Source organism: Mongoliimonas terrestris, assembly GCF_001927285.1.
Classification (GTDB): domain Bacteria; phylum Pseudomonadota; class Alphaproteobacteria; order Rhizobiales; family Pleomorphomonadaceae; genus Chthonobacter; species Chthonobacter terrestris.
Window position 1 is genome coordinate 228,892 of record NZ_MSIG01000002.1, and the last position, 56,744, is coordinate 285,635.

General features: G+C 67.9%; 45 protein-coding genes, 3 tRNA genes and 1 pseudogene (2 of these 49 only partly in view). 21 read left to right on the forward strand and 28 right to left on the reverse strand.

All coding sequences use genetic code 11. The features are described 5' to 3' along the window. On the forward strand, positions 1 to 641 hold the 3' portion of the coding sequence (locus BUQ68_RS03480; RefSeq protein WP_083656281.1) for an alpha/beta hydrolase. The gene continues 409 nt to the left of window position 1, outside the view; 641 of the gene's 1,050 nt are visible here — the last part of the coding sequence; the start codon falls outside the window, past its left edge; it ends in the stop codon at positions 639 to 641. Between the two features lie 61 nt (positions 642 to 702). Here the strand turns inward: BUQ68_RS03480 and BUQ68_RS03485 are convergent, their stop codons facing one another. From BUQ68_RS03485 to glf, 3 genes are all read right to left on the reverse strand, one after another. Next, the gene (locus BUQ68_RS03485) at positions 703 to 2,919 is read right to left on the reverse strand and encodes a GumC family protein (protein WP_075214546.1); all 2,217 of its coding nucleotides are present in this window, start codon (positions 2,917 to 2,919) and stop codon (positions 703 to 705) included. Between the two features lie 32 nt (positions 2,920 to 2,951). Then, complete coding sequence (locus BUQ68_RS03490; protein ID WP_075214547.1) at positions 2,952 to 3,773, reverse strand: metallophosphoesterase; 822 nt, start codon at positions 3,771 to 3,773, stop codon at positions 2,952 to 2,954. Positions 3,774 to 3,926: 153 nt separating this feature from the next. Next, a complete protein-coding gene (glf, locus tag BUQ68_RS03495; RefSeq protein WP_075214548.1) occupies positions 3,927 to 5,087 on the reverse strand; it encodes a UDP-galactopyranose mutase in 1,161 nt (386 codons plus the stop codon). Between the two features lie 471 nt (positions 5,088 to 5,558). Here glf and BUQ68_RS03500 point away from each other — a divergent pair, with 471 nt between their 5' ends. Further along, complete coding sequence (locus BUQ68_RS03500) at positions 5,559 to 5,780, forward strand: hypothetical protein (RefSeq protein ID WP_075214549.1); 222 nt, start codon at positions 5,559 to 5,561, stop codon at positions 5,778 to 5,780. A 36-nt stretch (positions 5,781 to 5,816) separates the two neighbouring features. On the opposite strand, the gene BUQ68_RS03505 is transcribed toward BUQ68_RS03500, so the two are convergent. Continuing rightward, on the reverse strand, positions 5,817 to 7,904 hold the full coding sequence (locus BUQ68_RS03505; protein ID WP_075214550.1) for a molybdopterin oxidoreductase family protein: 2,088 nt from the start codon (positions 7,902 to 7,904) through the stop codon (positions 5,817 to 5,819). 157 nt (positions 7,905 to 8,061) lie between these two features. Next, positions 8,062 to 9,738, reverse strand: a complete 1,677-nt coding sequence (locus BUQ68_RS03510) for a methyl-accepting chemotaxis protein (RefSeq protein ID WP_075214551.1) — start codon at positions 9,736 to 9,738, stop codon at positions 8,062 to 8,064. Between the two features lie 247 nt (positions 9,739 to 9,985). Between BUQ68_RS03510 and BUQ68_RS23195 the strand changes: the two are divergent. Next, a pseudogene (locus BUQ68_RS23195) lies at positions 9,986 to 10,132 on the forward strand (DUF2243 domain-containing protein); the annotation flags it as partial. A 69-nt stretch (positions 10,133 to 10,201) separates the two neighbouring features. On the opposite strand, the gene ndk reads toward BUQ68_RS23195, so the two are convergent. Then, positions 10,202 to 10,624 (reverse strand): nucleoside-diphosphate kinase, encoded by a 423-nt coding sequence (ndk, locus tag BUQ68_RS03520; RefSeq protein WP_075214552.1) that lies wholly within the window; start codon positions 10,622 to 10,624, stop codon positions 10,202 to 10,204. Between the two features lie 288 nt (positions 10,625 to 10,912). Beyond that, complete coding sequence (locus BUQ68_RS03525; RefSeq protein WP_075214553.1) at positions 10,913 to 11,821, reverse strand: hydrogen peroxide-inducible genes activator; 909 nt, start codon at positions 11,819 to 11,821, stop codon at positions 10,913 to 10,915. Positions 11,822 to 11,963: 142 nt separating this feature from the next. Here BUQ68_RS03525 and BUQ68_RS03530 point away from each other — a divergent pair, with 142 nt between their 5' ends. Further along, positions 11,964 to 13,433, forward strand: a complete 1,470-nt coding sequence (locus BUQ68_RS03530) for a catalase (RefSeq protein ID WP_075214554.1) — start codon at positions 11,964 to 11,966, stop codon at positions 13,431 to 13,433. Between the two features lie 167 nt (positions 13,434 to 13,600). Here BUQ68_RS03530 and BUQ68_RS03535 read toward each other — a convergent pair whose 3' ends face one another. Beyond that, positions 13,601 to 14,269, reverse strand: coding sequence for a glutathione S-transferase N-terminal domain-containing protein (locus tag BUQ68_RS03535; RefSeq protein WP_075214555.1), 669 nt, complete (start codon positions 14,267 to 14,269; stop codon positions 13,601 to 13,603). A gap of 75 nt (positions 14,270 to 14,344) precedes the next feature. Then, positions 14,345 to 16,426: a penicillin-binding protein 1C gene (gene pbpC / locus BUQ68_RS03540; protein ID WP_075214556.1), complete on the reverse strand. Its 2,082-nt coding sequence runs from the start codon at positions 16,424 to 16,426 to the stop codon at positions 14,345 to 14,347. Positions 16,427 to 16,627: 201 nt separating this feature from the next. Between pbpC and BUQ68_RS03545 the strand changes: the two genes are divergently transcribed. Continuing rightward, positions 16,628 to 17,380, forward strand: coding sequence for an alpha/beta fold hydrolase (locus BUQ68_RS03545; protein ID WP_075214557.1), 753 nt, complete (start codon positions 16,628 to 16,630; stop codon positions 17,378 to 17,380). 111 nt (positions 17,381 to 17,491) lie between these two features. On the opposite strand, the gene BUQ68_RS03550 is transcribed toward BUQ68_RS03545, so the two are convergent. From BUQ68_RS03550 to BUQ68_RS03565, 4 genes are all read right to left on the reverse strand, one after another. Beyond that, positions 17,492 to 18,250, reverse strand: coding sequence for a metallophosphoesterase family protein (locus BUQ68_RS03550; RefSeq protein WP_075214771.1), 759 nt, complete (start codon positions 18,248 to 18,250; stop codon positions 17,492 to 17,494). A gap of 220 nt (positions 18,251 to 18,470) precedes the next feature. Next, positions 18,471 to 19,778 (reverse strand): serine hydroxymethyltransferase, encoded by a 1,308-nt coding sequence (glyA, locus tag BUQ68_RS03555; protein ID WP_075214558.1) that lies wholly within the window; start codon positions 19,776 to 19,778, stop codon positions 18,471 to 18,473. Positions 19,779 to 19,925: 147 nt separating this feature from the next. Next, on the reverse strand, positions 19,926 to 20,183 hold the full coding sequence (locus tag BUQ68_RS24515; protein ID WP_075214559.1) for a DUF6898 family protein: 258 nt from the start codon (positions 20,181 to 20,183) through the stop codon (positions 19,926 to 19,928). Positions 20,184 to 20,339: 156 nt separating this feature from the next. Continuing rightward, entirely contained in the window at positions 20,340 to 21,569 is a 1,230-nt protein-coding gene (locus BUQ68_RS03565) for a L,D-transpeptidase family protein (RefSeq protein WP_075214560.1), read from the reverse strand. Between the two features lie 257 nt (positions 21,570 to 21,826). Here BUQ68_RS03565 and BUQ68_RS03570 point away from each other — a divergent pair, with 257 nt between their 5' ends. After that, positions 21,827 to 22,672, forward strand: coding sequence for a DUF1295 domain-containing protein (locus BUQ68_RS03570; protein ID WP_210215580.1), 846 nt, complete (start codon positions 21,827 to 21,829; stop codon positions 22,670 to 22,672). Between the two features lie 145 nt (positions 22,673 to 22,817). Here BUQ68_RS03570 and ldtR read toward each other — a convergent pair whose 3' ends face one another. Both ldtR and BUQ68_RS03580 read right to left on the reverse strand, forming a co-directional pair. After that, a complete protein-coding gene (ldtR, locus tag BUQ68_RS03575) occupies positions 22,818 to 23,330 on the reverse strand; it encodes a transcriptional regulator LdtR (RefSeq protein WP_075214562.1) in 513 nt (170 codons plus the stop codon). A gap of 239 nt (positions 23,331 to 23,569) precedes the next feature. After that, positions 23,570 to 23,986, reverse strand: a complete 417-nt coding sequence (locus BUQ68_RS03580) for a DUF6163 family protein (RefSeq protein WP_075214563.1) — start codon at positions 23,984 to 23,986, stop codon at positions 23,570 to 23,572. A gap of 215 nt (positions 23,987 to 24,201) precedes the next feature. On the opposite strand from BUQ68_RS03580, the gene hemB reads away from it, so the two are divergent. Further along, positions 24,202 to 25,242 carry a porphobilinogen synthase gene (hemB, locus tag BUQ68_RS03585; protein ID WP_075214564.1) on the forward strand — a complete coding sequence of 347 codons (1,041 nt, stop codon included), beginning with the start codon at positions 24,202 to 24,204 and terminating at the stop codon, positions 25,240 to 25,242. Between the two features lie 2 nt (positions 25,243 to 25,244). Further along, positions 25,245 to 26,660, forward strand: coding sequence for a branched-chain amino acid ABC transporter permease (locus tag BUQ68_RS03590; protein ID WP_075214565.1), 1,416 nt, complete (start codon positions 25,245 to 25,247; stop codon positions 26,658 to 26,660). An 18-nt stretch (positions 26,661 to 26,678) separates the two neighbouring features. On the opposite strand, the gene BUQ68_RS03595 is transcribed toward BUQ68_RS03590, so the two are convergent. Further along, complete coding sequence (locus BUQ68_RS03595; protein ID WP_075214566.1) at positions 26,679 to 27,737, reverse strand: glycosyltransferase family protein; 1,059 nt, start codon at positions 27,735 to 27,737, stop codon at positions 26,679 to 26,681. Between the two features lie 699 nt (positions 27,738 to 28,436). Between BUQ68_RS03595 and BUQ68_RS03600 the strand changes: the two genes are divergently transcribed. From BUQ68_RS03600 to BUQ68_RS03635, 8 genes are all read left to right on the forward strand, one after another. Then, the gene (locus tag BUQ68_RS03600) at positions 28,437 to 29,381 is read left to right on the forward strand and encodes a glycosyltransferase family 2 protein (RefSeq protein ID WP_083656241.1); all 945 of its coding nucleotides are present in this window, start codon (positions 28,437 to 28,439) and stop codon (positions 29,379 to 29,381) included. Positions 29,382 to 29,668: 287 nt separating this feature from the next. Continuing rightward, positions 29,669 to 30,487 (forward strand): hypothetical protein, encoded by an 819-nt coding sequence (locus BUQ68_RS03605; RefSeq protein WP_139315142.1) that lies wholly within the window; start codon positions 29,669 to 29,671, stop codon positions 30,485 to 30,487. Positions 30,488 to 31,186: 699 nt separating this feature from the next. Then, on the forward strand, positions 31,187 to 32,200 hold the full coding sequence (locus tag BUQ68_RS03610) for an acyltransferase family protein (protein WP_075214569.1): 1,014 nt from the start codon (positions 31,187 to 31,189) through the stop codon (positions 32,198 to 32,200). Between the two features lie 223 nt (positions 32,201 to 32,423). Next, positions 32,424 to 33,560 carry a DUF5131 family protein gene (locus BUQ68_RS03615; RefSeq protein WP_175577725.1) on the forward strand — a complete coding sequence of 379 codons (1,137 nt, stop codon included), beginning with the start codon at positions 32,424 to 32,426 and terminating at the stop codon, positions 33,558 to 33,560. Beyond that, positions 33,560 to 33,991 (forward strand): DUF4326 domain-containing protein, encoded by a 432-nt coding sequence (locus tag BUQ68_RS03620; RefSeq protein ID WP_075214571.1) that lies wholly within the window; start codon positions 33,560 to 33,562, stop codon positions 33,989 to 33,991. The genes BUQ68_RS03615 and BUQ68_RS03620 overlap by 1 nt, the downstream gene beginning before the upstream one ends. Beyond that, the gene (locus BUQ68_RS03625) at positions 33,988 to 34,623 is read left to right on the forward strand and encodes a hypothetical protein (protein ID WP_075214572.1); all 636 of its coding nucleotides are present in this window, start codon (positions 33,988 to 33,990) and stop codon (positions 34,621 to 34,623) included. The genes BUQ68_RS03620 and BUQ68_RS03625 overlap by 4 nt, the downstream gene beginning before the upstream one ends. Continuing rightward, positions 34,616 to 34,909 carry a hypothetical protein gene (locus tag BUQ68_RS03630; protein WP_075214573.1) on the forward strand — a complete coding sequence of 98 codons (294 nt, stop codon included), beginning with the start codon at positions 34,616 to 34,618 and terminating at the stop codon, positions 34,907 to 34,909. The genes BUQ68_RS03625 and BUQ68_RS03630 overlap by 8 nt, the downstream gene beginning before the upstream one ends. Beyond that, the gene (locus BUQ68_RS03635) at positions 34,902 to 36,089 is read left to right on the forward strand and encodes a hypothetical protein (protein ID WP_139315144.1); all 1,188 of its coding nucleotides are present in this window, start codon (positions 34,902 to 34,904) and stop codon (positions 36,087 to 36,089) included. Before BUQ68_RS03630 ends, BUQ68_RS03635 begins: the two co-directional genes overlap by 8 nt. A 73-nt stretch (positions 36,090 to 36,162) precedes the next feature. Here the strand turns inward: BUQ68_RS03635 and BUQ68_RS03640 are convergent. The 9 genes from BUQ68_RS03640 to BUQ68_RS03680 all read right to left on the reverse strand — a co-directional run bounded on the left by BUQ68_RS03640 (position 36,163) and on the right by BUQ68_RS03680 (position 46,648). Continuing rightward, positions 36,163 to 36,239, reverse strand: a tRNA-Asp gene (locus tag BUQ68_RS03640). Between the two features lie 537 nt (positions 36,240 to 36,776). Next, positions 36,777 to 36,852, reverse strand: a tRNA-Val gene (locus BUQ68_RS03645). A 362-nt stretch (positions 36,853 to 37,214) separates the two neighbouring features. Beyond that, positions 37,215 to 37,490 carry an HU family DNA-binding protein gene (locus BUQ68_RS03650; RefSeq protein ID WP_075214575.1) on the reverse strand — a complete coding sequence of 92 codons (276 nt, stop codon included), beginning with the start codon at positions 37,488 to 37,490 and terminating at the stop codon, positions 37,215 to 37,217. 304 nt (positions 37,491 to 37,794) lie between these two features. Then, the gene (gene lon, locus BUQ68_RS03655) at positions 37,795 to 40,218 is read right to left on the reverse strand and encodes an endopeptidase La (RefSeq protein ID WP_075214576.1); all 2,424 of its coding nucleotides are present in this window, start codon (positions 40,216 to 40,218) and stop codon (positions 37,795 to 37,797) included. 444 nt (positions 40,219 to 40,662) lie between these two features. Then, positions 40,663 to 41,928 carry an ATP-dependent Clp protease ATP-binding subunit ClpX gene (gene clpX / locus BUQ68_RS03660; RefSeq protein ID WP_075214577.1) on the reverse strand — a complete coding sequence of 422 codons (1,266 nt, stop codon included), beginning with the start codon at positions 41,926 to 41,928 and terminating at the stop codon, positions 40,663 to 40,665. A gap of 360 nt (positions 41,929 to 42,288) precedes the next feature. After that, positions 42,289 to 42,924 (reverse strand): ATP-dependent Clp protease proteolytic subunit, encoded by a 636-nt coding sequence (locus BUQ68_RS03665; RefSeq protein WP_075214578.1) that lies wholly within the window; start codon positions 42,922 to 42,924, stop codon positions 42,289 to 42,291. Positions 42,925 to 43,261: 337 nt separating this feature from the next. After that, positions 43,262 to 44,617 carry a trigger factor gene (gene tig / locus BUQ68_RS03670; RefSeq protein WP_075214579.1) on the reverse strand — a complete coding sequence of 452 codons (1,356 nt, stop codon included), beginning with the start codon at positions 44,615 to 44,617 and terminating at the stop codon, positions 43,262 to 43,264. Positions 44,618 to 44,874: 257 nt separating this feature from the next. Continuing rightward, positions 44,875 to 44,959, reverse strand: a tRNA-Leu gene (locus BUQ68_RS03675). Positions 44,960 to 45,085: 126 nt separating this feature from the next. Continuing rightward, a complete protein-coding gene (locus tag BUQ68_RS03680) occupies positions 45,086 to 46,648 on the reverse strand; it encodes a bifunctional ADP-dependent NAD(P)H-hydrate dehydratase/NAD(P)H-hydrate epimerase (RefSeq protein ID WP_075214580.1) in 1,563 nt (520 codons plus the stop codon). A 324-nt stretch (positions 46,649 to 46,972) separates the two neighbouring features. Here BUQ68_RS03680 and BUQ68_RS03685 point away from each other — a divergent pair, with 324 nt between their 5' ends. The 4 genes from BUQ68_RS03685 to BUQ68_RS03700 all read left to right on the forward strand — a co-directional run bounded on the left by BUQ68_RS03685 (position 46,973) and on the right by BUQ68_RS03700 (position 52,084). Then, positions 46,973 to 47,311, forward strand: coding sequence for a P-II family nitrogen regulator (locus BUQ68_RS03685; protein ID WP_075214581.1), 339 nt, complete (start codon positions 46,973 to 46,975; stop codon positions 47,309 to 47,311). Positions 47,312 to 47,400: 89 nt separating this feature from the next. Further along, the gene (glnA, locus tag BUQ68_RS03690; RefSeq protein ID WP_075214582.1) at positions 47,401 to 48,810 is read left to right on the forward strand and encodes a type I glutamate--ammonia ligase; all 1,410 of its coding nucleotides are present in this window, start codon (positions 47,401 to 47,403) and stop codon (positions 48,808 to 48,810) included. Between the two features lie 320 nt (positions 48,811 to 49,130). Beyond that, positions 49,131 to 49,967, forward strand: a complete 837-nt coding sequence (locus tag BUQ68_RS03695; protein ID WP_075214583.1) for a universal stress protein — start codon at positions 49,131 to 49,133, stop codon at positions 49,965 to 49,967. A 215-nt stretch (positions 49,968 to 50,182) separates the two neighbouring features. Next, on the forward strand, positions 50,183 to 52,084 hold the full coding sequence (locus tag BUQ68_RS03700; protein WP_075214584.1) for a PhoX family protein: 1,902 nt from the start codon (positions 50,183 to 50,185) through the stop codon (positions 52,082 to 52,084). Between the two features lie 300 nt (positions 52,085 to 52,384). On the opposite strand, the gene BUQ68_RS03705 is transcribed toward BUQ68_RS03700, so the two are convergent. Continuing rightward, entirely contained in the window at positions 52,385 to 53,650 is a 1,266-nt protein-coding gene (locus BUQ68_RS03705; protein WP_075214585.1) for an Hsp70 family protein, read from the reverse strand. A 124-nt stretch (positions 53,651 to 53,774) separates the two neighbouring features. Further along, entirely contained in the window at positions 53,775 to 53,993 is a 219-nt protein-coding gene (locus BUQ68_RS03710; protein ID WP_075214586.1) for a hypothetical protein, read from the reverse strand. Between the two features lie 418 nt (positions 53,994 to 54,411). Here BUQ68_RS03710 and parE point away from each other — a divergent pair, with 418 nt between their 5' ends. Next, entirely contained in the window at positions 54,412 to 56,490 is a 2,079-nt protein-coding gene (gene parE / locus BUQ68_RS03715) for a DNA topoisomerase IV subunit B (RefSeq protein ID WP_075214587.1), read from the forward strand. A 112-nt stretch (positions 56,491 to 56,602) separates the two neighbouring features. On the opposite strand, the gene BUQ68_RS03720 is transcribed toward parE, so the two are convergent. Further along, on the reverse strand, positions 56,603 to 56,744 hold the 3' end of the coding sequence (locus tag BUQ68_RS03720) for a DUF2076 domain-containing protein (RefSeq protein ID WP_075214588.1). Its footprint extends 452 nt past the window's final position; 142 of the gene's 594 nt are visible here — the last part of the coding sequence; its start codon lies beyond the right edge, outside the window; the stop codon is at positions 56,603 to 56,605.

Sequence of the window (56,744 nt, forward strand, 5' to 3'; positions counted from 1 at the left end):
CCGACCGGGCCGGCCGGTCGATCGCAGGCCTATCCATGGGCGGGTTCGGCTCCCTGCGGCTCGGCCTCTCCTACCCGGAGCTCTACACGGTGGCGGCGAGCCTTTCCGGCGCCATCTGGCAGAACGTTCCGGCGGACGCCATCGCCAGCACGCCGGACGACCTGAAGGCCATGCAGAACGAGGTGTATCTGCGCCGCACCGACGCCGCGACCCTGACCGCCGGCGTCATCCTTCCGTCGGTCGGCGATCACTATGACGGCGCCTTCGGGACGCCGTTCGATGCCCGCCTCTTCAACCGCCAGAACGTGTTCACGCTGCTCGCCGCGCGAATCGGCGAGCGCGCGGCTCTGCCGGCCTTCTACATCGCGTGCGGCGACGACGACGGCTTCGGGCTCTGGCGCGGCGCGGTGGCGCTCTACACGCAGTTGAAGGCCGAAGGCCACGTGGCCCAGCTTCGGATCACCGACGGGGACCATCGTTGGAGCGTCTGGGCCGATCAGGTGGTCGACGCTCTCGCCTACATCGACGCGGAGCGGAAATCGGCCGAGGCGAAGGTGGCCGATGTGCCGACCGCGCCGAAGGCGACCATCGTGCCGGCGGCCGTGACGGTTGAGGATGCCGCCGTCCAGATCCGTCAGTAGACGGCACCCGACATTGCCTCGGCCGCGCCACAAGCGCGGCCGGGTTCCGCCCGGCTACCCCTCAGGTCGGCGCGGTGTAGTAGTAGCCCTGGTACTTGCCCCGGTAGCCGGCGGCCGAGCCTTCGGTGCGGTTCAGGATGGCGCCGATCACCAGCTTCTCGCCGACCGCGTTACGCAGATCCGAGATGGCGGAGCGCACCTCCCGCTGGGACGTGCTGGCGTAGCGGACGACGAGCACCACGAAGTCCGCATAGTTGGCCAGATACTGGCTGTCCACCACCGGCAGGACGGGCGGCGTGTCCAGGACGACCACGTCGAAGCGCTCGCGCACGAGGCCGATCAGGCGCTTGAAGCGGCCGGACTCGATCAGGCTGTCGGTCGGCACCCGGTTCGGCCGGGACCCCAGGATCATCTCCACGCCGGTGGTCTCGTCGATGGTCACGAAGTCCCGGAGCGCCGGAGCGTCCACCCCCTGATAGAGATAGTCGATCAGGCTGATGTTCGGCTCCACGCCGACGGCATTGGCCACCGAGGGCCGACGGAGATCGCAGTCGATCAGGGCCGTCCGGCGGCCAGTGATCGCGAAGGCGCGGGCGAGCGCCACCGCGGTGGTGGTCTTGCCCTCCTCCGGCAGGGCGGACGCCACCATCACGATGATGCCCTTCGGAGGGCCGGCTTCGGGCCGTGAGACGCGGGTCGCCATCTCGACGGCCAGACGGGCGCGCCGGATCGATTCGCTGTAGGCGGACAACGGCCGCCTGAGGAGTTCGCCGGCAATCTCCGGGCGGGATTCCTCTCCCTTGGCGTTGGACGCCAGGAGGGGAACCGCGCTAATGGAGGTGATGCCCGCGACCGCCTCCAGCTGATCGACCGTGGTGAAGCCGCCGACGAAGTTCTCGTAGACGAACGCGAGGGCGAAGCCCAGGCAGAGCGCGGCCGCGAATGCTGCCCCGAGGATCAACCGGACCTTCGGCGAGCTCGGCGTCGTCGGCACGCTGGCTTCGGAGACGACACGGCTGTCCGGCAGTTGCAGATCCGCTTCGGCCTCCGTGTCGCGGACGCGCTGCAGGAGGTCCTGGTAGAGGCTGCGGGTCACGTCCGCCTCCTTCTGCAGGCGGTAGAGGTCGGAGACCACCTCCTTGGGCAGGTCGTTGGCCAGTACCGTGTCGCGCAGCTGGTCGCGCAGCTTGCCTTCCTGCTCCTGCACCAGCTGGGTCTGCGCCCGCAGCTTGTCGATCTCGACGGCCACCTGCATCGAGAGATCCTGATCGACGCTCGCCAGTTGGGTTTGCAGGTCGAAAGCCGCGTTGGAGTTGACGGGCGTGTTGCGCAGGCTGGCCTCCAGCGCGGCGCGCTGTTCGGCCAGCGAGCGAACGGCGTCGGAACTCAACTCCTCGGCGACCGCCGCCCAGTTTCTCTGCTCGGCATAGCGACCGAGGGCCAGACTGAGATTGGCCGAGCGGATGGACTCTGTCTTCGCCATCTCCAGTTGGGTTCGGAGCGCGACAAGGTCGGAGCGATTGCTGTCGTTCGCCACCGCTTCCAGATTGGTGGTCACGAACCGGTCGATCTTCTCCTCGACATCGTCGATCTCCTTGGACGCGCGCGCCAGACGCCGGCTCAGGGCGTCTCGGGCTCCAAGGGCATTGGCGATCTTGGCGTCGATCTGCTGCTGGATGTAGATCCGCGACACCGTGTTGGCGATCTCCGCGGCCCGGGCCGGGTTGACGGAACTCGCCTCCACGTTGATCAGGTAAGTGCGGCCGATCCGGCTGACCGCGATCGTGTTCCGCAACTGGTCGAGCACGCTCTGGACCGCCCGGTTGCCGTCCGTGGTGGCCCCGGCGCGCGGCGCGATGCCGAACAGGATGCGGGCCTGCTCGCGCAGGCCCAGCTTCGGCTTGAATTCCGGATCGTCGAGCAGCTTGGCCTCGGCCATCAAGGTGATGAGCGTGCTGTCCGACTTCAGGATTTCCACCTCGCTCTCAATGCGGCCCGTGTCCGCCGGCAAGGTGGCCATCTGCGCTTCCGGATCGAGGATGTTCTTCACCCGCGGATCCACGAAGATGAGCGTGGAGGCGCTGTAGAGCGGCACCTGCGTGAAGACGTAGAGGGACGCCAGGGCCATCACCAGAGCCATGGTCGCCAGGATTAGGCGGGCCTGCCGGATGACCGTGCCGAGCAGGAAACGGATGTCGAAATCGGAGCCGTCGGTCGGCGCCGGATCACCGCCGTAGCGATGTGCGACCTGGGAGGGCGGGATCAGAAAGGGTTGCATGTAAAGGCGGATCCTTGGCGCGTCGGCAATGATCAGGTGGTTTCAAAAAAGAGCGGCTGGGCGGTCCGCCCCCCGGAAATCAGAAAGGCGGGCGGCGCGTCGGCGGCGATCCGCACGGCACAGAGGCGGCCTGTCGCGTAGGCGCCGATGTCGATGCCGATCCGGTGGTCGAGCACGACCGGTTCGTCCGCCGGCGTATGACCGTGCACCACGCGAAGCGGCAGGCGGTGCGGCCGCGACAGGAAAGGCTCCCGGATCCAGAGGAAGTCGTCTTCCCTCTGCCCGGCGAAATCCCGGTCGGGGTTGACGCCCGCATGGACGAAAAGGTGGCCGGCCGCCTCGATCGTCAGCGGCAGGGAGCGCAGGAAGGCGAGATGCCCGGCCGGGATGTGGCTCGCCACAAGGGTCGCCCGCGCCTTCCCCTTGGCTTTTGCAAGGGCGGCCGGGCCGATGCCGTAGGAGACGAGCGTCTCGGTCCCGCCGTGGTCGAGCCAGGCGTCGTCCGCCGGATCGTCCAGCCACTGCAGCAACATGGCTTCGTGGTTGCCGATGAGGCAGTAGCGGTGTCCCGCGCGAAAATCGCGGCCGGTGAGATGGTCCAGAACGGCGGCCCCGTCCGGACCGCGATCGATGACGTCGCCGAGGTAGATCAGGGCTGTCGGGCGGCCGTGGGCGGCGGCGTCGGCGGCGATGCGGCGCTCCAGATCGAGCATCGGGTCGAGACAGCCATGGACGTCGCCGACGGCATAGACGACCAGATCGTCGCCGAGCCGGAGATGGCGGTCGTCGGGTTCCTCGGCGGCAGCTTTCGTCGCCGCGCCAGAACGTCCGAACAGACGGTCCAAGAGCCCCATCAAAGCGCGCACCCCGGCAGTCGCGGAAAGGTTTCGGCTGGCCGGACAGCGGAACCGTCGCGGCATGCCCTGATCGCAGGCACCTTACCGGCCAAGGTTTAACATTGCAATAAATTGCAGTTTTATGCAATTTTTGACATATTTTTCAGCGCGTCAGAGGTCAAACCCCCCGTCAGCGCGGCTATGTCGCTCGAAGGCGATCCGGGCGGAGCCGATCACCTGGTGCATGTCGTAGTAGCGGTATTCGGCCAGCCGACCGCCGAAGATGACACCCTCCGTCGCCCGCCCTTGCGCCTCGTAGAGCCGGAAGCGGCGGGTATTCTCCGGGTCGTTGATCGGATAGTAGGGCGTTGCATCGCGGGTCCACGTCTCCGGAAACTCGTCCGTCACCACCGTCACCGGCTGCTGGCCGAAGGCGAAATGCTTGTGTTCGATCGTGCGGGTGCTCGGGACGGCCGCGTCGCAATGGTTCACCACGGCATTGCCCTGAAAGTTCGCCGTGTCCAGGACGCGGGTGTCGAACCGCAGCGTGCGATACTCCAGTTCGCCGTGCCGGTAGCCGAAGTACTCGTCGATCCGCCCGGTGAACACCAGCGTACGGCCGAGCGCGGCAAAGCCGTCCCGGTCGCCGAAGAAGTCGGTGCCGAGCCGCACCTCAACGCCGTCGAGCAGCCGTTCGAAAAGCGCCGTGTAGCCGCCATCCGGTATGCCTTGGTAGCGATCGGCGAAATAGTTGTTGTTGAAGGTGAAGCGCAGCGGCAGGCGCTTGATGATCCAGGCCGGCAGGTCGCGCGGATCGCGCATCCACTGCTTGCGGGTGTAGCCCTCGATCAGGAGGCGGTAAATGTCCGTGCCGACGAGGCTGAGCGCCTGCTCCTCCAGGTTGGCGGGCTCGCGGTCGAGCTTCAGCCGCTGGCGTTCGATGATCGCCATGGCCTCGTCCGGCCGGGTCACGCCCCAGAGCTGGTTGAACGTCAGCATGCTGAAGGGCAGCGAATAGAGGCGCCCGCCCGCGAGCGCCATGGGCGCGTTGACGAAGTTGTTGAAGCGAACGTAGCGGTTGACGAAGGACCAGATCCACTCGTCGCTGGTGTGGAAGATGTGCGCGCCGTAGCGGTGCACGGTGATGCCTTCCACGGTCTCCGTGTAGCAGTTGCCGGCGATGTGCGGCCGGCGGTCGAGCACCAGGCAGCGGTGGCCAGCGTCGGTCGCCAGCCGCGCGAAGGTGGCGCCGAACATGCCGGCACCGACGATCACATAGTCGTAGAAGGGACGGCCCGGCGCGTCGTGCCGGGAAGGGGAGGACGTGGCCATCGTGGCTCCTAGCGCCTCGACGTCCTGCGATCGGCACCGCACGACGGCGATTCGCCCCCCGTGCCACCTTGCACCGGCTGTTACGGCAAAGCATCACGCGCGCGCATTCCGACCGGATTTCGCATCCGCGATGCCGTGGCGCAGCAGAACGGGCCTTCTTTGTGTTGACGAACGTCCGTGCGGCGGGGGAAGGGATGGGGCGGCCGTCGCGCGCAGCCGGCCTCGGACGCGGGCCGCGCCCGACCGGTGGTGCGCGGTGGCCCGGGATGCGGGCTGCCGACAGCGCAGCCGGTTGAACGCCGCATGCGTCCGACCCATATCAGGAGACGTTCCGAAACCCCGTATCGGATGGGTCCGCCGGCCGAAGCACGGTCCGCCACCCGTCGCCTCCCCCTCCCCTTCGTCCCAAGCGCCCGGGCTCGGGCGGCCGCCAAGCGGCCGCGTCCTCTGCCCACGGCCGACAGGTGCCCCATGGCCAAGAAGCCGACCCGCAAGACCGATTTCGTGCTGTTCGACGTGATCTACGACGACGGCACCCAGCGCTCAAACCGGCGTGTCCCCGCCGACCTCCTCGGCGGCCTCGACGGCGATGCCCCCGCCCGCGACCTGCTCGAGGAGCAGGACCGGCAGATTGCCGCCCAGTCGGGCATCCCGCCGGCCGCCATCAAGACGGTCCGCCGCTCCGGCAAGTGAACGAGCCGGCGCCTCGCGCCGGCACCGCCTGCCCGCTCAGGCCTTGCGGATCCAGACCTTGCAGTCGTGGAAGGCGGCGCCGCCGTAGGGTGCCACCTGGTCCGCGCCGATCAGGGTGTTGATGCCGCGCCCGCCCGGGTGCGCGGAGTTCGGCCAGATGCCCTCGGCGACGGCGACGCCCGGCTGCAGGCCGTCGAAAATCTCCGCCGTCGAACCCACGGTGCCGCGCCCGTTGCCGATCACCACCGCGTCGCCGTCGGCAATGCCGAGGCGCGCCGCGTCGTCCGCGCGGATCTTCACGGTCGGTCGGCCTTCCTTGCGAACCGATCCGGGCGTCTCCACGAAGGTCGAGTTGAGGAAGGACCGCGCCGGCGCCGTGACGAGGCGGAACGGGTGGTCCGCGTCGGCCTCCTCGGTCACCGGCCAATAGTCCGGCAGCGCCGGCATGCCCTCCCACGGTCCCATCGGCCCCATGTTGGAGGCCTTCACCCGCGTCCAGTCCGGCTTGAAGCGGAACTTGCCGTCCGGGTAGCCGAAGCCGTCCAGGAAGTGGGCGGCGCGGAAATCCGGCTGGGCGTTGATCCAGCGGTTGGCCTCAAGCTCCGCCAGCGAGCCCCAGCCGGAGTGCGTGAGCATCCAGTCCACGTGCTCGCGCGGGGTCATCTCAAAGCCGCGGTGCTCCGCACCGAGGCGGCGCGCCAGCTCGACGTGCACGTGGTGGTTCTCCCGCGCCTCCCCGGGCGGGTCGATCAGCTTCGGCCCGAACAGCATGTACTGGTGCCCGCCGCCCTTGTAGATGTCGTCGTGCTCCAGGAACATAGTCGCCGGCAGCACGATGTCGGCCATGCGGGCGGTGTCGGTCATGAACTGCTCGTGCACGGCCACGAACAGATCCTCGCGGGCAAAGCCGGCGCGCACCTTGTCCTGCTCCGGGCAGACCGACATCGGGTTGGTGTTCTGGATCAGCATGGCGGTCACCGGCCCGCCGCCGTCGAGCGCATCCGGCTCCCCGGTCAGGATGGCGCCGATGCGCGACTGGTCGAGCTGGCGGGTGGAATGGTCGAGGGCGTCCAGGCCCTCGATCATCATCTTGTTCAGCCGGTAGATGGCGCCGTTGTTGTGGAAGGCGCCGCCACCCTCGTGCTGCCAGGACCCGAGCACCGTGGCGATCGACGACGCCGCGTGCATGGAGACGGTGCCGTTCCGCGTGCGGGTGAAGCCGTAGCCGAGTCGAAAGAAGGTCTTCTTCGTGGTGCCGACCAGCTTGGCGAAGGCCTCGATCGTCTCCTCGGAGAGACCCGTGATGCCCGCGGCCCAGGCGGGGCCGCGCGACATCAGGTGCGCTTCAAGGTCGTCCGGAACGTCGCTGTAGCGGGCCATGTAGTCCCGGTCGGCATAGCCGTCGCGGAAGGCTACGTGCATGACGGCGCAGGCGAGCGCCGCGTCCGTGCCCGGGCGGATGACGAGGCCCATGTCGGCCTGCCGGATGGTCTCCGTCTCGTAGACGTCGACGGCAACGAGGGTCGCGCCGCGCGTCTTTCGCGCCCGCACCGCGTGGGTCATCACGTTGACCTGGGTGGCGACCGCGTTGGTGCCCCAGATCACCACGCAGTCGGCGAGCGCCATCTCGCGCGGATCGGGACCTGCGAGCCGGCCGGTGCCGGCGATCCAGCCGGTCCAGGCCGGGTTGACGCAGATGGTGTCGAACATCCGCGCGTATTTCTTCACATGGCGGAGGCGGTTGATGCCGTCGCGCTGCACGAGGCCCATGGTGCCGGCGTAGAAATAGGGCCACACCGCCTCGGCCCCGTGCCGGGTCTCCGCCGCGATGAAGGCTTCGGCGATGCGGTCGAGCGCCTCCGCCCAGCCGATCTCGCGGAACTGGCCGGAGCCCTTCGGGCCGGCCCGCAGCAGCGGCTTCGTCAGCCGGTCGGCGTGGTGGATGCGCTCGGAATAGCGGGCGACCTTCGCGCAGATCACCCCGGCGGTGTAGTCGTTGTCCACGGACCCGCGGATCCGCCCGATGGTCCGGCCGTCCAGAACCTCCACGTCGAGCGCGCAGGTGGACGGGCAGTCGTGCGGGCAGGCCGAGTGGCGGATGACGGGCAGGACGGGGGCGTTCATACGGGCTGGCATCCTTGGCGGGCGGGTGTCTCGACCGGCCAAAGATGCCGGTCGGCCCCGCTCCGTCAAGCACTCCGTCGCATAGAGCGGCGGGTGACGACGGGAACGGAGCCGGGGCATGGGCCGGCGCGGGAGATCGCCGGCCGCAACGATCGGGTCAGGCCGCCTTGTTGCGATTGACGAAGCCGGCGAGTTCCTGCTTCAGGAGGTCGCTCTGCTCCTGGAGACCGCGCGACAGGCTCATCAGCTGGGTGGAGGCCGCGCCGGTGTGCTCCGCCGAGGTGCCGACGCCCGCGATGGTGACTGTCACGTCCGAGGTGCCGGCGGCCGCCCGCTGGGTGTTGTTGGCGATCTCGCCGGTGGCCGCGCCCTGCTCTTCCACGGCGCTGGCGATGGCCGCCGTCACCTCGCGGATGGTCCCCACCGTCTCGACGATCCGGTTGATGCTCTCGACCGTCACGTGAGTGGCGCTTTGGATCTCCGACACCTTGCGGCCGATCTCCTCGGTCGCCTTGCCGGTTTGGGTCGCCAGCTGCTTCACCTCGGAAGCGACCACCGCGAAGCCCTTGCCCGCCTCGCCGGCCCGCGCCGCCTCGATCGTGGCGTTGAGGGCGAGGAGGTTGGTCTGCGCGGCGATGTTGCTGATCAGCTCCACCACCTCGCCGATCTGCTGGGCGGCCGACGACAGGGAGCGGATGTTTTCGCTGGTGCGGCCCGCGTCCTCGGCGGCGGCGGTGGCTATGCTGGCCGAGCGGGCCACCTGCCCGGTGATCTCCCGGATGGAAAGGCTGAGTTCCTCCGCGCCGGCGGCGACGGTCTGCACGTTGGTGGCGGTCTCCTCGGCTGCACCAGCCACGGACTGGGCCTGCCGGCTGGTCTCCTCGGCGGTGGCCGAGAGGTTGCGGGCCGCGTCGGCCACCTCGGTGGAGGCCTTGACGAAGCCGTCGGCGAGGCGGGTGAGATTGGCCTCGAACACCTTCACGGCCGCGAGTTCGTCGGCCATCCGGCGCGCTTCCGCCTCGGCGGCGGCGGACTGGGCGGCGCGCATGCGCGCCTGCTCCACGAGGCCGTCGCGGAAGCTCTCCAGGGTGCGGGCGATCGCGCCGATCTCGTCGTGACGCTGGGCAAACGGGATCTTGCTGTCCAGCGCGCCGCCGGCAACGCTGCTCATCTCGTCCGTGATGGTCTTCAACGGCCGGGTGACGACGAAGATGACGTAGAAGAGCCCCGACAGGACAATGAGAACCGACACGATCGCCGCACCCCAGATGGCGACAGTCGTCGACGCCGCGGTCGCGGTGGCGTCGTTGTAGGCCGCATCGGCGCCTCTGTCGTTGAGGGCGATGAGCTTGGTCAGGGTGGCCGAGGCCTCGTCGAAGGCCGGCCGCATGACCGTCTTGTACTGCGCCGCGGACTCCTCGTTGCGGTTCGCCCGCGAGAGATCGAGCAGCTTGGCGCTCTGGTCGAGGTAGGAGGCCCAGTGTTCCGCAAAGACCTTGTAGAGCGCACGCTCCTCGTCGGAGCTGATCAGGGTCTCGTAGGTGGCGCGGGCATCCTCGATCGCGCGGGCGGCGGCGCGGATCTCCGTCTCGGCCTTGGCCATCTCGGGTTCGGTCGTGGACATGATGTGGCTGCCCTCGGCGATCCGGTAGTCGGACGTGAGGGTGTTGATCACGTTGACGATGCGGACGCTCGGCAACCAGTTGGTGGCGATCTCCGTCGTGTTCGCGCGAAGAGCGCTCGCCCCGTTGATGGCCACGATACCGAGTGCGGCGGTGGTGACGATGATGAAGGAGAAGCAGGCGATCAGCGAAGTTTTGATGGTCAGGCGCATGGGTCCCTCCAAGGTCTGGCGAGACCGTTTTTCGCCGGCGACGTCCTAATAAACCACTTAATGCCCTTGTGAATTGTGACAATTTACGTAGATGTCCTACCTTGCTTTCGAGGTGCAGCTAGTAGGTATTTTTATCAAAATCGATTGAGGATCCGTTTGCTCAATAGGCCGGCTCTGCCTCCTGGTCGGCACCCGGCTTTTTGGTCGAGCCATGGTGTGTCGCAATCACAGGATCGCCCCATGACGCATGGTGCGGAAAGCCATCCGGTGGTCCCGCGCCCAGGCGTTCGGCGCCGGCTGCCGCGGCTTTTCGTTCGGCGGTTTCTTAGACGGTATCCTCCTCCACCGGATCGTCCAGTGGCACCATCTCTTATCTAGCGTCGCGGATCCGGCGGGCTGTGCGCAAAGAAAAACCCGCGGGTGGAGGCCCGCGGGTTCGAGGCGCGTCGAACAGCCGATCGGATCAGCCGACGATCTCGGTCTCGGAGAACCAGTAGCGGATCTCTTCGGCGGCGGTCTCCGGGGCGTCGGAGCCGTGCACCGAGTTCTCGCCGATGGAGAGCGCGAATTCCTTGCGGATGGTGCCCTCGGCCGCGTTGGCCGGGTTGGTGGCGCCCATCACTTCGCGGTTCTTGGCGATGGCGTTCTCGCCTTCCAGCACCTGCACGATGGTCGGCGCGGAGGACATGAACTCGCAGAGCTCGTCGAAGAAGGGGCGGCCCTTGTGGACCGCGTAGAAGCCTTCCGCCTGCCGGCGCGACATCCACACCCGCTTGGACGCGATCACCCGAAGGCCCGCCTCCTCCAGCTTCGCCGTGATGGCGCCGGTCAGGTTGCGACGGGTCGCGTCAGGCTTGATCATCGAGAAGGTGCGTTCGATCGCCATGGGAACTCCTGGAGGGTCGGGCGCGGCCCCATCGGAGCGGCGCCGCATAAAACGGGTCGGCCGAGGGCTCGGCGTCGCGCGGCTTATAGCTTTCGGGCGAAAGGCCGGCAAGGGCGGGATCGGCGGACCCGACGCGCCGACCGCCCTTTGCCGCAATCGTCATGGTCTGCTTCAGGCAGACCATCCACGCATTCCCCCACTCGCCAATGCGTGGATGGTCCGCCGGCGCGGACCATGACGGGGTTGGCGTATGAGGGCCATCAACCGTGCCATCCGCACCTTCCCCGCCTAATCCCCCTCCACACCCGGGGCGCAGGCGCGGACGAGGTCGCCGAAGCGACGGAATTCCTCGGCGAGGGGGTTGGTGCGGCGCCAGGCGAGGCCGACGGTGCGGCGGGGTTCCTGGTCGCCGAAACGGGTCAGGCGGATGTTGTCGGCGTCGAACGGGACGGTGGCGAGGAAGAGGTCGGGCAGCAGCGTCAGCCCCTGCCCCGCCGCCACCAGTTGCAGGATGGTGGTCAGGCTGGTGACGCCGCTCGACCGCAGCCGGCGGGCGTCGATGGCGCCGCAGACCGCGAGGGTCTGGTCGCGCAGGCAATGGCCGTCCTCCAGGAGGAGCAGCGCGTCAGCGGGAATGTCCGCCGCGCTGGCGATCCCGGCGAGCGCGAACGGCCCGCGGCGCGGCGCGGCCAGCACGAAGGCGTCGTCGAACAGCGCCAGCTCCGTCAGCGCCGGATGGCCGAGCGGCACGCTTGCCACGACCAGATCCAGGTCCCCGGCCGCCAGCTCCTCCACAAGGGTCGCGGTGACGGTCTCGCGGATCTCCAGTTGCAGGTCGGGAAAGCGGGCCGCGGCCCGCGGCAGCAGCGTCGGCAGCAGGAAGGGCGCGATCGACGGAATGACGCCGAGCCGCAGCGGCCCGGCGAGCGCGGCGCCGCGGGCGCGGGCGAAGGCCTCCAGGTCGCCGACCTCGGTCAGGATGCTTCGCGCGCGGGCGACGATCTCCTCGCCGACGCGCGTCAGCCGCGCGCCGGAACTGGTCCGCTCCACCAGGGTGACGGTCAGGGCGGCTTCAAGGTCGCGGATCTGCGCGGACAGGGCCGGCTGGCTGACCGCGCATCGTTCGGCGGCGCGCCCGAAATGCCGTTCCGTTGCAAGCGCTTCCAGATACCGCAGTTGGCGGAGGGTGATCTTCATAGGAAAAGGTTATCACGGTCAGCTGAACTTGCAATTGGACCTTATCGCCCAACGGACCCACAGTGCCGCCACAGCCGACGAGTCGATCCCGTCGGCAGCGGACATGTTCCAGCCGATCTGGACCTGAGGGGAGCCAAGAACCATGACCGACAGCCCGATCATGACGACGACGGCCGGCGCGCCGATCGCCGACAACCAGAATTCCTGGAGCGCCGGCCCGCGCGGCCCGCTTCTGTTGCAGGACTGGCAGCTGATCGAGAAGCTCGCCCATCAGAACCGCGAGCGCATTCCGGAGCGCGTTGTCCACGCCAAGGGCTGGGGCGCGTTCGGCACCTTCACGGTGACCAACGACATCTCCAAGTACACCCGCGCCAAGATCTTCGCCGAGGTCGGCAAGCAGACCGATCTGGTGGTCCGCTTCTCCACGGTCGCCGGCGAGCAGGGCGCGGCGGATGCCGAGCGCGACGTGCGCGGCTTCTCGGTGAAGTTCTACACCGAGGAAGGCAACTGGGACGTGGTCGGCAACAACACGCCGGTCTTCTTCATCCGCGACCCGCTGAAGTTCCCCGACTTCATCCACACGCAGAAGCGTCACCCGCGCACCAACCTGCGCTCGCCGACCGCCATGTGGGACTTCTGGTCGCTCTCCCCGGAGAGCCTGCACCAGGTCACCATCCTGTTCTCCGACCGCGGCCTGCCGGTCGGCGTGCGGCACGTGAACGGCTACGGCTCGCACACCTTCGCGTTCATCAACGACGCCGGTGAACGCTTCTGGTTCAAGATCCACTTCAAGACCAAGCAGGGCCACAAGCACTGGACCAACGCGGAGGCCGCCGAGGTGGTGGGCCGCACCCGCGAGTCCACCCAGGAGGACCTGTTCTACGCGATCGAGAACGGCGACTTCCCCAAGTGGGACGTGTTCGTGCAGATCATGCCGGAACTCGACGCCGAGAAGACCTCCTACAACCCGTTCGACCTCACCAAGGTGTGGCCGCACGCCGAGTATCCGCTGATCCCGGTCGGCGTGATGGAGCTGAACCGCAACCCGGACAACTATTTCGCCGAGATCGAGCAGGCCGCCTTCTCGCCCTCGAACATCGTCCCGGGCATCGGCTTCTCGCCGGACAAGATGCTGCAGGCGCGCATCTTCTCCTACGCGGACGCCCACCGCTATCGGATCGGCACCCACTACGAGGCGTTGCCGGTGAACCAGCCCAAGGTCCCCGTCCATCACTACCACAAGGACGGGTCCATGCGCTTCTTCCCGAACAACCCGAACCCGAACGCCTACTACGAGCCGAACAGCTTCTCCGGCCCGCGCCAGGCGCCCGAGTATCGCGAGCCGCCGCTGAAGATCTCCGGCGACGCGGACCGCTACGACCACCGTGCCGGCAACGACGACTACAGCCAGCCGGGCGCCCTCTTCCGCCTGATGACGGACGAGCAGCGCGAGCGCCTGATGGACAACATCGCCGCCGCCATGCAGGGCGTGCCGGTGGAGATCATCGAGCGGCAGGTGGTCCACTTCGCCAAGTGCGACCCGCGCTACGGCGAGGGCGTGGCCCAGCGCATGGGCGTGACCGTGCCGGCGATGCCGGTCGCGGCCGAGTGAACCAAGGCGCGTGACAAGACCGTCCCGAACCGGCCTCGGCCGGTCGGGGCGAGCCCTTTCCAGATACGCCGCCCGGGCTTTCCTGGCTGACACCTCCGGGCGTTCGTAAGCCGCCGTCGGGCTCCCTCGCCCGGCGGCGGTGCTGTTTCTGGACCCCTGCTCCGGGCTCAGCCGGCGGGCGTCGCGATCGCGCCGGCGCGGCCGTACCAGTCGGCGATCAGCGGCTCGCCGTCCAGCCAGTCCGCGTCGCTCACCGTGTGCAGCCAGTAGAGCGAGCCATAGACGATCGCGTCCACGAAGAGCGGCGCGTCGCCGCCGAACCAGGGCGCATGGCCGAGGGTGTGGCGGAGCGGCGCCAGGAGCTTGCGGAAGGCCGCAAGGTCGGCCTCGTGGCCGGCATAGGCCTCCTCCAGCGTGCGGCCGAGCCGGGCCTCCCGGCTGGTGCGGAAATAGGTCTGGTCGACCGGCAGCAGGCGGTCGTGGATCGGTTTGGCGACGAGCCGCATGGCGCCGGCGTGGAGGCTGGCGAACAGCGATCCCTCCACGAACCGGGCGGCCGCGATGCCGGCCGGGCCCGGCGCGAACAGCGGCCGGTCCGGATAGGTCTCGTCCAGGTACTGGGCGATGGCGAAGCTGTCGACCACCCGCCGATCGCCGTCCTCCAGCACCGGAACCGTCTTGTAGGACCCGTCCGCGATGGCGGAGATCGACGTGAAGGGCACCGGGACGGTCTCGTAGGCGAGGCCCTTGAGGGCGAGCGCCATCTTCGCGCGGGTGCAGTACGGGCTGAAGCGCAGGTCGTCGGCGCCGCAGAGGTCGTAGAGACGGAGGGGCATGGGCAGTCATCCAAGGCTGAGGGATGCCAGACGATAGCCCGGCTTCCGTTCCGTTGTACAGGAATGCCGAACCACCTATTCCACGAACACCGTGATCCGGTCCGCCCGCCCGTCCGCGTCCACCACCGAGACGGTGAGATAGCCCTTGCCGGCCGGCGTCAGCGTGAAATCGCGGCCGTAGGGTTCGCGGCCCACCGGTTTCCCATCGGCGAACCAGGTGAAGGGCGCGCGGCCGTTGCGGACCTGGACGGTGAGCGGCGCCGGCTGGCCGGCCGCAAAGCCGAGATCCACCCGCGCGCCGTTCGGCGGGAAGGCGATCGCCGGGGCGGCCGTGCGGGCCGATACCTCCGCGCGCGGCGAGCGCAGGCGGCGGAGCGGCGGCGGCAGGCTGGCGCCGGTGGCGGCGAGCAGGCCCGGCGGGGGCGGCGGCAGGGCCGTGACGCCGCCGGCCCGCACGAACACGTCGCCGAGGATGGGCACCGCCACATCGGCCCCCATCAGGCCCGGCATGGGCGCCCCGTCCGGCCGTCCGACCCAGACCCCCACCACGATCCGTCCGTCGTAGCCCATGGCCCAGGCGTCCCTGTAGCCGTAGCTGGTGCCGGTCTTCAGCGCGACGCGCGCGTCGCCCCGCGCGGCGCCCGGCGTGCCGGCCAGGATGTCGGTCACATAGGCGGCCGCGCGCGGGTCGAGCACGGGCTTGGCCGGTGCCGGATCGCCGGGATCGTCCCAGCGCTCCACCAGCCGCACCGGCCGACCACCGTTCGCGAGCGCCGCGTAGAGCGCCGTCAGGTCGCGCAGCGTGAGGCCGACGCCGCCGAGGCCCACCGCAAGGCCGGCCGGCGTCATGTCCGGCAGCCGCGCCGTCACGCCGGCCCGCCTGAAGCGGGCGACGAGCCGGGCCGGCCCCACCGCCTCCAGGGTCTGCACGGCCGGGACGTTGAGGGAGAGTTCCAGCGCCCGGCGGACGGTGACGGTGCCGTGGAAGGTCTTGTCGAAATTCTTCGGGTCGTAGCTGCCGAAGGCGGTCGGCCGGTCCTCCACCAGCGTCTCCGGGTGGGCCATGCCGCTCTCGAAGGCGAGCCCGTAGATGAAGGGCTTCAGCGTGCTGCCGGGCGAACGGACCGCCCGCGTCATGTCGACGAACCCGTCGCGCCGGCGGTCGAAGAGGTCCGCGGTGCCGACGTCGGCGAGGATCTCGCCGGTGGCGATGTCGGCCACCAGGACGGCCACCGACACCCGCTCGCCGATGGCCTCGGCCCGCTCGGCGGCGAGCCGCTCCAGCTTCTCCTGCAGGGTGCCGTCGAGCGTGAGGCGCACCACGTGGGCGTCGGGCGTCTCCCGCAGCACGCGGGCGGCGGTCTGCGGCGCCAGCAGCGGAAAGTCGCGCCGGACGGAAGGCACCGGCTCGGCCCGGGCCGCGGCCGCATTCGCCGCCGAGATCAGCCCTGCGGCCTCCGCCTTGTCGAGCACCCGGTTGCGGGCCGCGCGCGCCGCGTCTGGAAAGCGATCCGGCCGGCGGGCTTCCGGCGCCTGCGGCAGGGCGACGAGGAGCGCCGCCTTGGCGGCCCCGAGCCGGCGCGGCTCATGGCCGAACCAGGCGAGCGAGGCGGCGCGCACGCCCTCCAGATTGCCGCCGAAGGGCGCGAGCGTCAGGTAGGCATCGAGGATAGCGTCCTTGCCGGCCACGCGCTCCAGCGCCAGCGCGCCGACGATCTGGCCGACCTTGCCCGGCACCGTGCGCGTGTGCCGCCGCTCCGCCAGCCGCACCACCTGCATGGTGAGCGTGGAGCCGCCGGAGACGATCCGGCCGGACGTAAGGAGCTGCCATCCCGCACGCAAGAGCGCCAGTCCGTCGACGCCCCGATGGGTGTCGAAGCGGTTGTCCTCGGCGACACGCAGCATGGCGAGGTAGAGGGGATCCACGTCGCCGCGGGTGACGGGCAGGCGCCAGAGGCCGTTCTCCACCACGAAGGGGCGGAGCAGCCGGCCGGTGCGATCCTCCACCAGCCGCGCGGTCGGCAGGGCGAGATCCGCCGGCCGGGCAGCCTCGACCTTGAGGCGCACGGCGATGGGCGCCGCGGTCGCCACAAGGCCGACGGCGACCGCGAGCGCGACCAGGAAACGGAACCGGCGGACCAGCGCCACGGACGTCATGCTCCCCCCAAGAGACTGGCCATTCTAGATCGCTTCGTCCTCAGGCGAAATCACCACGGCCGCGCGAGACGACCCCACGGGCCGTGTTGCGGCTCGCGCGGGTCGGCCGACAATGTCGATCCGGCAAGACGGGTTTTCACATGCGGGCTGACGCCGTATGGTCGCGCCCATCGAGGACAAGGCGCCCGCCTGGAGACGTTCATGCCGCACTTCTTTTCCGACGGCCACGAGCTCGTCTATCAGGACGAGGGCTCCGGGGATCCCATCCTCCTCGTCCACGGCTTTGCCTCCAACCGCACGATCAACTGGGTCTATCCAGGGTGGGTGGAGACGCTGGTAAAGGCCGGTCGGCGGGTCATCATCTTCGACAACCGCGGCCACGGGGAAAGCGCCAAGTTCTACGATCCGGAGGAGTATCGCCTGACCTCCATGGCGGAGGACGCGCGGGCGCTGCTCGATCATCTGTCGATCGAGCGGGCCGACGTGATGGGCTATTCCATGGGTGCGCGCATCGCCGCCGTGCTCACCATCCGCCATCCGGATCGGGTGCGGTCCCTGGTGCTCGGCGGTGTCGGGCAGAATCTGATGACCGGCGGCGGCTCGCCGGAGGTGATCGCCTCCGCCCTTGAGGCCCAGACCCTTGCGGAGGTCTCCGACCCGAACGGCCGGGCGTTCCGCCAGTTCGCCGAACAGACCAAGAGCGACCGCAAGGCCCTCGCCGCCTGCATGCGCGGCTTCCGGCAGGCCGTCTCGGAGGAGGAACTCGGCCGCATCCTGCAGCCGGTTCTGATCGCCGTCGGCACGCGCGACAAGATCGCCGCCGGGGCGCACGACCTCGCCAAGCTCATCCCGAACGCCACCGTGGTGGACATTCCCAACCGGGACCACATGGTCGCCGTCGGCGACCTGGTGTTCAAGAAGGCCGTGGTGGACTTCCTCGCCAAGCGGACCTGACGACCGTCCTTAGACCATTTCCGTGTTTCTTGGAAACACGGAAATGGTCTAACGTCTTGATTTCCCGCATTTCCGGACGGCGAACCGGCTTCCACTTCGCCTGGAAACGCTCTAGTCGCCCGAGAGAAGGCGGATCCACAGGCGGTCCGGCAGCCTGGCCGCCTGGATCTTGCCGATGGTGAGGTCGACGTCGTAGGCGACCCGCCGCCAGGTGAGATCCTCCGCGCGAGTGTCCCACAGACCCCAGCAAGCCCTGTTGTCCCCGTCGCGCGGCTGGCCGACCGCACCGATGACCGCGTGGTAGCGCCGGATCGCCGAGAGGGCCACCGGCCGGTTCGGCTCCGGCCGGAACCCGACCATGCGCGCCGCAACCGGCGCCGTGGGCCCGACCAGCGTGTGAAACAGCACCGGTACGTGGGTGTGGCCGGTGAACACCAGCCGGGCGTCCGTCGCCGCCAGGCTGTCCGCCGCGTCGGCGGCGTCGAGCACGTAGGGCCAGGTCTCGGGCGCGTGGGCGCTCGCGTGCACGAACAGGGTCTCGCCCTCCCGGTGGCCGAGCGGCAGGTCGGCGAGGAAGGTCTTCTCCGCCGGTCCGAGCCGGGCGGCGGTCCAGTCCATGGCGCGCGCCGCGTTCTCCGACATGCCGTGCCAGCCGGCATCCACCGCGTGGTCGTGGTTGCCGCGGATCACGACGGCGCCGCGCTCCGCCAATCCGGCGAGGATGTCCACCGCCGCCACCGGATCGGGGCCATAGCCGACGATGTCGCCCAGGCACACGATCCGATCCACGCCCTCCGCCTCGATGTCGTCGAGCACAGCGTCGAGCGCCTCCCGATTGGCATGGATGTCGGTGATCAACGCAATGCGCACCGTCTGACCTCGGCTGCCGAAGTGCATATGATCTTCTTTATGGGGAGGTTGGCCCCTCGCGGAAAGACAGACCAACTGCGCAGGTCAGGCGCGTCCACGCCGACCGCATCCGCGTGTCCCCGTCCCCCACGCTCCCTGCCCCGAATCGCAACAGGCGCCGCTCCGGGAGCGACGCCTGCTCTTGTCTTGCCGACGTCCCGCCGATCGGCGGGGTTCAGGCTCAGCCGTAGATCGGGAAGCGGTCGGTCAGGGCGCGAACCTGCGCCTTGACTTCGGCCTCCACGGCGCCGTTGCCCTCTTCGCCGTTCGCCTTCAGGCCATCCAGGATGGCGAGGATCATCGAACCGACTTCCTGGAACTCGGCGATGCCGAAGCCGCGCGAGGTGGCGGCCGGGGTGCCGAGGCGGATGCCGGAGGTGATGGTCGGCTTCTCCGGGTCGAACGGCACGCCGTTCTTGTTGCAGGTGATGTCGGCCCGGCCGAGCGCCGCCTCCACCGCCTTGCCGGTCAGGCCCTTGGGGCGCAGATCGACGAGCATCAGGTGGTTGTCGGTGCCGCCGGAGACGATGTCCACACCGCCGCGACGAAGCGTTTCGGCAAGAGCTCGGGCGTTCTCCACCACGTTCTTGATGTAGAGCTTGAACTCCGGCTTCAGCGCCTCGCCGAAGGCCACGGCCTTGCCGGCGATCACGTGCATGAGCGGACCGCCCTGCAGGCCGGGGAAGACGGCCGAGTTGATCTTCTTGGCGATGTCTTCCTCGTTGGTCACGACGAGGCCACCGCGCGGGCCGCGGAGGGTCTTGTGGGTGGTGGACGTCGCCACGTGGGCGTGCGGGAACGGCGACGGGTGATGGCCCGCGGCGACGAGGCCGGCGAAGTGGGCCATGTCGACCATCAGGTAGGCGCCGACTTCATCGGCGATGGCGCGGAACTCGGCAAAGTCCCAGACGCGGCTGTAGGCCGAGCCGCCGGCGATGATGATCTTCGGCTTGTGCTCGTGGGCGAGCGCACGGACCTGCTCCATGTCGATCCGGTGGTCCTGCGGGCGCACGCCGTAGGCGACCGCGTGGAACCACTTGCCGGAGAGGTTCGGCTTGGCGCCGTGGGTCAGATGGCCGCCGGAGGCGAGATCGAGACCGAGGATGGTGTCGCCCGGCTTGATGAGGGCGAGGAAGACCGCCTGGTTGGCCTGGCTGCCGGAATTCGGCTGCACGTTGGCGAACTTGCAGTCGAACAGCTTGCAGGCGCGCTCGATGGCGAGGTTCTCGGCGATGTCCACGAACTGGCAGCCGCCGTAGTAGCGCTTGCCCGGATAACCCTCGGCGTACTTGTTGGTCAGCACCGAGCCCTGCGCCTCGAGCACCGCGCGCGACACGATGTTCTCAGAAGCAATCAGTTCGATCTCGTGCTGCTGGCGACCAAGCTCCTTGGACACCGAGGCGAAGATCTCCGGATCGCTGTCGGCAAGCGAACGGGAGAAGAAGCCGGAGGTGAAGCTCGTCGGATCAGCGTTGGTCGTGCTCGACATTTCTTGTTTCCGTTCGTCAGGGGGCCCGGCCGGCTGCGCCTATCGTTCTTCTTCTCGGCGCGCAGCAACACTGGATGGTCTTGCTCGATATCACGCCGGCCACAGACGCCACAACAAGGGAGGCGACGCACCGGACGGCGCAAAACGTCACGCCAGACGACTACCACCCCCTCCGGACGGTGTCGTTTCAGGTTTTCTTGGCGCGCCTGAAGGGCTTCTTTCCCCCCCTTCGAGGCGGGCGTTCAGCTTGCGGAGCGCCAGCTGCCGCAGATCGTGCTGCGCCGCTGTCGCCGGCCCCACCACCGACACCTCGAGCCCCGTCGCCTCGTCGATGGCCGATACCTTCGCGTAGGCTCCCTGCTGTGTGATCTCGAACAGAACGCGCCGCGGCGGAGACTGGGACATCAAGAGCTCCAGAGGGGGGCGGGAAGGACCGGCGATGCGCCTTGATCATGAGGCCAGAACCGCCCGTCCGCCAAGGGGCCGCCGGTCCGGCGCACGAAAAAGCCCGCCGCGGCAGCTGCCGGGCGGGCTCACTCGACCATCAGCAGGCAACCGGCCTTACTGGAAGGCGACGTTCAGGCCGTCGCGCTGGTAGATGTCGTCGCGGAACTGGACGATGCCGTCCGAGTTCGCCCAGGCCGTCACGTACTGGAAGTAGAGCGGCACCGGGTCGGTGACCGGGGCGTCGATGCGCTCGCCGGAGGTCATCGCCTGGGCGATGCGGTCCTGCGGCCACTCCGGCGTGTTCTTCAGGATCCAGTAGACGTACTCGCGCACGTTCTGGACGCGCACGCAGCCCGACGAATGGAAGCGGGCGTTCTCGCCGAAGAGGCCCTTCGACGGGGTGTCGTGCATGTAGACGCCTTCCGGCGACGGGAACTCGATCTTCACCGAGCCCATGGAGTTCAGATCGCCCGGATCCTGGCGGAACAGGTAGTCGGCCGCCTCTTCGGAGTTCCAGTTGATCGTCCGCCAGTCGAGCGGGTTGCCGCGCTGGTCATAGATGCGGATCTTCTGCCGGTCGAGATAGCCGGAGTCCGTCTGCATCTTGGGGATCAGGTCCTTGATGATGATGCTGCGCGGCACCGTCCAGAACGGATTGAACTTGATCAGGTTGATCTTGGAATTGAGGAGCGGCGTCTGGCGGTCGATCTTGCCCACCACCGCCTGATGGCGGGAGTGCACGATGTCCGCTTCCACCGCCTCGATCTCCGCGCCCGGGATGTTGACCATCACGTAGCGGTCGCCGAGAAAGCCCGACATGGAGCGCACGCGGACGAGGTTGGTCTCCAGCTGGCGGAGCCGATAGTCCACCGGGGTGTTCAGCTGTTTCAGCGTGGCGTTGGCGACGACGCCGTCGGACAGGAGCCCGTGGCGGAGCTGAAAGCGCCGCACGGCGCCGTCCACGAAGCTGTCGAACGAATCCGACATGCCGCCCACGTCCATCAGGTCGCCGCTGATGGCGAGCCGCTGACGAAGCGCCCCGACCGCCGGGCTGCGCACGCCGATCTTCAGCACCTGGCCTTCAGGCACCAGGCCCCAGCCGCCCTGGGCGGCGATGTCCATGTAGCGCACGAGCGCCTGCTCGGTGTAGAGCGCCGTCTCGGCCGACAAGGTCGGCCGCGCGGAATGCACTTGCGCCTGCGACGGCGCCGAGGCGTCGAAGCCCTCGGTCCACTCGAGTTGGCTCGCCAGGATCGGCGTCATCGCCTGCGCCTGTGCCGCCACGGCGCCGAGGGAAACGCCGGCGAAAACGCCCGCCTTCAACACCTCGCGCCGGCTCGCCATCGCCGGCTTGTCTGATCCGCCCTGGGCCCGACCACGTACTGTCACTGTCAAGGTGCTCCCGCGATACCCGCCCCTCCGATGGCCCGGACAGTCCGGGTCCGCGGGCGGACGGTCTGACGATGTTCCGGCTCGGCCGGCCTACCCCATGAGGGCGTTTGCGACGCTCGGCGATCCCTCCGCAAGGGACGCGCGCCGTAACGGGTGAGACGGTCTCGCCGTAGCCGGTGTCCCATTCTGGTGGCGAAGTGGACACGAAAATGGCTAACGAAATGATACCGTTCACCGGTCTCGGCTGGCATCAGGGCGCTGTCCTCACGACGACGTTCCTGGCGGTGATCACACTCTTTTCCTTGGTATGGGCACTTCATGTCAAAAAAAGGGACGCCGGCATCGTCGACTTCTTCTGGGGCGTCGGCTTCGCCCTGATCGCCTGGCTGACGATCGCGCTCCGCGGCGAGGCCTCGGTCGCCGGCCTGGTGCTCGCCGGCCTCGTCACGCTCTGGGCCGCGCGCCTGACCGCCCACATGATCTGGCGCCACCGTCACATGACCGGCGAGGACGCGCGCTACGCCGCCATGCGGGCGAACGGCGGCCCGGACTGGTGGTGGCGGTCGCTCTTCACCCTCTTCTGGCTCCAGGCGTCGATCCAGTGGGTGCTGGCCGCGCCCGTCCACGCCGGTCTCCTCGGCGACGCCGTCGCCATCAATCTGCCGCTGATCACCCTCGGCGTCGGGCTGTTCGCTGCCGGCTTCCTGATCGAGGCGGTGGCGGATCGCCAGCTCTGGCTCTTCAAGGCGAACCCTGCGAACCGCGGACGGCTGATGACCGAGGGGCTGTTCCGCTGGTCGCGGCACCCGAACTACTTCGGCGAGACCGTGCTCTGGTGGGGCCTCGGCCTCGTCGCCGTCGCGGCGTCCGGTGCCTGGTGGGCGTTGATCGGCCCGGGCCTCATCACCATCCTGCTTCTGAAGGTGTCCGGCGTCAGCCTTCTCGACGCGCATCTGGCGGCGACCAAGCCCGGCTATGCCGAGTGGGCCGCCCGCACGCCGGCCTTCGTGCCCCGTTGGCCGGGTCGGCGGCAGATGGAGATGGGCAAGGTCTGATCGGGCCGTTCGCCGCCCATCGACGCGCCACGAGGACGACGCGCCACAACGACCGAAGGGCGGCGCGGGTCGCCCCGCCGCTCCGCCCCTTTGGGTCATCCTGTCCGTCCGCGCGCGCCGAACATCGGCCCGGCGCGCCTGTCCTTCAAAGCCGGTAGAGGATCTGGTCCGTCCAGAACCGCTCCAGCCGCTGCAGCGACTTGTTCAGCGTGCGGAAGTCGTCCTTGTTGATGCCGCCGACCGTCTCGATCGAGTTGATGTGACGGGCGTAGAGCTTGGAGACGATGTCGGCCACCTCCTGGCCCTTCTCGGTCAGGCGGACGCGCACCGACCGACGGTCCATCCGCGAGCGCTGGTGGTGGATGTAGCCCATCTCCACCAGCTTCTTCAGATTGTAGGACACGTTGGAGCCGAGATAGTAGCCGCGGGTGCGCAGCTCGCCCGCGGTCAGTTCGCTGTCGCCGATGTTGAACAGCAGAAGGGCCTGGACGGCGTTGACGTCGGTACGGCCGGCGCGGTCGAACTCGTCCTTGATCACGTCGAGCAGCCGGCGGTGCAGCCGCTCGACCAGCCGCAGCGCCTCCAGATAGAGCGGCTGGAGGTCCAGCTCTTCTTCCGTCGGCGAGTAGACATCGTATGCGCGCTTGGCGTTGGCCATAGTCATTATGCCTCGCTGTCGAAATCTGTTTCTTGACGTGGATCTCCGCCCACATTGCAAACAAACATGACCGACAGCTTTGAAAATCGGCTTAAATGGCAGGATGAAAATTCTTTTAAAAGCCGTACATCCAGTGATACACCGGGAAACCGCCGTGCTTAACCTCAACAGATCGTCAACAGCACCGGCAAAAACACCGCTTGGCGGGTTGTATTGGCACCGGTGTTACATCAGTGATCCTAAACATCCGGTTTCAGACGCTCGTAAAGCGCCGTAAGCGCCGCGTAGATGAAGACGGTCGCGGCGTGAAAGCCGACGAGGGTGAGGTCCAGGCCGAAGGTGTCGCGGAACACCGTGTGGAGGACCACCTCGGTGAGGGCCGAGATCAGCCACACGACGGTCCCCCAGGAGGCGAGCAGCCAGAGCCCGACGGCGGCGACGAGGTCGAACACGCTGAAGAAGACCGTCGCCACCATCACCTGCCCGGGCAGGCCGAGGAAATCGCCCCCGGGCGCCAGCGGTCCGAGGATCACGCCCCAGCGTTGCAGCCCCGACAGGATGAAGATGGCCGACAGGGCCCGCACGTAGATCACCAGGAGAAGGCGCGCATCGAAACCGGACCCGCGTGGCAAGGCATCTTCGGTCCTCGGATCCATCGGCACTCTCCATGAAGCGGCGACATGCCACCCCCGATCGGGTCCTTTATGCCCGGCCACGGGTCGAGATCCAACCCGCGCGGTGGAGACGAGGGCATTTGCCGTGCTAAGTATCCTGCCGAACGGCGGTATCGCGGCAGGACCGGACGACGACGAGAAGCCGGGCCGAGGACCCCAAGCCCCAGGACACAAGCCCAAGGACAGGGACCCCACCCATGACGTTCCATCGCGGCGACGAAGGCCGTCCTCAGACGAGCGGCCTTGACGACATCCTCAAGGGCCGCCGCATGCGCCGGCTGCGACGGGCGGACTGGTCCCGTCGCCTGGTGCGCGAGACGACGCTGACGGTGGACGACCTGATCTGGCCGGTGTTCGTGGTGGACGGCGAGAACGTCCGCGTCGACGTCCCGTCCATGCCGGGGGTGCAGCGCCTGTCCATCGATCTCGCCGCCGCCCAGGCGGAGGAGGCCGCGCGCCTCGGCATCCCGGCCATCGCCATCTTCCCCTACACGGACCCGGACCTGCGCGACACCATGGGCAGCGAGGCGGTGAACGAGCAGAACCTCGTCTGCCGGGCGACCCGCGCCATGAAGGCGGCGGCACCGGAGGTGGGCCTCATCACCGACGTGGCCCTCGACCCCTTCACCAGCCACGGCCATGACGGCGTGCTCGCCGGCGAGGAGATCCTCAACGACGAGACCGTCGCGCAGATGTGCCGCGCTGCGCTCGTCCAGGCCGCCGCCGGCTCGGACGTGATCGCGCCGTCCGACATGATGGACGGCCGCGTCGGGGCCATCCGGCGCGCCCTCGACGGCGCCGGGTACCATCACGTGCAGATCATGTCCTACACGGCGAAATACGCCTCGGCCTTCTACGGCCCCTTCCGCGACGCGGTCGGCACCAACAAGACGCTGCGCGGCGACAAGCGCACCTACCAGATGGATTTCGGCAACATCGACGAGGCGGTCCGCGAGGCGGAACTGGACCTCAACGAAGGCGCCGACAGCATCATGGTCAAGCCCGGCATGCCCTATCTCGATGTGATCCGCCGCCTGAAGGACACGTTTGCCGTCCCGACCTTCGCCTATCAGGTCTCCGGCGAGTACGCGATGATCAAGGCGGCCGCCGCCAATGGCTGGATCGACGGCGAACGGGCCATGTGGGAGAGCCTCGCCGCCTTCAAGCGCGCCGGTGCCGATGGGGTGCTCACCTATTTCGCCCCCTTCATCGCCCGGCAGATGAAGGCCCGCGGCTGATCTTGCGGCGGCTGGCGACGTGGTTTGTCCGCCTTCTGGCGGGCCTCATCCTGGCGCTCGCCCTCACCGGCTGCGACGGACTGGACGACGGTCAGGCCCGCCTCTGCGTCGCCGTGGTGCCGGCGCTGGAGCCGACCGGCGCCCTCGTCATCCGGTCGGTCACCGCCGATCCATCCGCGCCCCATGCGGTGCGGGTGGACTACACCATCGCGGATCCGGCGTCGGACCGGTCGTTGCGTGTCGGCACGGTCCGCTGCGCCTTCGGCGGCGGTCTGTTCGACACGGACCGGCAACCCCCCGTCGCCGTGGAGCATGACGGGGCGCTCCTCTCCGGCGCCCGGCTGCTCGTCCTCCGGCGGTTCTGGCTCGGTGACCGGGAGGCCATGGCGGAAGGCGCTGCTCGGCTCGACATCCGGGCGATCGAGCGACCGCTGCTGCCGGTGCCGGTGACGGCCGAAACCGGCCTTGCCCTGCAGCAGGCCCTGAACGCCCTCCCTCGCGCCGCCGTCTACGCGGTGCTGGCGGCGGCCTTCGCGCTCGTGCACGGGCTCCTCAACCGGATCAACCTTGCCTTCGGCTGCATCGCCGTCGCCGGCGCGTTCGCGGCGGTCGGGGTGGTGACGGTCTATGACAGGGCCTGGACCATCACCGATCCGATGGTGGCCCTGGTGGCCCTCGCGGCCGTGGTTCTGGTGGCGGGCGCCCAGGGCGCCCTCCTCGGCACGGTGATCGGCACGGCCGTGTTCCGCCCGCTCCGCCACGCCGGCCCGCGCGCCTTCCTCATCGCGACCGTCGGCCTTGCGCTTGCCTTGAGCGAAGCGGTGCGGCTGGTGGCCGGCACCGGCGAGCGATGGATCCAGCCCATGCTGGCGACACCCATCCTGATCGCGTCGGGCGGCTACCGGGCGACGCTCACGGTGTTCCAGGTGCTGGAGGTGCTGTTCGCCGGCGTGCTGCTGGTCGCGCTCGTTGCCCTCATGACCCGCTCCCGGTTCGGCCGGGACTGGCGCGCGGCAGCGGACGATCCGCTGATGGCCCGCCTGCTCGGGTCCGACGTGGAGCGCACGGCGACGATCGCCTTTGCGCTGTCGGCGCTCCTTGCCGGCATTGCCGGGGCGGCGGACGCGCTTCACTACGGCCACGCCAGTGCGGGCGCCTGGCTGACGCTGACCCTGAAGACCCTGATGGCCGCACTCCTCGGCGGGATCGGATCGGTCCGGGGCGCCATCGCCGGCGGCCTGCTGCTCGGCGTGGCGGAAGTCGCCTGGGCGGCGACGATGCCGCTCGACCAGCGGGACATTGCCGTCATGGGCGGGCTCGTGCTTCTGCTGGTGTTCCGGCCGGACGGCCTTTTCGGCGTCGGCCGGGCGGCGGGCGACAGCGGCGACGCCCGCTGGCGGTCCATGGGAAGCAGCTGACGCCGGAGGTTCAGCCGGTCAGAACACCGCGATGCGCTGCAGGAACGCCACCTGGTCGCCCTTGTCGTGGTAGTAGTTCTTGACCTTGCGGCGCAGCTGCAGCACCGGCCCGGAGGGCACGGTGGACCACGGCTTGTTCCCCGACAGGAAGACCTCGCGGAACCGCGGCATCACGTGCCGGGTCTCGAAGTCGCGCAAGGGCCCGCCGACGCGGGCGCAGTCTTCCTTGCGCAGCTGCTCGAGCTTGCGCAGGAGGTCCTGGCCGTCCCGGTAGACCAGGCTGCGGTCCGACTGGAGACGGATGTGGTTGCGGTCGCGACCGCCGGCCCAGCAGAGGAAGGGCCGGTTCAGATAGGCGAACTCGGCGATGGAGAGGCCGAAGGTTTCGCCGATGCTGCGCGCGTGCAGCATGATATCGCAGGTCGCGATGGTGCGGGCCTTGGCTTCCGGATCCACGATGGCCGGCCGATAGAGAACCCGCGGATGGTTGCAGAAGGGCTCCGTGTTCACGAACACGAACCAGATGTCCGGCCGCAGGTCCACCGCCTGGCGGACCGCCTCGCGCGCGAACTCGATGTCGAACTGCCGGTAGCCGCCGTAGCGGCCGACCACCAGCGCGTCCTCGGGGATGCCCCACTCCGCCCGGTAGTCGCCGTCCGGTTCGGGCAGTTCCACGATATGCGGCACGAACGGCCGCCGCCCGCCCGACACGTGGTCGCTCAGCCACTCGGACACGTAGGCGTAGACGTCGCCGTGCGGCTGGTCGAAGTCGAACGCGCAGTGCACCATGTTGCTGATGCCCGGCACCACGTGTAGGTCGGTGTAGTTGAACTTCAGCTTGTAATAGATGTCGCACTTCAGATCGCGGACGAGGTGACGGATCTCGTCGCGCGTATCGTACTCGACGACTTCGAACTTGGAGTCGAAGCGCTTGCGGGCGGCGGCGACATGATCGCCGTTCCGATCGCAAAGAATGACCGGCTCGACACCGATGAGTGCGCAGCCCGCCGCATAGTCGAAGTTGGCGACGGTCGTTCCCCGTTCGGTGAAGACCTCTGCGTCGAATGCGAGCCTCATGTGCCTCTACTCCGCACCGTCGTCCGGAACGCCACGCCTTGAAATGGGTGCGCCATCGTCCTGGACCAAGGTCGCCCCGCAGACCGCGCCTGCCGGTCGACCGCCAAATTCCTGATCGAAACCGCAAGGCCCCCGGTGGGCGGTGATCCGCATCGACAGCCTTTTGCCGGAGAGCCGCCCTTGCTGCGTCGAAGCGAACGAGCCTTGCCTCATATGAAAAGCTGATTGAAACGCGGATACAACATTAATCCTCCGTTAAGGTATTCGAACTGGTGCCAAGGCGGAACTGCATGCAGCATATCCCGGCTCGGATTGCCCGCCTGCTGTGCCTTCGAATCCACATCCGCTGCGGCAAAAACCTATCCGACCGGGTGTAAAATCATCGATGCCCGACACCTTGCGCCCTCAAGTCAACACGGACCACGACCACCCGAGGATTTTGCGGTCACAGAGTTAACGGCATGCAGAGCTTGGCCCCTTGCTCTGCAAAAACCGCTTCACAGCCTGCCACTTCGGGATGGAGACATGCGAATGACGCGTTCGCAGCTGAACTTGAGATCGACGATTTGATTAAAATTCGTCTCTACTGGCCTGCCTCATTCACAATGAGTATTGCAATCCGTGAATTCCTGATGTTACGGTTTCTTCAAATATTGCCATACATTGTGACTGCCTTTCTGGGGTCGAGGTCTGTTCAGTATGCAAGTTCACGAACCGCTCGTGGCGATCTGCACACCGGTCTATAACGGTGGCAAGTTCATTCGGGATGCCCTGGAATGCGTCCAGGCGCAGACCTACAAGAACTTGGTCCACGTCGTCAGCGACAACGCCTCGACCGACGACACGGCCCAGATCCTGGAGGAATTCCAGGGCCGGCGGGTCCCGCTCATCGTCTCCCGGTCGCCGCACACCGTGCCGATCATGCCCAACTGGAACCGGGTAATCGGCCTTGCGCCGCCCGAGGCCAAGTGGCTTCGGATCCTCTGCGCGGACGACCTGATGACGCCCGACGCGGTGGAGAAGATGGTGGCGCTCGGCGAAGCCAACCCGAGCGTCGGGCTGGTCGGATGCGGTCGCCTTCTCAACGGCACCGAGGACAATTTCGACTGGCCCGCCGTCCAGTCCATCTATCCCGGCCGGAAGGCCATCCGCATGCACTTCGCCCGCATGGGCACCGTCTACGGCCCGCACGTTCTGGTGCGCCGCGATCGGATCCTCGACGCGGTCAAGCCGTTCGACGAGACCATGTTCGGGGCCGACACCGACATGTGCCTGCGCGTCCTGCGCTCGTGCGACTTCGCCTACTGCCACGAGATCCTGGCCATCACGCGGGAGCATCCGGCGACCGTGAGCGCCACCGCCATGGCCAAGCGCCGTCTGCACTTCTTCGACTGGCTGATCATGATGGACCGGCACGGCCCCTACGCCTTCGAGCCGGATGAACTCGCCCGGCTGCGCAACCTCTACCTGCGCTATTATCGGCGGAAGATGCTGGTCTGGCCGCGCGAGGTGCGCGCGGAGCACCGGGATCTCCTGAAGAAGCACGGCGAGAAACTGGATAGCTGGAGCTTCATGGACGCCATGGGCAACTGGGTGCTGAAGCGCCTCGGCCTGACCCCCGGCTGGACCGGCTATCCCTTCTGACACGGCTCTCGATGTGTCGAGACGAGGCCCGGCGCCATTGGCGGCCGGGCCTTTTCGTTTCCGCCGTCTCGCGGGCGCTCTTGGCCCGCGCGGGGACGTCTCCGGTCGCGGTTGCGGGCGCCTTAGCGCTCCTTCGGGATCGCCGGTGCCCACGCGGTTCGCCGCGGCTGCCCAGGCTTTGGCCTTCTGATTTTGTGCAATGCAAGATAACATTGCCGAAAGCGAAAGCGTTGGATCGGCCGGGCCAGGCCGGTGCGGCTCTGATCGCGCAACCTGCGGAGACAGTCATGTCTGCATTCGGTCCCGCTTCCGCCCATGCGGCGACACATCTTCGATCTGTGCTGGAACGGTCGGCGGTCGGCGCGCTCGCGCTTCTGCCGGCCGCGGTGACGGCTGCAGCCCTCAGCCCTCATGCGATCAACCCGGCGGGCATCGCGGCCGGCCTTGTGCTCTTCGCAGGCGCGTCCTTTCTGCTCGGCCTTCTGGCCAGCCAGCTCGCCGCGGGCGTCGACTCGGCCATCTTCCGTCAGTTCGGCAATCGCCTGCCGGTGGTGTTGCTGCGCCACAGCGACGCCACGCTGCCGCCAGCCGCAAAGGCGCGCGTGCACCAGGCGCTGATGTCGCGTGGCCTGCCGCTGCCGTCCGCCACCGTGGAGGCGGCCGGACCGCTGCACGCCGACCAGAGCTACCGGGAGGCCGTCGCCTGGATGCAGGCCCGCGCCCCGTCGTCGCCGGTGGCAGGCCGGGTGACGCGCGCCCACACGCTCTACCAGATGCGCCGCCACGCCTGCGCCATCCGCCTCGTGGGCTTGGCAGTCGCCGGCGCCATGCTGGCCCTATCGGTGCTGATCGCCGTTCGCCAGGCCGAGACCGCCGCCCTGCCCGCGCCCGCCGTGACGATCGCCGCTGTGGTGAACGCGTTGATGCTGGCGGCCTGGTTCCTGGAAGCGCGCCAGGGTGCCGTCGTCGCTGCCGCCAAGGCCTACGCGCTGCGGCTCTTCACTGTCGCGAGCCCGGCCGACGCCGCGCCCGTCGAGGCGCGCGCCCGGCGGGTGGCCGACATCGACCGCGCGGCTTTCCGCTCGACGTCCGACAGCACCCCCTGATCCTGGCAAGCGCCGTTCAACGGAAGCTTCAACGCTCGGCCGCATCGCGGCCGGGCGCTGTGCTGTGCTGTGGGCGGGCGGATATCGAAGACGGTCACCCGGTCGCCGCCCCTGCGGCGGCCGCGGTTCACCCATCGGCGCCGCTCAACGCAGCGGTCCAACCCCGCAGAGCACGTGGTGGCTGCGCGCGGACATGCGGTGGCGTCCCGTACCAGGCACGACCGCTTGATGTCTCGTCTCTGGAAGGAAAGTGGCGGGAGTGACGGGGCTCGAACCCGCGACCTCCGGCGTGACAGGCCCGGTGGATCTCGATGGGGATCAATGCGCGTTCAGACTTTTCGGGCGCCGGTTGGAACGGGACATAGAGGGAATGTCTGAACACCCGTTTCTGTCCCGCACACCGACGAGCAACTGGGGGTCGGCGGCCCGTCGCTCCTGACCCATACTGCCCGTTGTTCCCGCCCCGTTCTTGCGCCATGTCCCCTGAGTGACAGAGCGCCGTATCCGCGTGACTAACCTTTATTGACTGGCAGCATAAAGGCCCTTGAGTCAATAATATGCGGGCCTCTATAACTATTCTCATTAAGTAGCGGTCCGCCTCCTCAAGACGGGCGAGAGCCTTTGGCGAGTGGCAAACTGCGCTAGCGTCCAAACCGACCCGGCCGATTGTATTTTAGGTCGTTACCCAGGATCATTCAAATGCACATCACGACTGATCGGCTATTGTGGCCCGATGTCGCTAAAGGTTTCGGTATAATTTTAGTTGTTATCGGACACGTTAGCGACTCACTACGGGATTGGATTTTCCTTTTTCATATGCCTCTATTTTTCGTTTTGTCCGGCTATTTGTTTAAGCCGTCATCCACTTACGAATTTCGCAGAAAGAAAACGACATCTCTTGTTTTGCCATATGTTTCCTTTCTCGTGACATTGTTTTGCCTAACTAAACTTTCTCAGTTAAGTTTAGGCCATGTCCCAAGCTTCTATGATTTGCTGATCGATGTGGCGAAAATGATATACGGTGGCGCCGCTTTGAAGGGTGTGTTCGGCGTATTCTGGTTCGTCAGCTGTCTTTTTATCGCAATGCTGCTCTACAACAGGATTGTCAATCGCTATAAAAGCCCGTACTCGGTCCAATCCATCGGCACGATATTCGTGTGTTTGCTTATGGGCTATGCCTTGTCGTACACCATCGCCGGCATTGTATCACCATTCAATATCAGCGCGGTGCCGATGGCTGTCGTAATCATTTGGTTCGGCCACATGATGCGGGAGTTTGATAGGAAGCGCTCCCTACTACTATTCTTGTCCGGCGCCGTAATCTTGTTATGTATAGCTCTTTATAGACTAGGCGTCGATTTTTCTGTTGATATGAAATACCTCGATTTCGGACCTCCGCTTTTTGGTATCGCGTTAGCGCTTGCCATTAGCGTCATCTACATTGAAATTTGCCGACGGTTCGAGAAGATCCCGACGATTGCTGCACCGGTAGCGAGCGTCGGAGAAGCTTCTCTCGTGATCATGTTTTTCCACCAGTTCATCCACTACACCCTCCGCGATTACGGTTGGAACTCCGATTTTGTCATAATCTTGACAGGCATTCTCGTTCCTTATCTGATGTTCCGATCATTTCGGAATGTACCGATACTTGCCTTTGTTTATCTAGGTCGCCCCATGTCGATGACGGGTAAACCTGATTTTACCTTCCGTTAGTTGAGATGCTGTATTGATCGTTAAGCCGCTTCAGGGCTTCAGACCTGCGAAGTAAATAAAAAGAGCGAATGTTTTAAGCGCGGCGTCTTCTGGCGCGCATACAGGCCGGCGAAGCGCGCCGGTTCGAAAGCGCTGACACGTCCTGTCCGTTGTTCCCGTCTCGTTCTTGCGCCATGTCCACTGGATGACAGAGCGCCCCATCCACGTGGAGACGATCGGCGACATGCTGGACTTCGGCTACCGGCTGGACGCCTGGTGCGAGAGCTGCACCACGAGCCGCCCAGTCGACCTGCGCCGGGCGGCGATGAAGATGGCCGGGCGGATCGAAGCCATGGGCACCGCGCCCCACTACGCCGGCCTCACGCAGCCCTCCAAGGCCGGCCCGGTCTGGACCGGCAAGATCGCCGTCGCACCGGATCATGTGCTCCTGAAGCCGCTGACCTGGCGCAAGCCGGCCCGCATCTTCGTCAATAGCATGAGCGACCTCTTCCACGAGAGCGTTCCGGACGAGACGATCCACCGCGTGTTCGCGGTGATGGCGCTGGCCGACCAGCACACCTTCCAGGTGCTGACGAAGCGGCCGGAGCGGATGCGTGAGTACCTTACCCGCTCGGACCCGCTGTCTTTTCCTTGGACCGTGATTGATGCCGCGGCGTCCATGGGACTTCCCGCGCCGCAGATCGCGCATCATCCGTTTCTCGCCAACGTCTGGCTCGGCGTCAGCGTCGAAGACCAGGCGACCGCCGACGCGCGGATCCCGATCCTGCTCGACACCCCGGCCGCCGTACGGTGGATCTCCGCCGAGCCGCTGCTCGGGGCGGTGGATCTGTCCTCTTGGACCGATCCCGAGAGCGCCTGCGAAAGCTGCGATGATGGGGAAGGCTACGGCCGCCCACGATGCCGGTGGGCCGATATCCCGCGCGGTGAGCAGTGCCCTTTCAATCGTGCCGTCCAGAAGGTCATAGAGAGTGGCCCCTACAGCGCCGATGGAGAGCCAGCCGGCGTCCATTGCGAGGTGGTGAAACTGGATTGGGTGGTGGTCGGCGGCGAATCCGGCCCCGGCGCCCGGCCGATGCATCCCGATTGGCCGCGGGAGATCCGCGACCAGTGCCAGCAAGCCGGCGTGCCCTTCCTCTTCAAGCAGTGGGGGGAGTGGGCACCGGGCGAAGTCGCTGGCCCCAACGAACGCGCCATCGACGCGGCGACGTGGTTCGACGAGCGTTGGATCTTTGAGCGCGTCGGGAAGGCGCAACCGGACCAGCATATCGACGACGAACCGGATATGTTCCGCGTCGGCAAGGCCCGCGCGGGCCGTCTCGTGGACGGCGTCCTCCACGACTCCTATCCGGAGGCGCGCTGATGCCGGTCCGGATCCAGCGCTCCCGCGCGCCCGGCTGGCGCATGCCGCCCGGCGCGGTCTACGTCGGCCGCCCTACCCTATGGGGAAATCCGTGGAAGCCGGGTCGCCCGGGGCGCTTCTGGCTGCCGCCGTATCCGATCGAAGATGCAGCGATCGGCACGGATCTCGACGCCGGCGATGCTGTCGATCTCTACCGCCGCTTACTGCGCGCTGGCCCCGACCCGATCAACCGATTGCTGCCCAACGAGCTCAGTGCCGACGGCCGACGACAGGTTCGTGGATGGCTACACGACCATGCCTCCCACATCCGGGCCGAGCTGCACCAGATCCAGGGCCGCGACCTCGCTTGCTGGTGCGCCCTGGACGCCCCCTGCCACGCCGACGTCCTTCTCAAGCTCGCCAACCCCCTCACCTGCGAGGCCGTGACATGACCATCACCACTATGGGCGCCCCGCCGGCCGACGAGCCGCTGGATGCCGTCATCGCCCGCATGGAAGCCGCCATGGCGAAGGATGCAGGCGTTGGAACAAAGGCGGCGGCGCATTGGAATGCCGACGTGCGCCGGCTTATCGAGGCTGCCCGTCTTGTTGCCGCTCCCGTGGAGGAGGAAGCGAAAGAATACGCACCGTACCTGCGGATGCTTTCGAGCCGGTTCGCGTCGTTCGCTCACGTGCACGATGCCCAATACGGGCCGGGCAGCACGTCCTACAGCATCGAAAACCACGAGCGGAGTGTGTTCTTGGCTCGCCTCGCCGACCTCCTGGAAGGGGGCGACCCGGACGAGATCGCGCGCCGCAAACCGGTTCCGAGCGCGGAGGTTGTGATTGCGGATCTGCAAGCCCGGCTCGCTGACGCCGAGCGGGCGGCGGCCGAGGCGGTGAGGGTCGAACGTGAGGCGTGCGCGCTGCTTTGCGAGGGGGCGAGCATCGGTTTTGACATCGAGGTCTGGATCCATAGCACCAAGAAGGAAATGACCGCCGTCATGGCCCAGGCGCTCGCCGCCGCCATCCGCAACCGCACCGCCGCACCCGCCACCCCGACCACGGAGAGCGGCGATGGCTGACATCCGCTTCCGCGTCGATCCCGCTGACATCCCGGCCGTGAAAGCCGCCCGACGCCTCGGCCTCGACGAGGATGCCTTCACTCGCGCCCTCCCCGAGCTGCTGTCGCGGGGCTTCCCACCGCCCGACCAGACCACCGGCATGTTCGATCTCGACGCCATCGATCGCTGGCGGCGGAAACGCCATGCCCATCTGTTTCCAGAAGACGCCAGCTTGACGGCGCCTCCGGCCGCGCGCGACGCTCGCGAGGTCGTGGCTGACAGGCTGGCGAGGGTGCGCGGTGGGTAGAGTGAAGATCCCGTACTACGTCGTCATCAAGGGCCGCGGCTACTGGCAGCCCACGGCCAAGATGCGCGCCGAAGGCTTTGCGCAGGTGCCCTGCGGCCCGGACGGTCCAGAGGCCTGGAAGGTCGCCATCACGTGGAACGAGCGGTGGCAGCGCCATCGTCGTGGCGAGCGGGTGACGATCCACGCGGCCGCCGCCACCGACGCCGATCCGGAAGCCGCCAACGTCTACCCAAAAGCCTCCCTCGGCGAGGCGTTCGGCCGCTACCGGCGCACGCCGGAATGGTCGCGCAAGGCGCCGGCCACGAGGGACGACTGGTGGCGCGGCTGGCGCCGGATCCGCCCCGTCTTCGGCGACGTGGCGCCCCACACAGTGGGCCTCGAGGAGATCAGCGCCTGGCGCGCCTACCTCCAAGAGAGCGTCGGGACGCGGGAGACGCACCGGGCCCTCAAGATCTGGCGCGCGCTCTGGAAGGTCGCCGCCGCCATGCACTACTGCGAGCGCGACGCCGACCCGTCCCTCGGCGTTCGCAACAGCGCGGCGCCCGGCCGGTCGGCCACCTGGTCCGACGGCGAGATCGCCCGTCTCGCCAAGCGCGCCTGGCGCGAGGGATACCGGGGCCTTGCCGCTGCTCTCGCGGTTCAGTGGGACACCCAGATGTCGCCCGGCGACGTGCGCGCCCTTACAGCCGGCCAGCTGCTCGCTGATACGATCGCGACGACCCGGGCGAAGACGGGCGTCTCGGTGCGCGCAGCGCTGTCGCGCCGAACCCGCGCGATCGTCGACGCCTATGTCGCCACTCTGCCGTTCACCCCGCTTCCGGATCAGCCCCTGTTCCGGACGCGCGGATACGCCCCGCCGCCCGGTTCAAAGGGTGGCAGGCCGCGCATTCCGGCGCCCTACACGAAGAACGCGATGGCGGCCGACTTCCGTGAAGTTAGGGTATTGGTGTTCGGCGAGCGTGAGACCCGCCAGATGCTCGACATCCGCCGGTCTGGGGCCGTGGAAGCGATCGCTGGCGGCGCGCGCGCCGAGCAGCTGGCCCATGCGATGGGGAACACGCTCTCGGCTTCGAATGCCCTCTTCGAGACCTATGTCCCGGCGTCGGTCACCAGCCTACAGGCCGTCGCCGAGGCGCGCCTCAAGGGCCGCCGCAAGATGCGCCAGAAGAACGAGCCGTGATCAGAAAGTCTGAACTCGCTGGGCCGAGTTTGAACTCGGCAGCCGATCGGACCAGCTAAGTGCTTGGAAAGAATGGCGGGAGTGACGGGGCTCGAACCCGCGACCTCCGGCGTGACAGGCCGGCACTCTAACCGACTGAGCTACACCCCCGCTTGGGCTTTCGTCGAACCGTCTTGGCCGTGGCCGCGCCGTGTTCGTCGTCGGTGGCGCTGAAGTAGGGGATGCCAGGAGGGAAGTCAAGCAGCCTTTTTCAGGCGCGGACCGGAGCGCTCGCGCGCCGCCGAAAAGCGGCTGGAACGCCCGGTTCAGCCGCGCCGAGCCCCGAGGAAAATCATGGCCGCGGTCAGCCGGCTGAAGAATCGGCGGACCCGATTCCGCTTCAGTTGGAAGAGCTTCGGCCCGATCGGCGCCGAAGCCCGAGAATCGCACCTCCGCCTCTCAACACCACCGGTCACCGTCCTCGGCGCCCGGTCCCACCCGTCGCCGTCAAACGAGCGGAGCGGCTCGCCAAGCCTGCACAGCGCCCTCACACATTCAAAAAACGCGGGACCAGCCGGGCCGGCAGCGGTCGCTCCGTGGGCGTGGGGCGGCGTCCAGCGGCAGCCCGGACGCATTCGGCCTTAAACGGTCCAGCCGCGCGACGAGCGGCTCGCGATGACGATGAGGAGGGCTGCGCGTGATGGGACGTGGTGGGCGGTGACGGTCTCGAACCGCCGACATCCTGCGTGTAAAGCAGGCGCTCTACCAACTGAGCTAACCGCCCGTCCCCACGTCGGCGACGCCCCGTCCGAGGATCGAGGGCGCCCTGCCCTCGGGGTTTACGGCGTCCACCCGCCGTTGGCAAGACCGCAGCCGGCGACCGGCGGATCGCCGCTGCGGGCCGTCCTGTAATAAGAGCCGCCCGGCTGCCGGATGGCTGCCGGCCTGACCCAAAAACAAGAGCGGCCCGGCTGCCGGATGGCTGCCGGCCTGACCCAAAAACAAGAGCGGCCCGGCTGCCGGATGGCTGCCGGCCAAACCCAAAAACAAGAGCGGCCCGGCTGCCGGATGGCTGCCGGGCCGTGCCCGAGGAACCTGGACGGCAGGGGGAGCGCCGCTGCGCCGCCCTCGCCTGCCGGAGCCGGTTCAGCCGTTGACGGCGTCCTTGAGGCCCTTGCCGGCGCGGAACTTCGGCTGCTTGGAAGCCGGGATCTGGATGGTTTCGCCGGTCTGCGGATTGCGACCCTCGGTGGCGGCGCGTTCGGTCACGACGAAGTTGCCGAAGCCCACGATGCGGACCTCGTCCCCGGCCTTCAGGGCGCCACTGATGACGTCGAACACGGCATCCACGGCCTCGCCAGCCTGCGCCTTGGTGAGCGACGCCTTGTCGGCGACCTGCGAGACCAGATCGTTCTTGTTCATGTCTTATCCCTTTTTCGATCCGTGACGGAGGCGATCGGACGACCGCCGCCTCGGCCGGCACGTTTCCCGGATTTCCGCCCAAAAGCAAGGGGTGACCAGGGCGAAAAGCGCGGTTTTCCGGCATTCGTGTCGAAAAAGGAGCGCCGTGCGACCACCCTCCCGGCGAACCTGTGGGTGTGTTGAGGCATGCAAGTGATTTGATGGTTCGAACCGCGGATCCGGGGCCGGAGACCACAAGAAAAAAACCCCGGCGGTGGCCGCCGGGGTTTTCTGTCACGCAATTGTCGGACCTGCCAGTCGGCCGTCAGTGCGCCGTCAGGGCAGCCGGATCCTCGTCAGGAAGCGGCGCGGAGGCCACCACCTTTGATTCGTCCCACACGATGGCCTCGGGCATGCGCGTCAGGGCGTTCCGCAGCACCTCGTCCATGCGCGAGACCGGGATGATGTCGAGCCCGCTCTTCACGTTGTCCGGGATGTCCGCCAGATCCTTGGCGTTCTCCTGCGGGATCATCACGGTCTTGATGCCGCCGCGGTGCGCCGCGAGCAGCTTTTCCTTCAGGCCGCCGATCGGCAGCACCCGGCCGCGGAGCGTGATCTCGCCCGTCATCGCCACGTCGTGACGCACCGGAATGCCCGTCATCACCGAAACGATGGAGGTCACCATGGCGATGCCAGCGGACGGACCGTCCTTCGGCGTCGCGCCTTCCGGCACGTGCACGTGGATGTCGCGCTTGTCGAACAGCGGCGGCTCGATGCCGAAGTCGATCGCCCGGGAGCGGACATAGGACGCCGCCGCCGAGATGGACTCCTTCATCACGTCGCGAAGGTTGCCCGTGACCGTCATGCGACCCTTGCCGGGCAGCTGGACCGCCTCGATGGTGAGGAGTTCGCCGCCGACTTCCGTCCACGCGAGGCCGGTGACGACGCCGAGCATGGCCTCCTCCTCCGCCTCGCCGTAGCGATACCGCGGCACGCCGAGGTAGGCCTCGACCTTTTCCGGCGTCACCGTCACGGACGCGCCTTCGACCTTGTTCTTCAGAAGCTCGGTCACCGCCTTGCGGGCCAGCGTCATCATCTCCCGGTCGAGATTGCGCACGCCCGCCTCGCGGGTGTAGCGCTGGATCACCATACGGATCGCCTCTTCGGTGATCTCGTACTCGCCCTTGCGCAGACCGTGGTCGGCGATCGCCTTCGGCAGGAGATGGCGCTTGGCGATCTCCACCTTCTCGTCCTCGGTGTAGCCGGCGATGCGGATGATCTCCATCCGGTCCATCAGCGGCGCCGGGATGTTGAGCGTGTTCGCCGTGGTCACGAACATCACGTCCGAAAGGTCGTACTCGACCTCCAGATAGTGGTCCATGAACGTGGCGTTCTGCTCCGGATCCAGCACCTCCAGCAGGGCCGACGACGGGTCGCCGCGGAAGTCCATGCCCATCTTGTCGATCTCGTCGAGCAGGAAGAGCGGGTTGGACTTCTTGGCCTTCTTCATCGACTGGATGACCTTGCCGGGCATCGAGCCGATGTAGGTGCGCCGATGGCCACGGATCTCGGCCTCGTCCCGCACGCCGCCGAGCGACATGCGCACATACTCACGGCCGGTCGCCTTTGCGATCGACTTGGCGAGCGAGGTCTTGCCGACGCCCGGAGGGCCGACGAGGCAGATGATCGGCCCCTTCAGCTTGTTGGCGCGCGACTGCACGGCCAGATACTCGATGATGCGCTCCTTGACCTTCTCTAGGCCGAAGTGGTCCTCGCCGAGGACCGCCTCCGCGTGGGCGAGGTCGTTGCGCACCTTGGAGCGCTGCTTCCACGGAATGCCCAGCAGCCAGTCCAGGTAGTTGCGCACCACCGTGGCCTCGGCCGACATGGGGCTCATCTGGCGCAGCTTCTTCAGCTCGCCGAGGGCCTTGTCGCGGGCTTCCTTGGTCAGCTTGGTCTTGTTGATACGCTCTTCCAGTTCGGCCAGCTCGTCGCGGCCTTCCTCGCCGTCGCCGAGCTCCTTCTGGATCGCCTTCATCTGCTCGTTGAGGTAGTACTCGCGCTGGGTCTTCTCCATCTGGCGCTTGACGCGCGAGCGGATGCGCTTTTCCACCTGCAGGACGGAGATCTCGCTCTCCATCAGGCCGAGCACACGCTCCAGGCGCTCCGTCACCGAGGTCAGGCCCAGGATGTCCTGCTTCTCGGCGATCTTGACCGCCAGGTGCGACGCGATCGTGTCGGCGAGCTTGGAGTAGTCCTCGATCTGGCCGATGGTGCCGAGCACCTCGGGCGAGACCTTCTTGTTGAGCTTCACATAGTTGTCGAACTCGGCAACGACCGACCGGGCCAGCGCCTCGACTTCCACGCGCTCGCCGGCGTCCTCGTCGAGGAGGTGCGCTTCGGCTTCGAAATACTCGGTCCGGTCCAGGTAGCGGGTGATGCGCGCGCGCTTGCCGCCTTCGACCAGCACCTTCACGGTGCCGTCCGGCAGCTTCAGGAGCTGCAGCACGGTCGCAAGCGTGCCGACCTCGAAGATGGCGCCGGGCGCCGGATCGTCGTCACCGGCATTCTTCTGGGTGGCGAGCAGGATCTGCTTGTCCGCCGTCATCACCTCTTCGAGGGCGCGGATGGACTTTTCGCGGCCGACGAAGAGCGGCACGATCATGTGCGGGAACACGACGATGTCGCGGAGCGGCAGAACCGGGAAGATGTCCTTGTCGTGACCGGACGCGGTGGGGGTATCGGCCATCGGGTAACGTCCTTTCTTGTCGGCCCGCCCAGCCGGACGCCCCAGGGAGGATGGGGAGCGGCGGCGAAGCGGCCTCATGGTCGACGCGGTGGAGCGGCCTTTGGGAGACGGGCCGAGGTCGACCGTTCCGTCGTTTTGGAAACGCGATACGTTCGTGAGGAAGAGCGGTGACCCACCCTTCCGGACAGCCGGTCCGGAACGCCCTTGGCAAGGCACGTTCCACACCGCTGATCGAGCTTCCGGCACCGCCGCGTCCACCTTCAAGTGGCGGACTGGGCAGGCATTTTCAAGTCCGCCGGCGCACCGGGCGATCACGCTTCGCGGCGCGATCCGCGCCGGTCCGGATCAGTCCACTGCGGCGCGCGCGGGGCGCCTCGAAGGCAGGCCCGCACGGGCGGCGGCGAAGCCCCGGGCGCGACGTCCGCCCGGGACGACACGGCACCATCAGGCGTTGGTGCCGGTCTCTTCCAGCCGCTCGGCGTAGACGTAGATCGGGCGCGCCTTGCCGTCGACCGTCTCCTGGCTGACCACGACTTCGCGCACGCCGTCGAGGCTCGGCAGCTCGTACATGGTCTCCAGGAGGATGGCCTCCATGATGGAGCGAAGGCCGCGGGCGCCGGTCTTGCGCTCGATCGCCCGGCGGGCGATGGCGCGCAGGGCGTCCTCCTGGAAGGTCAGCTCCACATCCTCCATCTCGAAGAGGCGCTGGTACTGCTTCACGAGCGCGTTCTTCGGGGCGGTGAGGATGGTGATCAGCGCCTCCTCGTCCAGGTCCTCCAGCGTCGCCAGAACCGGCAGACGGCCGACGAACTCGGGGATCAGGCCGAACTTCAGGAGGTCTTCCGGCTCCACCTCGCGGAAGAGTTCGCCGGTGCGGCGGTCCTCCGGGGCGGAGACCTGGGCCTTGAAGCCGATCGAGGTGGACTTGCCGCGCTGGGAGATGATCTTCTCCAGGCCCGCGAAGGCGCCGCCGCAGATGAACAGGATGTTGGTCGTGTCCACCTGCAGGAATTCCTGCTGCGGGTGCTTGCGGCCGCCCTGGGGCGGGACCGAAGCCACGGTGCCTTCCATGATCTTCAGGAGCGCCTGCTGCACGCCTTCGCCCGACACGTCGCGCGTGATCGACGGATTGTCGGATTTCCGACTGATCTTGTCGACCTCGTCGATGTAGACGATGCCGCGCTGCGCCCGCTCGACATTGTAGTCGGCGGCCTGCAGCAGCTTCAGGATGATGTTCTCCACGTCCTCGCCGACATAGCCGGCTTCGGTCAGCGTGGTGGCGTCCGCCATGGTGAAGGGCACGTCGATGATGCGGGCCAGCGTCTGCGCGAGCAGCGTCTTGCCGCAGCCGGTCGGCCCGATCAGCATGATGTTGGACTTGGCCAGTTCCACGTCGTTGTTCTTGGCGGCGTGGTTCAGGCGCTTGTAGTGGTTGTGCACCGCCACCGCCAGGACCTTCTTGGCCTTGTCCTGGCCGATGACATAGTCATCGAGCACCTTCCGGATGTCCTCCGGCGAGGGCACGCCATCGCGTGACTTCACCAGGTTGGACTTGCTCTCTTCCCGGATGATGTCCATGCAGAGTTCGACACACTCGTCGCAGATGAACACCGTCGGTCCTGCGATGAGCTTGCGCACTTCGTGCTGGCTCTTGCCGCAGAACGAACAATAGAGCGTGTTCTTCGACTCGCCGCCGCTGACCTTGGTCATCCAATTCGTTCCTGCTCGGTTGTCGGACGGCCTGGGGCCGCCCGGACGGGCCGGTCGCTTCCTTTGCCGCCTTGCAAGTTCGGGGCCGTTCGTCCCCACCCTTTCAAGATCGACGCCGTCCGCGCCCTTTCCCGTCGCTCCCGGTCCCCGTCGCCGATGCCGCCACGAAGCACGTTGGCCGCATGCTGATCCGACAGGGATCAAGATAGACTTAACGTACCTACCGCCGCCCGCCAGTGCCGGTGGGATCCCACCGGACCCGTAAGGCCCGTCGTCCCGGACCCGAACCGCCGCGGGGCGATCCTGGATCCGCGACCGGCCCGAATGCGCCGCAAGGACGCACCCCGGACCGGCGACGCCTTACTTGCCGGCGCCGGCTTCCAGCGCCGTGCGGCTCTCGATCACGTCGTCGACCAGACCGAAGCTCTTGGCCGCGAAGGCGTCCATGAAGTTGTCGCGCTCCAGCGCCTCCTCCACGGTCTTCAGGTCCTGGCCGGTGTGCTTCACGTATATCTCGTTCAGCCGCCGCTTCAGCTTCAGGATCTCCTGGGCGTGCAGCATGATGTCCGCCGCCTGCCCGCGGAAACCGCCGGAGGGCTGGTGCACCATGATGCGGCTGTTCGGCAGCGTGAAGCGCATGTCCTTCTCGCCGGCGCAGAGCAGCAGCGAGCCCATGGACGCCGCCTGCCCGATGCAGAGCGTCGACACCTTGGGGCGGATGAACTGCATCGTGTCGTAGATCGCCAACCCGGACGTCACATAGCCGCCAGGGGAATTGATGTAGAGGGCGATCTCCTTGTTCGGATTCTCCGACTCCAGGAACAGGAGCTGGGCGCACACCAGCGTGGCCACACCGTCCTCGATGCCGCCCGTGATGAAGATGATCCGCTCCTTGAGAAGCCGCGAGAAGATGTCGTACGCGCGCTCACCGCGGTTCGTCTGTTCGACGACCATCGGGACCAGCGTGCTCATGTAGAAGTCGACGGGGTCCTTCATGCCACTCCTCGGCCATCAAAACTGCCGGCTTGGGGCCGGCCGGGCGTGCGCCCTCGGCTGCTCGGTATCGCGTTTGACGGGGATCGTTACATCCCGGCTTGCCCCTTGGCTACACCGGAGACGCTGAATTTTGCGTGCGGGTCGCTCAACAGCGTTGGCACGGTGAAGGGCGAGTGACCACGCGAAGGCCTCATATGGGCTTCGGCCGCCTGAACGCAAGTCCGTCGGCGGCGTGGCTCCCGGCGGCGGCCCCGCGCCCCGAAGGCCCGAATCGGAACCGGCCGGAACGCGAGGTTCCGGCCGGCTGGATCTCACCCGACGATGACGGTCCGCGCCATCAGGCCGCGGCGGTCTCGTCCTCGTCTTCCTTGAAGAGCTCGTCCTTGGTGACGGTCTTGTCCTCGACCTTCACCTGGCCGAGCAGGTGGTCGACCACCTTCTCCTCGAACACTGGCGCCTGCAGCGAGGCCAGCGCCTGCGGGTCCTTGCGGTAGTATTCCAGAACCTCGCGCTCCTGGCCGGGGAACTGGCGGGCGCGCTCGATCAGGGCGCGCTGCAGCTCCGGCTCGGTCACCTGGATCTTGTTCTCCTCGCCGATCTTGGAGAGGACGAGACCGAGGCGGACCCGGCGTTCGGCGATCTTGGTGTATTCCTCGCGCGCCTTCTCCTCCGTGCTGCCCTCGTCCTCGAAGGTCTTGCCGGAGCGCTCCAGTTCCGCGGTCACCTGCCGCCAGATGATCTCGAACTCCTGGCCGACGAGGGTCGGCGGCAGGTCGAAGCTGTACTGCTTGTCGAGCTGGTCGAGCAGCTGGCGCTTCACCTTCTGGCGGGTCTGGGCGCCGTACTGGCTTTCCACCTGCCCCTTGATGGCCGCCTTGACGGCGTCCAGGCTGTCCAGGCCGAGGGTCTTCGCCCACTCGTCGTCGAGCTTGACCGCACCCGGCGCGGCGACCTCGAACAGTTCGATGTCGAAGGTGGCGGCCTTGCCGGCGAGGTGGGGCGCCGGGTATTCGGTCGGGAAGGTCACCTCGATGACCTTCTTGTCGCCGACCTTCATGCCGACGAGCTGCTCCTCGAAACCCGGGATGAAGCGCTTCTGGCCGATGAACAGATAGGCCTTCTCGTCGGCGCCGCCCTCGAAGGGCTCGCCGTCGACCTTGCCGAGGTAGGAGATGGTCACCCGGTCGCCTTCGGCGGCCTCGGCACCCTCTTCCTTCGGCTCGTAGGAGCGCGAGCCCTCGGCGATCTGGGCGATGCGCTCGTCGATCTCCTCGTCGGTCACATCGACCACCGGGCGCTCGATCGAGACGCCGTCCACCGGCTGCACCTCGAAGGACGGAATCACCTCGTAGGAGAGCGTGAAGGCGAGGTCGGCGGCGCCGTCCAGCACCTTCTCGGCCTCGGCGTCCGCGAGGTCCACCTTCGGCTGCACGGCCGACTTCTCGTTGCGCTCCTCGACCGCCTTGCTCGTCGATTCACCGATCACGGTGTTGACGATCTCGGCCATGGCGGACTTGCCGTACATCTTCTTCAGATGCGCCATCGGCACCTTGCCCGGCCGGAAGCCGCGGATCTGGACGCGGCCCTTCAGGTCGTTCAGGTATGTGTCGAGGCGGCTGGCGAGTTCCGTCGCCGGAACGACGATCTTGAGCTCGCGCTTGAGCCCGTCGGTGGCGGTTTCGTGCACCTGCATGGGTCGGTCTTTCGTCCCTGTCCTTCGAATCGATCTGTCCCGAGGCCCATCGGCCCATCGGGAAAGGCCGCGTCGAGCATCGTCCTCACTGCCTCGGCGCCCGCTCGGCCACCCGCGGTCGGCATCTCGGCCGGCGTGGGAAACACGGGTCTGGCCCTGGCGCGGCGCGATGGCTCGGCGGGTCGGTCGCGATCCGGCACCGGATCACGAGGGCCATGGGTTCCCGAGGGAATCCGGCCCGACCCTCTCGGTCGGCCTGGTGCGGGCGGAGGGACTTGAACCCCCACGGCTTTCGCCAACGGAACCTAAATCCGTCGTGTCTACCAGTTCCACCACGCCCGCCCGACAAAGAGCACGCTCGCTTCGCTGCCGGGGCCCGAGGCGGCGTCTCTATATCATCGCCCTTCCCGGGGAGAAAGCGAAAAGGCGGCTCTGTTTTGGCCAGGGGTGCCGCGGTCCGGACCGCCGTCACGGCGCCCGGCGCCATGCCGCTTGACCGTCCGCGTCCGGCAGACCGGCGGCGAGCGCCGGGCGAAGCGCCTCCACCAGATCGTCCGCGATGGCGCCCGGGCCGGCGTGGGTGCCGGCCTCGCCGTGCAGCCACACGCCCATCGCCGTCGCCTCGAACGGCGGAACCCCGCGGGCCAGGAAGCCCGCAATGATGCCGGCGAGCACGTCGCCGGACCCGGCGGTCGCCAGGTGCGGCGGCGCGTTCTCGTTGATGAGCGCCCGCCCGTCCGGGGCGGCGATCACCGTGTCCGGCCCTTTGAGCACCACGATCGCGCCGCTTTCCGCCGCCGCCATGCGGGCCCGTTCCAGCTTGGAACCGACGGCGTCCGGGAAGAGGCGGGCGAACTCGCCCTCGTGCGGCGTCAGCACGGCCATCGTCCCGCGCGCCCTCAGCGCCCGGAAGGCCGTCTGTCGGCCGCGGGCCATCAGCGTCAGCGCGTCCGCGTCGAGCACGAGGCCGACCGGCAGGCCGATCGCCCGGCGCACCAGCGCGGCCTCGTCCCCCGAAACGCCGAGCCCCGGGCCGATCACCACAGCCCTGAGGCGCGGTTCGTCGAAGAGCGCGGCGACGGCGCCCTCGTCGTCCGCTGGCTTCACCACGAAAGCCGCCCGGTAGGCCGCAACCACCGGGACGGCGGCCGTCGGTGCCGCCACGGTCACGATGCCGGCGCCGGCCCTTAGCGCCGCGGAAGCCGCCAGCCGCGCCGCGCCGCTCGCCTCGACGGGACCGGAGACCACCAGGGCCGCCCCGCGCGTGTATTTGTGGAGACCCGCCTCGGCGGCGGGCCAGAGCGAACGCCAGACGTCCGGCCCGTTGGCGGCAGCGCGCGGCGCGATGCGCTCCAGCACCTGGTCCGGGATGCCGATGTCGGCGACCCGCACGAGACCGGCGTGCGCCCGCCCCGGCATCAGCACGTGCCCCGGCTTGCGGCGGAAAAAGGTGATCGACCGGTCCGCCTTGATGGCGGTGCCGAGCACGGCGCCCGTCGCCCCGTCGATCCCGCTCGGCAGGTCCACCGCCACCACCTTGGCGCCGGCGCGGCGGGCATCGTTGATGGCCGCCACCAGGGCGGCGGCGGCGCCGTCGAGGGGCCGGGCGAGGCCGGCGCCGAAGAGGGCGTCGACGATCACCACGGCGTCGCGGACGAGATCCGGCTCGGCCGGCTCGAGCGGGCCCTTCCAGCGGCCGACCGCCCAGGCCGCGTCGCCCTTGAGGGCGGCCCGCTCGCCGAGCAGGCCGCACCGGACCACGAACCCGCGCTGCGCCAGCACGCGGGCGACCACGAATCCGTCGCCGCCGTTGTTGCCCGGGCCGCAGGCGATGGCGACCCGCGTGCCCTGCGGGTGGCGGGCCGCGATGTCGTCGGCCACCGCGTAGCCGGCGTTCTCCATCAGTGTCGTGCCCGGCACGCCCCCCGCGATGGCGAGGCGGTCGGCCTCTCCCATCTCGGCAGGGGTCAGAAGGAGCGCGCGCAGGGCGTCGCCTTCGGCAAAGGGTGGGGCGGCGGGGTGTTCGGTCATCGGCGGCGGGCGGTCATCCGGGGTTCCGCCCGCAGAGTAAGCCGCCGGCATGGCCCGGCATAGGCCCTCGCCGCGCCTCGGTCCTGTACGTCCGAACGCAAGCATCGGGACGGCGAATGCCAAAACATGATCGTTTTCTATGCAATTGCCTATTTTTTGCGCCTAACATTCGCTCTTGCTTGCCCAAGGTGCGAACCGGCATTGTGCGCACGCCTCATTTCGCGCCACCGACGTGGATCGCACCGTGTGGCACAGCCCGTGCTTTGTAATTGGCGTTCCGGCCACGTGAGGCGGTCGAAACCAAGCGGCGAGGACAAGGAGGCGATGAAGAAAATCGAGGCTATCATCAAGCCCTTCAAGCTCGATGAGGTGAAGGAGGCACTCCAGGAAGTGGGCCTTCAGGGAATCACCGTCACCGAGGCGAAGGGGTTCGGACGCCAGAAGGGCCATACGGAGCTCTATCGGGGCGCCGAGTACGTCGTCGACTTCCTGCCGAAGGTGAAGGTCGAGGTTGTTCTGACCGACGAGATGGTCGACAAGGCCGTCGAAGCCATTCGGAACGCAGCCCAGACCGGCCGCATCGGCGATGGAAAGATCTTCGTCTCGCCCGTTGAAGAGGCCGTGCGAATCCGCACCGGCGAGACCGGCAACGACGCGATCTGATCGTCGTCCGGTTTCCCGCCGCAACCCAAGTTCCGCCCGCCCCCTGGGGCGCGGGCCTGAAAACTTAAGAACACTGAAAGGAAGGGCTCATGACCACTGCTGCCGACGTGTTGAAGAGGATCAAGGACAACGACATCAAATACGTCGACCTGCGCTTCACCGACCCGCGCGGAAAGCTGCAGCATGTCACGTTCGACGTCTCGCTGGTCGATGAGGAAATGTTCGCCGAAGGCACCGCCTTCGACGGCTCCTCGATCGCCGGCTGGAAGGCGATCAACGAGTCCGACATGACGCTGATCCCCGACCCGGCCACCGCCCACGTCGATCCCTTCTTCGCCCAGTCCACGCTCGCCATCTTCTGCGACGTCATCGACCCGCTGTCCGGCGAGCCCTACAACCGCGACCCGCGCTCGATCGCCAAGAAGGCGGAGGCCTACGTCGCCACCCTCGGCATCGGCGACAAGGTGTTCTTCGGTCCGGAAGCCGAATTCTTCGTGTTCGACGACGTGAAGTTCGCCGCCGAGCCCTACCACACCGGCTTCAAGATCGACTCCTCGGAGCTGCCGATCAACTCCTACACGGACTACGAGTCAGGCAACCTCGGCCACCGCGTCCGCAAGAAGGGCGGCTACTTCCCGGTGCCGCCGGTCGACAGCCTGCAGGACATCCGCTCGGAGATGCTCTCGGTCATGGCCGAGATGGGCGTCGCCGTGGAGAAGCACCACCACGAGGTGGCGTCGGCCCAGCATGAGCTCGGCCTGAAGTTCCAGACGCTCACCACCGTCGCCGACCACCTGCAGATCTACAAGTACGCCATCCACCAGGTGGCGAACGCCTACGGCAAGTCGGCGACCTTCATGCCGAAGCCGATCTTCGGCGACAACGGCTCGGGCATGCACGTGCACCAGTCGATCTGGAAGGAAGGCAAGCCGGTCTTCGCCGGCAACCAGTACGCCGACCTGTCCGAGACCTGCCTCTACTACATCGGCGGCATCCTGAAGCACGCCAAGGCGATCAACGCCCTGACCAACCCGTCGACCAACTCCTACAAGCGTCTGGTCCCGGGCTACGAGGCCCCCGTGCTGCTCGCCTACTCGGCGCGCAACCGCTCGGCCTCCGTGCGCATCCCCTACACCACCAACCCGAAGGCCAAGCGCCTCGAGGTCCGCTTCCCGGACCCGACCGCCAACCCGTACCTGGCCTTCTCTTGCATGCTGCTCGCCGGTCTCGACGGCATCAAGAACAAGATCCACCCGGGCGACGCGGCCGACAAGAACCTCTACGATCTGCCGCCGGAAGAGCTGAAGGCCATCCCGACCGTCTGCGGTTCGCTGCGTGAGGCCCTCGCCTCGCTCGACGCCGACCGCGACTTCCTGAAGGCCGGCGGCGTGTTCGACGACGACTTCATCGACAGCTGGATCGAGCTGAAGATGGAAGAGAACATGCGCTACGAGATGACCCCGCATCCGGTCGAGTTCGACATGTACTACTCGCTCTGATCGGGCGGCCGGCGACCGCCGGCCTCTCATCGGCAGCACCTGGATCGGGGCGGCCTTCGGGCCGCCCCGTTTCGTTTGGTCCCTCCCCGCCAGTCCTCCTGATCCGGGCCGACGGCCCCCGTCCGGCGCCCCCTCGGCCCGCGCCCGCCCCGTCGCCCGCAAGGCCCGCCCCGCCCGTCCGTACATGTCCGGTCCGCGTTCGACCGGATCGGATGAGACCGGCGCCGAGGCACGTAAACAGTCCGAAGCCGGCGCATCCTTCGCGTCGGCGACGGCGGCCACCCGTGCCCTCCGCAAGGGGCCGCCGCACGGAGGACGCCATGATCAAGGACCTGCTCATCCCCTTCAGCACCTATCCGGAGCCCGTGCCGTCCGCCTCGATCGGCGCCGCCGTGCGTTTCGCGGAGCGGATCGGGGCCGGCGTGACGGCGCTCGCCTTCGACCTGGAGTTCCATGCTCCTGGCAACGCCATCGCCAACATGGTGCTCGACCTGCCGGCCATGGTGGCGACCGCCAAGGCGCGCGCCCATGCCAACGCGGCGGACTCGACCCGGGTGTTCGAGGACGCCTGCCGGACGAGCGCCATCACCGGCGACGTCATCACCTACCGCTGCGAGGAGTCGCGGATCACCGAGGTGGTCGTGGAAAGCGCCCGCCTGCGCGACCTCACCCTCGTTCCGGCGCCGGAGGCCGGCGTGCAGCAGCAATGGGTGGCGGAGAGCGTCATCTTCGGATCAGGCCGGCCGGTGCTCATCCTGCCCGCGGCCGCCGTGGACGTGCCGCTGACGACGATCGCCGTCGCCTGGGACTGGACCCGGCCGGCCGCGCGGGCGCTCGCCGACGCGATTCCCCTCCTTGGCCGGGCCGAGACGGTGCGGATTTTCACCGTCGGCGACGAAAAGGCCATCCCGAAAACCCATGGCTTCGACGAGATCCGCCGCCACCTGGCGCGCCACGGCATCGACGCGGTCTGCGACCGGGTCGACGGCGGCCGGCGGCCGATCGGCGAGACCATGGCGGGTTACATCGCGACCCACGGCGTCGATCTCCTGGTGATGGGCGCCTATGCGCACTCCCGCATGCGCGACTTCATCCTCGGCGGCGCCACGCGCAGCATGGTGGCCGCGCCGCCGGTGCCGGTCCTGTTGTCGCACTGACCGCGACCCTCCACCAAGCTTCTGTTCGAACTAGCTTTTTTCGCCGGACCGACCCTCCTGTCGGGCCGGCGAGGCTTCTTCTGTCAAGCCGTCATTGTCCCGTCATGTGGCTGTCATCCCTCGGCATTACTCACGAAGCCCGGCGGCCGGCCCACCCTGGCCGCTCACCGAAGTCACGCGGCCGCAGACGCCGCGCAGCAACGTGGAGGCTCGCTATGAGTGATGTCGATCTGTCCAAACTGTCGTGGGACGAGCGGGACGAGGTCATCAATCCGCCGCCGGCCGTGACCGACTTCGACCGCGTGGTCGAGGCCGCGATCTCCCGCCGCGGCTTCCTCGGCGGCCTCCTGGTGTTCGGCTCCGGCGCCGCCGCGCTCGGCAGCGGCCTCCTGAACGCCTCGACGGCGCTCGCCTCGACCAGCCGCTTCGCGTTCAAGCCCATCCCGATCGCCACCGACGGCACCGTGCATGTGCCGGAAGGCTACAGCTGGAAGCCGCTCGCCAAGTGGGGCCAGCCGCTCTTCTCCGGCGTGTCCGATCTCGACCACGAGACCGGCGGCGACGTCGCCTCCTCCGACAAGGTGTTCGGCGAGAACACCGACGGCATGGAGCTGTTCGTGATCGGCGACAAGCAGGTGATCGCCATCAACCACGAGTACGTCAACGAGGACATCAACCTTCCCAAGAATGAGAAGGGCATGCCCACGTCCGCCGATGACGTCGTCAAGCTGCAGAACCTGCAGGGCGTCACCGTCATGGAGATCGCCGAGGGCGCCGACGGCTGGTCGATCGTGGTCGACAGCCCGTTCAACCGCCGCATCCATCACCGCACCGAAATGGTCCTCGACGGCCCTGCCGCCGGCAGCGACCTCGTCAAGACGGACCTCGACCCGACAGGCACCAAGGTCCTCGGCACGCTCAACAACTGCGGCTCGGGCAAGACCCCCTGGGGCACCTACCTGACCTGCGAAGAGAACTTCAACGGCTACTTCGGTTCCACTGTCGCCGACGCCAAGCTGCCGGACGACTACAAGCGCTACGGCATCGCCGCTGAGGGCCGCTATGCTTACGAGAAGTTCGACGAGCGCTTCGACTTCTCCAAGCACCCGAACGAGCCCCGCAAGCAGGGCTATATCGTCGAGATCAACCCGGCCGATCCGACCTCCGTGCCGGTCAAGCACACCGCGCTCGGCCGTTTCAAGCATGAGAACGCCGCCTGCGTGGTGGCCCGCGACGGCCGCGTGGTCGTCTACATGGGCGACGACGAGCGCGGCGAGTTCCTCTACCGCTGGGTCTCCAACGGCATCTACGTGCCGGGCGGCGACACCTCCACGCTCCTCTCGGACGGCACCCTGTCCGTCGCCAAGTTCAACGAGGACGGCGCGGGCGAGTGGCTGGCCCTCACGCCGGAGACCACCGGCATGACCGCCGCCGAGGTCGCGGTGTTCACCCGCATGGCCGCCTCCAAGGTGGGCGCCACCACGATGGACCGTCCCGAGTGGGTGGCCGTGAGCCCGGTCGCCGCCGAGGCCTATTGCTGCCTCACCAACAACAGCCGCCGCGGCGTGAAGACCGACGACGGCAAGATCCGCGGCAACGCCGGCGGCGACCCGATGGCCGTCGGTGGTCCGAACCCGCGCGAGGCCAACGAGTACGGCCAGATCGTCCGCTGGTACCCGGCCGACGAGGATCACACCGCAGGCGGCTTCAAGTGGGACCTCTATGTGATGGCCGGAAACCCGGTCGTCCACAAGGATGCCTACGCCGGCTCCGGCAACATCAACGAAGGCAACATGTTCAACTCGCCGGACGGCATGGTGATCGATAGCACCGGCCTCATCTGGATCCAGACCGACGGCGAGGACAGCAACGAAGGCGCCTTCGCCGGCCAGGGCAACAACCAGATGCTCGCGGGCGACCCGGCCACCGGCCGCATCGAGCGCTTCCTCACCGGCCCGAAGGGCTCGGAAGTGACCGGCCTCACCTGGTCGGCCGACCGCCGCACCATGTTCGTCGGCATCCAGCACCCGGGCGCGCCCTTCCCGGACGGCGAAGGCAAGCTGCCCCGCTCGACCGTGATCGCCGTCAAGCGCGACGACAACGCCCTCGTCGGCTGACGCCGGCAGGAATGGAACCGAAGGGGCGCGCCGGGCAACCGGCGCGCCCTTTTCTCGTGAGGGCTCGCGCCACTGGCCGCCGCGACACATTCAGATGGGCTGTTCGGCCTCCCCAAGACGACATCCCGGCGAAAGCCGGGACCCAACCGTCTCGGAAGTCATCCTCACCGATGCGGATGAGGCACCGTCAGCTGGATCCCGGCCTTCGCCGGCATGACGCCGTTTCTGTTCCCACACGCCCGAAAACACCGCGCCCGTCATGGTCCGCGAAGGCGGACCACCCACGCATTCCTTCCCCCCTCACCCGTACCGCCGCGCCGCCTCCACGGTCAGCCCCAACCCCACGCTGCCGAACGTGTCGCCCTCCACCACCCGCGCGGCCGGAACCGTCGCCAGGATGGCGTCGCGCACGTGGGCGAGCCGGGTCGACCCACCGGTCAGGAACACCGCGTCGATCGCCTCGGCCGTCACGCCCGCTTGGGCAAGGCACGTGGCGACGCGGGCGGCGATGCGGGTCGCAAGCGTCTCGGTGTGGGCGACAAGGTCGCGCCGCTCCACCGCGGCGGCGAGCCCACGCTCCAGGAAGGCGAGGTCCACGGCCGCCCTGCCCTCCTCGGACACGGCGATCTTGGCGCCCTCCACCCCGATGGCGAGGCTGTGGCCGCGCTCCTCCTCCACCACCTTCACCAGCCGCCCGAAGAGGCTTGGGTCGGCGGCGTCGCGCTCCACCTCGTGCAGCGCGCGCAGCGTCTTCGGCTCGTAGAGGCGGTTGATGTTGGACCAGGTGGCCAGATCGTGGAAATACCCCGCCGGCACCGAAAGCCCCTCCCGCTTCATGGCGGAGCGATAGCCGAGGAGCGGCATCACCACGCCGAGCGAGAGCAGCCGGTCGAAGTCGGTGCCACCGATGCGCACGCCGTCGTTGGCCAGGATGTCGTCCGCCCGATCGGCCTTCGCCCGCCGATCCGGCCCGAGCCGCACGATGGAGAAGTCCGACGTGCCGCCCCCGATGTCGGCGATGAGGGCGAGTTCCTCCCGGTCGATCTGGCGCTCGTAGTCGAGGCTGGCGGCGATCGGCTCGAACTGGAACGACACCGCCTTGAAACCGATGGTCCCGGCGATCGCCCGCAGCGTGTCCTCCGCCCGCTGATCGCCGGCCGGATCGTCGTCCACGAAGAACACCGGCCGGCCGTGCACCACCGCGTCGAGCGGCTGACCGGCGGCGATCTCCGCCCGGCGCCGAACGGTGCCGAGGTAGTCCGCGATCACCCGCCGGAAGGTCAGCCGTTCGCGGCCGACCAGGGTCGTCTCGTCGATCAGCGACGTGCCGAGCACGGACTTGAGGCTCCGCATCAGCCGCCCGTGGGCGCCGTCCACATAGGCGCCGATCGCCGCGCGGCCGACGGCGCGCTCGCCGTTCACCGGATAGAAGATGGCGCTCGGAATGGTGTCCGCGCCGCCTTCCAGCGGCACCAGCGCGGGGCTCGGCACGCCGCCCCGGTCGGTCGCGCCGGGGATGCCGAGCGTCGTGTTGGACGTGCCGAAATCGAGACCGCAGGCGGCCATGGAAGGTCTCCCGGAGAAGGGCGATAGGTCGGATGCGGGAATGGGCCGTGAGGGCGGGCGGCTTGGTTCGCACAGGCCGGCGGCGGACGCAACCCCGCCCGGCCGGCCGTTTCGCCGCGCGCCCTCAGAGGAGCGTCGCGAACGTGGCCGCGAGCACCACCACGAGCCCGGCACGGGATGCGGCGCGGGCGGCGCGCGGCCGCCACACCGGCAGGTCCGGCCCGTCCAGGATCCCGTCGAGATCCCGCCGGAGCAGCGACAGCGCCCGGGCGGCCACCACCGCCTGGACATCCAGGCTGGCCAGATCGGCCGAAAGCTTCACCTGAGCGGACGACAGGCTCATCGACACCACACTCGACAAGGACGCAACCATGCCGAACGCACACGCCGGCGGGTTCGATCCCGCCTCGCGTCCGGACGGCCGCTGAACCCGACCCGCCGAACGCGCGGATCTGGGCCACCTCGGCCGCGCCGCCATCCTGCCGCCTCGTCCTTAAGGAGCCGTCACCGGCAGACGGTCGCGGCGGGCTTGCGTGGCAGGCACCGAGATGAGAACATTTCAGAAACATGCACCGTCCCGTGCCGGTTTCGTGGCATTCTTCAACAGGCGAATCATGCGATGCGCTTGGGATTCCGGCCGCGAGGCCGTAAACCAAGCGGGTCCGGCGCGGCCGGCGGGCCGTTCGCCGGGCGAGCGACGTTCGGCCGGCGGCATGGAGCCGGCGCGGTATGGCCGGCAGCGACAGGTTTGAACGAACGACATGACGGACCGCAGCGATCTCTTCGGCGACGACACCCCTCCGGTCACGGCTGAGGCCGCCCCGGCGGCCAAGCCCGCGCGGGCGGCGAAGACGCGTCCGGCCGTCCCCGGTGCGGCGCCCGCAGCGCCGGCCGCGAAGGCACCGTCCACCCCTGGCGAGCAGGACTACAACGCCTCTGCCATCGAGGTGCTGGAGGGGCTGGAGCCCGTCCGCCGCCGCCCCGGCATGTATATCGGCGGCACCGACGACCGGGCCTATCACCACCTCTTCGCCGAGGTGATCGACAACTCCATGGACGAGGCGGTCGCCGGCCACGCCTCCTGGATCGAGGTCGAGCTCTCCGCCGACGGCTTCCTCACCGTCACCGACAACGGCCGCGGCATCCCGGTGGACCCGCACCCGAAATTCCCCGACAAGTCGGCGCTCGAAGTCATCATGTGCACGCTCCACGCGGGCGGCAAGTTCGACAGCAAGGTCTACGAGACCTCCGGCGGCCTGCACGGCGTCGGCGTCTCGGTGGTGAACGCCCTCTCCGAAACGCTCGAGGTGGAGGTCGCCCGCGGCCGCCAGCTCTACCGCCAGACCTTCTCGCGCGGCATTCCGCAGGGCCCGCTGCAGAAGCTCGGCGAGACCATGAACCGGCGCGGCACCCGCGTGCGCTTCCGCCCGGACCCGCAGATCTTCGGCCCCGAGCAGGGCTTCGAGCCGGCGCGCCTCTTCAAGATGGCGCGGTCCAAGGCCTATCTCTTCGGCGGCGTTGAGATACGCTGGTCCTGCGACGAGAGCCTCGTCGCCGGCAAGCCGACGCACGCGGAGGCGGTCTTCAAATTCCCCGGCGGCCTCAAGGACTTCCTCGTGGAGGCGCTCGAGGGCGAGCGCCGTGTGGCCGACGAGATCTTCGCCGGGAAGACGGGCAACGGCGGGCACGGCTCGGTGGAATGGGCGGTGGCCTGGTTCGCCGGCGACGGCTTCGTCAACTCCTACTGCAACACCATCCCGACCCCCGGCGGCGGGACCCACGAGCAGGGCCTGCGGATCGCCCTCACCCGGTCGCTGAAGTCCTACGGCGAGATGGTCGGCAACAAGCGCGTCGCCCAGGTGACGCCGGACGACGTGATGACGTCGGCGGGCGGGCTCCTGTCGGTGTTCGTGCGCGAGCCGGAGTTCGTCGGCCAGACCAAGGACAAGCTCGCCACGGCGGACGCCGCCCGCATCGTGGAGAACGCCGTCAAGGACGCCTTCGACCACTTCCTCACCGGCTCCCCGGCCCAGGCCGGGCGCCTCCTGGAGTGGGTGATCGAACGCGCCGACGAGCGCCTTCGCCGGCGCCAGGAGAAGGACGTCCAGCGCAAGTCGGCGATCCGCAAGCTGCGCCTGCCGGGCAAGCTCGCCGACTGCTCGCAGACGGCCGCGCAGGGCTCCGAGATCTTCATCGTGGAGGGCGACTCGGCCGGCGGCTCCGCCAAGCAGGCGCGCGACCGGGCGAGCCAGGCCGTGCTGCCGCTCCGCGGCAAGATCCTCAACGTGGCGAGCGCCGGCCGCGACAAGCTCGCCGCCAACCAGCAGCTCTCCGACCTTCTCCAGGCGCTCGGCGTCGGCACGCGCAGCCACTACCGGGAGGACGATCTCCGCTACGACAAGGTCATCATCATGACCGACGCGGACGTGGACGGCGCCCACATCGCCTCGCTCCTGATCACCTTCTTCTACCGGGAGATGCCGGAGTTGATCCGCGGCGGCCACCTCTTCCTGGCGGTGCCCCCGCTCTACCGGCTGACCCACGGCGGCAAGACCGTCTACGCCCGCGACGACGCCCACCGGGAAGAGCTGCTGCGCACCACCTTCCGCAACAAGAAGCCGGAGATCGGCCGCTTCAAGGGTCTCGGCGAGATGATGCCGGGGCAGCTGAAGGAAACCACCATGGACCCGAAGACGCGCACGCTCCTGCGGGTCGGCATCGTGGACGACGAGATCGCGCTCACCGCCGACACGGTGGAGCGGCTGATGGGCAACAAGCCGGAGGCCCGCTTCGCCTTCATCCAGGAAAACGCCGCCTTCGCCACCGATCTCGACATCTGACAGCAAGCTCGTGAGGTTCGGACGAGTCCGAACCTCACGATACGGGTATGAGGCCGGCTACCGATCCGGGCATGGCGCCCGGACCGGCCCCCACATCTGACTTACAGTCGGCTCAGAATTCCTCGCCGCCGCCGAAGTCCATGTCACCGTCGTCGACGCCCGGATCCTCCGCCGGCGGCTCCTCGGCCGGCGTTTCGGCGGCGTTCGCCTCGTCGCCGGTGAACATGCCGGCCAGCATGCTGCCGAGCAGCATG

What these genes read in the sequence shown, in the direction of transcription:
- BUQ68_RS03650 (WP_075214575.1), bottom strand. Translation starts at nt 37,490, where the DNA reads ATGAACAAGAACGATCTGGTCTCGCAGGTCGCCGACAAGGCGTCGCTC.
- BUQ68_RS03485 (WP_075214546.1), bottom strand. Translation starts at nt 2,919, where the DNA reads ATGCAACCCTTTCTGATCCCGCCCTCCCAGGTCGCACATCGCTACGGC.
- glf (WP_075214548.1), bottom strand. Translation starts at nt 5,087, where the DNA reads ATGGCCACGTCCTCCCCTTCCCGGCACGACGCGCCGGGCCGTCCCTTC.
- BUQ68_RS03665 (WP_075214578.1), bottom strand. Translation starts at nt 42,924, where the DNA reads ATGAAGGACCCCGTCGACTTCTACATGAGCACGCTGGTCCCGATGGTC.
- BUQ68_RS03705 (WP_075214585.1), bottom strand. Translation starts at nt 53,650, where the DNA reads ATGGCCGCCTGCGGTCTCGATTTCGGCACGTCCAACACGACGCTCGGC.
- BUQ68_RS03625 (WP_075214572.1), top strand. Translation starts at nt 33,988, where the DNA reads ATGACCATCACCACTATGGGCGCCCCGCCGGCCGACGAGCCGCTGGAT.
- BUQ68_RS03570 (WP_210215580.1), top strand. Translation starts at nt 21,827, where the DNA reads ATGGCTAACGAAATGATACCGTTCACCGGTCTCGGCTGGCATCAGGGC.
- BUQ68_RS24515 (WP_075214559.1), bottom strand. Translation starts at nt 20,183, where the DNA reads ATGTCCCAGTCTCCGCCGCGGCGCGTTCTGTTCGAGATCACACAGCAG.
- BUQ68_RS03490 (WP_075214547.1), bottom strand. Translation starts at nt 3,773, where the DNA reads ATGGGGCTCTTGGACCGTCTGTTCGGACGTTCTGGCGCGGCGACGAAA.
- glnA (WP_075214582.1), top strand. Translation starts at nt 47,401, where the DNA reads ATGACCACTGCTGCCGACGTGTTGAAGAGGATCAAGGACAACGACATC.
- BUQ68_RS03605 (WP_139315142.1), top strand. Translation starts at nt 29,669, where the DNA reads ATGTCTGCATTCGGTCCCGCTTCCGCCCATGCGGCGACACATCTTCGA.
- BUQ68_RS03610 (WP_075214569.1), top strand. Translation starts at nt 31,187, where the DNA reads ATGCACATCACGACTGATCGGCTATTGTGGCCCGATGTCGCTAAAGGT.
- ldtR (WP_075214562.1), bottom strand. Translation starts at nt 23,330, where the DNA reads ATGGCCAACGCCAAGCGCGCATACGATGTCTACTCGCCGACGGAAGAA.
- BUQ68_RS03530 (WP_075214554.1), top strand. Translation starts at nt 11,964, where the DNA reads ATGACCGACAGCCCGATCATGACGACGACGGCCGGCGCGCCGATCGCC.
- BUQ68_RS03600 (WP_083656241.1), top strand. Translation starts at nt 28,437, where the DNA reads ATGCAAGTTCACGAACCGCTCGTGGCGATCTGCACACCGGTCTATAAC.
- BUQ68_RS03595 (WP_075214566.1), bottom strand. Translation starts at nt 27,737, where the DNA reads ATGAGGCTCGCATTCGACGCAGAGGTCTTCACCGAACGGGGAACGACC.
- BUQ68_RS03680 (WP_075214580.1), bottom strand. Translation starts at nt 46,648, where the DNA reads ATGACCGAACACCCCGCCGCCCCACCCTTTGCCGAAGGCGACGCCCTG.
- parE (WP_075214587.1), top strand. Translation starts at nt 54,412, where the DNA reads ATGACGGACCGCAGCGATCTCTTCGGCGACGACACCCCTCCGGTCACG.
- ndk (WP_075214552.1), bottom strand. Translation starts at nt 10,624, where the DNA reads ATGGCGATCGAACGCACCTTCTCGATGATCAAGCCTGACGCGACCCGT.
- BUQ68_RS03695 (WP_075214583.1), top strand. Translation starts at nt 49,131, where the DNA reads ATGATCAAGGACCTGCTCATCCCCTTCAGCACCTATCCGGAGCCCGTG.
- BUQ68_RS03500 (WP_075214549.1), top strand. Translation starts at nt 5,559, where the DNA reads ATGGCCAAGAAGCCGACCCGCAAGACCGATTTCGTGCTGTTCGACGTG.
- BUQ68_RS03565 (WP_075214560.1), bottom strand. Translation starts at nt 21,569, where the DNA reads ATGGCGAGCCGGCGCGAGGTGTTGAAGGCGGGCGTTTTCGCCGGCGTT.
- BUQ68_RS03685 (WP_075214581.1), top strand. Translation starts at nt 46,973, where the DNA reads ATGAAGAAAATCGAGGCTATCATCAAGCCCTTCAAGCTCGATGAGGTG.
- BUQ68_RS03535 (WP_075214555.1), bottom strand. Translation starts at nt 14,269, where the DNA reads ATGCCCCTCCGTCTCTACGACCTCTGCGGCGCCGACGACCTGCGCTTC.
- BUQ68_RS03620 (WP_075214571.1), top strand. Translation starts at nt 33,560, where the DNA reads ATGCCGGTCCGGATCCAGCGCTCCCGCGCGCCCGGCTGGCGCATGCCG.
- BUQ68_RS03580 (WP_075214563.1), bottom strand. Translation starts at nt 23,986, where the DNA reads ATGGATCCGAGGACCGAAGATGCCTTGCCACGCGGGTCCGGTTTCGAT.
- glyA (WP_075214558.1), bottom strand. Translation starts at nt 19,778, where the DNA reads ATGTCGAGCACGACCAACGCTGATCCGACGAGCTTCACCTCCGGCTTC.
- BUQ68_RS03700 (WP_075214584.1), top strand. Translation starts at nt 50,183, where the DNA reads ATGAGTGATGTCGATCTGTCCAAACTGTCGTGGGACGAGCGGGACGAG.
- lon (WP_075214576.1), bottom strand. Translation starts at nt 40,218, where the DNA reads ATGGCCGATACCCCCACCGCGTCCGGTCACGACAAGGACATCTTCCCG.
- BUQ68_RS03525 (WP_075214553.1), bottom strand. Translation starts at nt 11,821, where the DNA reads ATGAAGATCACCCTCCGCCAACTGCGGTATCTGGAAGCGCTTGCAACG.
- hemB (WP_075214564.1), top strand. Translation starts at nt 24,202, where the DNA reads ATGACGTTCCATCGCGGCGACGAAGGCCGTCCTCAGACGAGCGGCCTT.
- BUQ68_RS03630 (WP_075214573.1), top strand. Translation starts at nt 34,616, where the DNA reads ATGGCTGACATCCGCTTCCGCGTCGATCCCGCTGACATCCCGGCCGTG.
- pbpC (WP_075214556.1), bottom strand. Translation starts at nt 16,426, where the DNA reads ATGACGTCCGTGGCGCTGGTCCGCCGGTTCCGTTTCCTGGTCGCGCTC.
- BUQ68_RS03710 (WP_075214586.1), bottom strand. Translation starts at nt 53,993, where the DNA reads ATGAGCCTGTCGTCCGCTCAGGTGAAGCTTTCGGCCGATCTGGCCAGC.
- tig (WP_075214579.1), bottom strand. Translation starts at nt 44,617, where the DNA reads ATGCAGGTGCACGAAACCGCCACCGACGGGCTCAAGCGCGAGCTCAAG.
- BUQ68_RS03545 (WP_075214557.1), top strand. Translation starts at nt 16,628, where the DNA reads ATGCCGCACTTCTTTTCCGACGGCCACGAGCTCGTCTATCAGGACGAG.
- BUQ68_RS03505 (WP_075214550.1), bottom strand. Translation starts at nt 7,904, where the DNA reads ATGAACGCCCCCGTCCTGCCCGTCATCCGCCACTCGGCCTGCCCGCAC.
- BUQ68_RS03510 (WP_075214551.1), bottom strand. Translation starts at nt 9,738, where the DNA reads ATGCGCCTGACCATCAAAACTTCGCTGATCGCCTGCTTCTCCTTCATC.
- clpX (WP_075214577.1), bottom strand. Translation starts at nt 41,928, where the DNA reads ATGACCAAGGTCAGCGGCGGCGAGTCGAAGAACACGCTCTATTGTTCG.
- BUQ68_RS03615 (WP_175577725.1), top strand. Translation starts at nt 32,424, where the DNA reads ATGCTGGACTTCGGCTACCGGCTGGACGCCTGGTGCGAGAGCTGCACC.